Origin of the sequence: Pseudomonas shirazensis, from assembly GCF_014268785.2 — a bacterium.
Taxonomy (GTDB): Bacteria; Pseudomonadota; Gammaproteobacteria; order Pseudomonadales; family Pseudomonadaceae; genus Aquipseudomonas; species Aquipseudomonas shirazensis.
The window spans coordinates 112108-168177 of sequence record NZ_JABWRD020000002.1 but is presented as its reverse complement, the minus strand read 5'-3'; the positions used below and the strand labels follow the sequence as shown (position 1 = coordinate 168177).

Below are 56070 nucleotides of genomic sequence, written 5' to 3'. Positions count from 1 at the left end.
GTTACCCGTCTGCGCGACATGGGCATCGAGCCGTTTCTGATTGCCTCATGCCTGCGCGGCGTATTGGCTCAGCGGCTGGTCCGGCAACTGTGCAGCTGTGCTGTCGCGCAGCCGCTGCAGGCCGCAGAAAAACAACTGTTCCCCGAACTGGGCGCGTTGCGCGAGACCTTTCACGCGGTCGGCTGCGAAGCCTGCCAGGGCAGCGGCTATGCCGGGCGGATGGGCCTGTACGAATTCGTTGAACTGGATGCCGGGCTGATTGCCTTGCTGTACGAGGGCGCCAGCGAAGTGGCCATGCACGCCTACCTGAGCGACCGTCGGCGCAGCCTGGTGAGCATGGCCAGTGACTGCCTGCAGCTTGGCCAGACCAGCCTTGCCGAAGTGTTGCGCGTGGTCCAGGGCTAACCTATGCCGACCTATCGCTACCAGGCCGTCGACCTTGCCGGCAAACGCCACGCCGCCACTTTGCAGGCCGACAGCGAGCGCCATGCACGGCAGTTGTTGCGCGAGCAGGGGCTGTTCGCCAAAGACCTCAAGCGCCACGACAACGCGACCGGACGCTCCCGTCGCCAGCGCCTCAGCCGGGCGCAGCTGTGCGAGCTGACCCGCCAACTGGCAACCCTGACTGGCGCCGGTATCCCTTTGGTCGATGCGCTCGCCACGCTGGAGCGGCAGTTGCGCCAGCCGGCGCTGCAAACGGTACTGGTCGGTGTGCGCGGGGCGTTGGCCGAGGGCCTTGGACTGGCTCGGAGTTTGGCAAGGCAGGGCGCGCCGTTCACTGGGCTCTACTGCGCGCTGGTCGAAGCCGGTGAGCGTTCCGGACGGCTGGCGCAGGTGCTGACGCGGCTGGCAGATCACCTTGAGCAAGTTCAGCGTCAGCAACACAAGGCGCGTACGGCGTTGATCTATCCGGCGGTGCTGATGGGTGTATCGCTGGCCGTAGTGGTCGGCCTGATGACCTTCGTGGTGCCAAAACTCACCGAACAATTTGCCCATTCCGGACAGAGCCTGCCGCTGGTGACCTCGATCCTCATCGGCCTCAGCCAGGGCCTGGTCAGCGCCGGGCCCTGGCTGTTGGCGGCGGTCGTGCTATTCAGCGTGATCAGCCGCTGGCTGCTGCGCAAAGCGCACTGGTGCCTGCGCCGCGATCAATGGCTGTTGCGCCTGCCGCGCATCGGCGGCTTGCTGCAGGTGCTGGAAAGCGCGCGGCTGGCACGCAGCCTGGCGATTCTCAGCAGCAGTGGTGTGGCCCTGCTCGAAGCGCTGCAGGTGGCCACCGAAACGGTTGGCAACCGGCGCATTCGCCAGGCCATGGAACAGGTCCGCCAGCAGGTCGAGGGCGGCACCAGCCTGCACCGGGCACTGGACGCCAGCCAACAGTTTCCGCCACTGCTGGTGAACATGGTCGGCAGCGGCGAGGCCAGCGGCACCCTGGCCGACATGCTCGAGCGCGTGGCCGACGATCAGGAGCGTGGCTTTGCCCGTCAGGTCGATACCGCGATGGCGCTGTTTGAACCTTTGATGATTCTGGTGATGGGCGGCGTGGTGCTGTTCATCGTGCTGGCGGTCTTGCTGCCGATCATGCAACTCAACCAGGGCCTGCAACTGTGACAAGGAGAACCGGCAATGCAGCATCGACGTAAGCGCCAACAAGGCTTCACCCTGATGGAAATCATGGTGGTGATTTTCATCATCGGCCTGCTCATCGCCGTGGTCGCACCGAGCGTGCTGGGCAATCAGGACAAGGCCATGCGCCAGAAGGTCATGGCCGACCTGGCAACGCTCGAGCAGGCGCTTGACATGTATCGGCTCGACAACCTGCGCTTTCCCAGCAGCGAGCAGGGCTTGGCGGCGCTGGTTACAAAACCGGCCGCCGAACCCGTCCCGCGGGCCTGGCGCAGCGACGGTTATATCCGCCGCTTGCCAGAAGACCCTTGGGGTACTCCGTACCAGTACCGCATGCCCGGCGAGCATGGTCGGGTCGACGTGTATTCGCTGGGTGCCGATGGCGTAGCGGGCGGTGAAGACCTGGATGCCGACTTGGGCAACTGGGCGCTGTGACCGATGCTCGCCCAGCGTGGCTTCAGCCTGATCGAACTGCTCGTGGTGCTGGCGATTGCCGGCTTGATGAGCGGCCTCAGTGTGGCCTGGCTCGACAGTGGCAGCAGCAACGTCAGCCAGACGCTCGAGCGGCTGGCTGCACAGACCCGCGAGCAAGCTGCGCTGGCGCGCCATGCCGGGCAATTGCGCGGGCTGCGTTGGAACGGCCAGCAGCCCGAGTTTGTCCGCCGCGAGGGCGACGCCTGGGTGGTCGAACCGGTGCGCCTCGGCCAGTGGCCAAAGACGCTACGCCCGGACTGGCCCGCCAGTGCTACGCCGCAATTGCTGTTCACTCCCGAGGGCTGGGCACAACCCGGCACGCTGCTGTGGCGCTGGCCGCAAGGCAGCCAGCGCTGGCAGTGGGGGCGCGACGGTCGCTTGCTGACCCAGGCCGGGCCATGAAATCGCGCCAGGCGGGGTTCACCTTGCTTGAGGTCGTGGTGGCGCTGGCCATCGCCTCGGTGCTGGCGGTGATCGCCAGTCAGGTCCTGCGCCAGCGCCTGGCGGTGCAGGAGACCGTCCAGCAGCATCGCCTCGGGCTGCTCTGCGCGCGTGAATTGCAGGCGCGCTTTGTCGTCGAGCAGTACTGGCCTGCGGCCAATCAGGGCAGCGGAGAATTGCAGCAGGGCGGGCAGATCTGCCATTGGCAACTGCGATTGCGCAGCACAGGTGTGCGTGACCTGCGCCGTGGCGAGCTGCAGTTGTTCGCAGACCGCGAGCAGCGCCTGCCGCTGGGTTTGTACAGCGTGTTTCTGGAGCGGCCATGAAGCGTCGCCAGGCAGGCTTGACCCTGATCGAGCTGATGGTCGCGCTGGCCCTGACCGCCGTGCTCGGGGTCATGCTCTCCGCGCTGGTCAACGGCTGGCTCAAAGTTCGCGAACGTCTCGACAGCACCAGCAACGAACGCGGTGTGCTGGAGTTTTGCCTGGCCCTGGAGCGGCGTTTCGACAGCCCGGTGCTGCGCCGTCTCTACGAGCAGCGCTTGCCCTTGGCCGTGCGCTGGCTCGATTGGCAACCGCAGGCGCAGCAGTTGCTCTGGGTGGCTGCCGCCGCCTGGCCGCAGGCCGAGGGCGGCTCGCGACTGCAACGTCAGCGCCTGCGCTTCGATCCGCGCGAGCAGCAGTTGCTGTTGGAAAGCTCGGCAGACCTGTACGCCGTCGGCATGCCGCATTGGGTCGTGCGCGAGCGGTTGCAGCGGGTCAGCAGTTGGAGCGTTGTCTATTACCAGGGCGGCCGCTGGTTGGCCTGGCCTTCCGATCAACCGGCACACCCCGGCGCCGGTGTGCGGCTGCAACTGCAGCGTGATGGAGCACCTTATGTCTGCACGTTCGCTTTGCCCCATGGGCTGTCCTGAAGGTGGCGCTGATGATTGTTGATTGGCGTCGCAAGCGCAGCGCCCGGCCTTGGTTGCTGTTGCGTCCGGGCAATGTTGATCAGCCGTGGGACTGGCTGCTGGTGCAGGGTAACCAGCCGTCGCGCCACGGCAAAGGCCAGCCCCCGACCGATCTTGAGGCTCGGGTTGCGCTGATCATTCCTGCCGCGTCTTGCAGCCATTTTCACATGTCCGCGCCACCCGGCTTGAAGCGCGACGAATGGCCGCTGCTGCTTGAAGACCGACTGTTGCAGGCAGCTGATGACGTGTTGTGTGCCTGCCTCGGGCGTTCGCCAGGACAGTTGCGCCTGGCAGTGGTTGCGCGGGCGCAGTTGCAAGTCTGGCGCGAGCAATGCGCGGGGTGGGCGTTGAACATCGAACGCTGCTGGACGGAGATGCAATTGCTGCCTGCGCCTGCTGTCGGCAGCGGCTGGCGCTGGCAACGTGGCAATGGCCTCGAGCTGCTGCGTGCCACTACCGCCGATGGCCTTGAACACTGGCTGTGTTGGCCGCAGCGCTTGGGCCAGGAACCGTCCAGGCCGTGGGCCGAACTGCAGCTCAATTCAGTGCAAGGTAGTTGGCCGACCCAACTGCAATGCCTCGATAGCTTGCCCGATCTGTTCGCCGCGCCGCGTCAGCGTCAGCCGCTCAAGCTGCCACGTGGCCCGTTGCGCCTGGCCGTTGGCTGTCTCGCCATGGCCACGCTGTGGGCCGGCATCTGGGTGAGCCAGCAGTGGCGCCAGGCTGAGGTGTATCGCCAGCAGGTGCTGGCCGTAACCGGTGAGCAGGCCACGCTGCACCAGGCGAGTGTGGCACTCAAGCGCCTGGGCGAGGTGCACAGCGAGCGTCAGTTGCGCCTGCGCAAGCTGCAGGACTTGCAGGCGCAGCTGGACCTTTGGCTGGGTAAGAATTCCGGTTGGCGCCTGCAAGCGGTGCGCTTCGATGGCCAGCGCTGGCAACTGCGCCTGGACGGGGAGGGCAGGGCCCCGGACTGGCAGGCGCTGGCCAAATCCGTCGGCGCCAGCGTCGAAGTCGGCGCTGCAGGGCAGTGGCCGGTGGTGTTCGATCTGGGAGCCGCATGATGGACCGTCAATGGTTGCACCGAAACCGTATGCCGCTGGCTTGCGGCCTGATCGCGCTGTTGCTGCTGGCGCTTGCGAGCCGTACCGCGCTGGCGCACTGGGGGGAGATGCGCCAATGGCAAGCCTTGGCTGAGTCGGCGGCCAGCTTGCAGCAAGGTGCGCCGGTGAGTCTTGAGCGCCTGCGCCAATCAGCGCAGGTGCGGCAGGTCAAGCTGCTCGATGTCGAGCCGCGCGATGGCCTCTGGCAGTTGCGCGGCCAGGTGGCTGATGAGCAGCATCTGCAACAGTGGCTGGCGGCCTTGCAGGCCGATGGCGTGCAGTTGCTGCAATGGGGTCTGGAGCGAGACCCAAGCGGGCTGCGTTTCGAGCTGCAGGTGCAGCCATGAGCAAGCGCGCTGGGCTGTGGCTGGTGTTGGTGTTCTGCGTGAGTGTGCTGGCGCAACTGCCCGCCAGCTGGATCGTCAGCGGCCTGGGCCTGCCCGCAACGGGGGTTGTCGGCAGCCTCTGGCAGGGCCAGGCGACGCAGTGGGGGCAGCTTGGGTTGGTACGTTGGCACTTGCAGCCGTGGCGCATCAGCGGGCAGGTGCAGGCGGGCTTTCAAGGCCAGGACTGGCAGGCACAGGTGTCCGGCTGGCCCTGGGCGTGGCGGGCAGAACTGGCCGCGCTTGGCGCGCAGGCACGGGTGCCGGTCGGCTTCCGCCTGGCCGGGCAATGGCAGGGCGCGATAAGCATGCAGGGCTCTGGCTGGGGCTGCAGCGCGGCGCAAGGGCAACTTCAGGCGCACGACTTGGCACTGGTCGAGCCATGGTCGCTGGGGCTGGGCCGGGCGACGCTGCAGATGGACTGCAGTGACGGCTGGAATCTATCGGGAACACTGCAGGCAGACGGGCAGCACCACGGCCGTGTGGACGCTGACCTGTTGCGCCGGCAAGCTAAGATCAACCTCGCGCTGGAGCCTGACACTGGCCTGGTGCCGATCTTGCGGGGGGCGCAGTTGCTGGGCATGCAGGCATTACAGATGCAGCGCCGTGTCAGCTGGTAGCAACCCACCCGCGCAGGCCCGCACGTTCTGAACCGAACAGGCCAGCGCAGCCCTCACTCACTCACGTGGCGTGCGTGGGTCTTGAATACTCGATGCGAATACCTCGCTTCGATCATGCCCGCTGGTGCGCAACAAACCCAGGTTCAAGGCATTCTCACCATCAGCGCGCATGCTGTTCTTGATCACGTCAACCAATGCCGTGCCCAGATCGACCGGCGAATTTGACGCACTCACAGCCACATCGCGGCGGTAGTCGCGGCCATATAGGGTCTGCTCGGTGACGGATGCAGCCTGCACCTCCACCTGGCCTTTGCCTGACTGCAGCTTGGCACCTTCCAGTTTCAGATTGCCGCCGACGTTGAGCTGGACTTCATCGCGTCCACTCAAACTCGCTTGCTCGCTGACGGTATCGCGCTGAACCTGCGACACGTCCAGTTTCAGCGTAGGCGACAGGTTTGGGTCGACCTTGCTGACCTGTTTGCCGAACTTGCCGGTGAGCTTGTCGCCTGCGGGACCTGCCAACGCAGCCAGGGCATTGTTGAAGCCCTGCGGATTGCGCTCGCGGCTCAAGCGCGCATCAACATCGACGCTGAGGTTGTTGACCTGATCTTTGCGGCTGGCGACCAATAGATCGCCACCGATGTCGGCGTCGATGCGTCCCGCATCCAGGCGCGCGCTCAGCAAGCGACCGTCGCCGCTGCTGGTCAGGACGATGTGGTCGGCGCGCAGGTTGCTGGTGTTCCAGGTCTGGTTGTCGCGTTGGTCGAGGTTGACCTTGACCCGGCCGTGCAGGCCTTGGCTGTCGAGGCTGCCGCTGGATTGGGCAAAGCCGGCGCCGGCAGTGATGGCGAGGTTGTCGCGCCGCTCGCTGTTCGATGAGCCTTCCAGCAGCAGGCCGCCGTTGTCTGCGGTGATCGCGATCTGCCCCGCCGTCGCCTGCAGCCCTTGCAGGTGCACGGCAGTTTCTTCGCGTGCGCTGCTGGCCAGGGCCAGCTTGCCGGTGGTGTCGATCTGCGCATCCACTGCCTGGCGCAAGGACTCATCCACGCGACCACTGTTGAAGTGGCCGCCGACTGCGCCACCGCGGCTATCGCCTTGCTTGAGGGCCAATTCCAGGCCGCCGCCGAGGGCGTTGCCGTGGGCCTGGTGACTTGAGGTGGCGGCCTTGACCTGCAACAGCCCGGCGCTGTTTATATCGACGTTGGCGACCTTGGCCGCACGGCTGCCGATACGTGTGCCTTCCAGCAACAGGTCGCCAGCACTGCTCAGGCTGACATCGCCCTTGGCGTCGATCTGGGCTACCTGCGCAGTCGAATCGTCGAGCGAGCGTTGCTCGCCCTTGAGATAGCCGCGCACTTCACCCCCCGTGCTGCCGGGGCGGTTGCCGCCTTTGGCCCAGGCGTTGCCCTCGATGGCATTGATCTGCTCGCTGTGCCGATCAGTGACCTGCACAAGGCTCAGTTGCCCGCCGCTGTGCAGGCTTACCCCCGCATCGCCACCGTCGAAGCGGCTGCCCTCATAGCGGCCTTCGCTGCCCAACTGAACCTGAATGCCTTGCTTGCCGTAGAGGCTGACTGGGCGGGCCGTGTCCTTGCTGACAAGACTTGCCAGTGAATCGCCCTTGGCCGAGGCGCGCACATTGATGTCTTCGCCAGTGCTGGTATCGACCCGCAGGTCGCCGCCATAGGCCAGGCGGTCGACCTTGCTCTGCTGCTGATCAACCGCCGCCGCCATGTGATGACGGTCGGCATCGATCTGCAGGGTGCCGGTATTGGCTCGCCATGCCGTACCTTGATCATCGATGCGATCTGCCTTGACCACCACCGAGCCGCCACTCAGCTCGCTGACCTGCGCATAGCCGCGGCGCTGGTTTTCCAGGCGTTTGAGGTGCTCCACAGTCATGTCGGCGCCGGCACTCGGGGCGACCAGCGCCTCCTCCACAGAGGTCTGCTGGAAGCGCTGACCCTCGCCTCCTGCGATCAGTTGCTCGATCGGCCGGGTGAGCCCGCGGTATTCCAGGCTGCCACCCAGGCTGGCGCTCCAGTCGTTACGGTTGTGCTCGCGCACTTCAGTGTCATGCACTGCCCGATTGTCGATGTGCTCGGCATCGATTTGCAGAGTATCGCCGGCAGTCACCCTTGCGGCTTCGGTGACCAGTTGCTTGCTGTTGATATGAAGCTTGCCTGTGGCCGAGAGTTCGCTGCGCTGCACCTTGCTGTCCTTTTGCTGTTGCGTATCGCGGTTGTGGTGGCCTTCGAAGGCCGCACCGAGCTTGTCGATGCCGCCGCTCAACAGCAGGCCGCCGCCGCTCTGACGGGAGCTGTCGAGCGACTCGTGCTGATTGTGGGTGGCGCCCAGGGTGGTTTGCTGTGCGCTGATGTTCAGGTCGCCGTGGGTGGCCTTGACCTGTGAGCCGTTGAGTTGCAGGTGGGCATCGCTGCGCAGGTCGACGCTGCCGGCATGCAGCTCACTGCCCAGCTGAGTGGTGTCTTGCTGCTCATGCTGGCTATTGACTACCTGATAGCCCAAGCCCGCCTGATACTGGTGCGAAGCAGGCTTGCCGTCCTCAGACTCCTGGGTCTGCTTGGCAGATGCGGTGAGGCCGCGTTGATGAGTCGAAGTCTGCTGCTGGGATCGAGACTGGGCACTGTCAATCAGCAGGTCGCCCTTGGCCTCGACCTTCAGCTGCTGGCCAGCCTTGAGCCTGGAGCCGTGAATGCGCATCTGCTCGGCACTGGCCAGGTACAGGTTGCTCTGCGCTTGCACCTCGCTGCCCTGGGCTTGTTCATGTTGCTCGGCGTCGTCCTTGCTCGTGCTTATGAGGCCGAACAACTTGCTATCGCGGCTGTGCGAGTGGGAGCTTGACTGGGTCTGCCCGCTTGTGACTTGGAGGCTGCCCTGATCACTTTGCAGGAGCGCATCGTTCTGGCTGTGCACCTCACTGCCGCGAATCGTGATCGCGCCGCTGGCACTGGCGCTGACCTGGCCAGCCTGAAGGCGGCTGCCGCGAGCGGTTTCCTGGTAGTCATCGCTGTCACTGTCGCCATTCCACAGGTGCTTGCGATGGCGGATGCTCTGTTCGACCCGCTTGCTGTCGACACCGGCATCGATGTCCAGTTTGCCGCCGCTGACGAGGTTGATCTGGCCCGCGCTGGTCAGCGTCGCGGCGACCATGCGCAGGTCGCCGCCCGACTGCAATTGGACCGCTTCGTCAGCCTGCAAGGTGGTGCCTTGCAAGGTGCGCTCGGTACTGGTGCGGTCGCGGTTGTAGGTTTCGGTGGTGACGAACCACCAGCCCTTGTCCCAGTTCTCCTGCTCGCGGGCGATGGTTTCGCGGGTAGTGGTATCCAGGGTCAGCTGTTGCCCGGCCTTGGCTTCGATACGCTTGGCCTGGCCATCAACAGCGCGCAGGGTCAAGATGTCCATGGCCTGCAGCGCCAACAGCCCCTGCTCGCTGCGTAACGTGGCGGCCTGGCCGGGTTCACCGCTGATGAACAGATCGCCTGCCGAACCGATGCTGACGCCGTTGCGGCCGTTGACCTGTACCGCGCCAACGCGCACGCCGGCACCTTCGCCAGTACTGACTACCCGAATACGCCCTGCGTGCATCGCACCGAACAGCTGGGCGTCGATGCTCGAAGGCGTCGCAGCCAGGTGTTCGACGACGTTACCGGTCACCGCATCGATACGATTGTGGCCAACGGTGATGTTGAGGTCGTCCTTGGCACTGAGCTCGCCCGTGCTGTGAATCTGCGGTGCGATCAGGTCCAGCGCACCGCCGTCGTTGCGCTGGCCGCCGCTCAGCACCTGCAGCGAACCGCTCGCCTGCAAGGTATCGAGCAGCTTCAACTGCTGGTCCTGGACCTCTGCAGTACCGACCGCGAAGCCGGCCCGGGTGGTGTTGATGAAGCTGCCGCCGTTGAGGGTGATGCCGTTGGGGTTGGCGAGGATGTAGTTGGCCGCGCGACCGAAGATTTCCTGCGGGCCTTCGATCAGCGAGGCGTTGCGGCTGACCACCTCATTGAGGATGGTCGAAGCGGCCTGACCGTGAAACTGAGGGTTGGCCGCCAGGGCGCCGGCCAGCTGCGACTGGCCCGACTGCAGCGAGTTGTTGAGCACCAGCCCGGGCTTGCCGACGTTGTAGTCAATGAACTGGTTGTGCGACAGGCCACTGGCATTTGGCGGGACGATTTCGATCACCGGCACGCCATGGGTCGGGTTGATCACGGGCGTTCCACCGGGGCCGCTGCTGGGCTGCAATGCGGGTTGGGCAAGGGCTGCGCCCGTGCAGAACAGGCCGACAAACACCGCCCAACGTAGTGTGTCTGGTTGGACCAGGGGGAGTTGCGCAAGGTTTTTCATTATTGTTTTTCTCGTGGTGGTGGGTGAATTACAGGGACAGGCTCCAGTCCAGCACCCAGAAACCCGGCTCGAGTGCCTGTCGAGAGCGGTCACTGGCGTACAGCGGATATTGGTAATCGAGGCGCAGGCGGCTGCCCGGCAGGCTGACCTCGACGCCAGCGGCGGCGCCGGCCAGTCGTTGCCAGGGGCTGTCGCTGGCGAGGCGAGCCCAACCCAGGTCTAGGCTGAGTTGTGGGCGCAGCTGCAGGTTGAAGGGGAGGGGTACGGCCAAGGGTTGGCTAACGCTGTTGCGCCAGACCGCGCCGCTGGCGCCGGCGACGCTGTAGGCGCGAAAACCGCGTACCGCCGAGTCGTCGCTGAGCAGCAACTGTTCGATGGCCGGCAGCACATCGCGGCTGTACTGCAGATTGAGTTCGCTCTGCCAGCGCCAGGGGCTTTGCGCTGGCCCCTGACGCAGATGCAGCAGATTTGCCCGGTACTTGAGAAACTGCGCTTGTGGATGCGCGGCTGCGCTAGCCGGTGGGTCTGCGCCCAACCAGGCCAAGCCGCGGGCAATGCCGAGGTAACCGTGCCACAGGCCTGCGTCCAGCCACAGCAGATTGACCCCGGACTCCAGCGTGGTCAGGGTCGGGCTCTGTAGTTGCAACAGGCTGTCGTCGAGGCGATTTTGCAGTTGCTTGCGGTCAAGCCGCGCGCTGGCGCTGAGCATGCCGTGCTGACCGCGCCAGAGCACGCGCTCGACGCTCACGCCCTGAAAGCTGCTGGTGCCGTTACTGGTGTAGCTGGCACCCGGGATCGGCGCTCGGTAGCTGAGCTGGCTGGCGTTGACGGTGAACGTCCACGGGCCATAGGGCACGCTGTAGTAAAGGCTGGCACCCTGGCTCTGCCCTGGGGCATCGAATACGGCGGCGTTGAGGGTCAGGCGCAGGTCGTCGTTGACCTGCAGCGGGCTGTCGACGCCGAGGCCGAGGCTCAACCGGTGGCGACCGGTAAGGGGGCTGCCGCGGTTGTCCAGGCGGCTGTCCAGGTGCCAGCGCGAACCCACTGCGCGCGGCTCGATGAGTATCTGCGTGCCGCCCTGCAGGGTGCCCGGCAGCAGCGCGGCAGTCAGGTCGTAGGCGCGCAGCCGATTGAGTTGGTCGAGGCCTTGCTCCAGATCAGGCAAGTACAACGGCCGGCCCAGCAGGTTGGGAAAGGCGCCGCGTAAGGACAATGGCAGGTCGGGATCGGCGAGCCTGATCGACTCGACAAAGCCTTCGATGATGACCACCTCGAGTGGCTTGCCAGTCGCTGGTTGCCGGGCCAGGTACGGTCGACTGGCCGGATAACCGGCGCGTACATAGAGTTCGGTAATGGCTTTGAGTAGACGATTGAGATCGGCCACGCCCGTGCAGGATGGCAGCAGCGGCCGCAGATGTTGTTCAAGGTCGGCGCTGGAGATCTGTTTGTTGCCGGTGATGCGCACACCGGAGATTTCCCAACACAGGTGATCAGCCGGGGCTGAGGTGGTCGACTCGACACTGCTGTCGGCCCGCCCCCGGCGCTGCCACTGCTGCAAACGCTGATGCTGCTCGATTTGCTGCAGCGCCCGTTGTTGATCACGTATCTGCTGGCTGGCGGGGTCGCTGGCGAGCGCCTCTACTGTGCCCAATAGGCCCAGCAAGAGGGCGTAAAGGACTAGTCGAGCTACACGGGGCAGGCAAGTAGGCATGGTGAATTTCCGCAACTAGGGCACGCTTTGCGTGCTTCTTTGCGGAAATTCTAAGAAGTTAGCTATTGGAAAATATGCCGTACCGTGCCGACCGGAGCGTCAGACAAATGTGCGAATTGTGTAGGAAATTTCTTGCCAGGAGCCGTCCGCTTCAAGGTCGAATCTCGATCATGGTGCCGTCCTTGACCATGCTCCATACCTCACGCATATCGGCATTGCGCATGGCGATACAGCCCTCGGTCCAGTCCAGGGTATGGAAATACCACTCCGGGTATTCCTCATCCAGCGGCGTGCCGTGGATCATGATCATGCTGCCGGCGGGTACGCCTGCGCGGCGGGCTTTGGCGGCGTCGGTGATGTTCGGGTAGGAGATGTGCATGGCCAGGTTGTAGCGGTCGCTGGCCTTGCGCCAATCGAGCCAGTAGAAACCTTCCGGGGTGCGTTTGTCGCCTTCGCGCTCCTTGGCGCCCTTGGGCTGCTTGCCCAGCGAGATGCGGTAGGTCTTGAGCGGCTCGCCGCGGCTGATCAGTTGCAGGCGGCGTTCGGACTTGAGCACCAGCACCTTGTCGATCAGCGGTTGCTGCGTCTGCTGCTGTTGCGCGGGCGCCTGGGTTTGCACCTGGCCCTGGGGCTTGCGAATGATGACTTCGGTGAACGCCGCTTGCGACACCGAAGCGACACCACAGCAGATAAGGGCTAGCAACCAACGCATGAAACGGTATCCCTGCAGACTAGGTAATGGGCGGCGCAACGGTCATCGGCGCCACGTATTCATGGCCTATGGGGAAGTGCTGCTCGATGCGGTCGCGATAATAGCATTCTAGTGTGCGTGCGACTGTGCGAAAAGCCAGATGGTCCCACGGGATCTCATGCTCCTCGAACAAACGCACCTCCAGGCTTTCGACGCCGACGGCATAGTCCAGATCGGCCAGCTCGGCGCGGAAGAACAGGTGTACCTGATTGATATGCGGCAGGTCGAACAGCTGATACAGCCGCATTTCGCCGACCCTGGCGCAGGCTTCTTCGACGGTTTCGCGACGAGCGGCCTGATCGATGGTCTCGCCGTTCTCCATAAAGCCTGCGGGCAGAGTCCAGAAGCCGCGGCGCGGCTCGATAGCGCGGCGGCACAGCAGCACCTGACTGCCATGGGTCGGTAGCACCCCGGCGACGATGTTGGGGTTTTGGTAATGGATGGTCTGGCAATGATCGCAGACGTAGCGCAGGCGGCTGTCGCCGTCGGGGATGCGCTGGATGACCGGCTTGCCGCACGCGCTGCAGAAATTCATGCTTTGCTCCCTTTATATGCGCCTATCTTGGCGCGCCTTGCCGTCGCCCAGCAAGTGCCCGTCGGCCAGGGCTTGGGTGGCCCGCAGCTTTTGGTGCATCATGCACGGCAGGCCTTGCAATCGAGAGTGCGTATGCTGGACGAGCTGTTGCGCCGAATGAGCAACCATACCCCCGCGGCCATGGCGGGTGACCGTCGTTTTCCGGAAGCGGCGGTGCTGCTGCCCATCACCCGCAGCGACGAGCCCGAGCTGGTCTTGACCCTGCGCGCCAAGGGCCTGTCGACCCATGGCGGCGAAGTGGCGTTTCCCGGTGGACGGCGTGACCCGGAAGATCCGGATCTGGTGTTCACCGCGCTGCGCGAAGCCCATGAAGAGATCGGCCTGCCGCCGGGCCTGGTGGAAGTGATCGGGCCGCTCAGCCCGCTGATTTCGCTGCATGGCCTTAAGGTGACGCCGTTCGTCGGTTTGATCCCTGACTACGTCGAGTACCGGCCCAACGACGCCGAGATTGCCGCGGTGTTCAGCGTGCCGCTGGAGTTCTTCCGTCAGGACCCGCGCGACCACACCCACCGCATCGATTATCAAGGCCGCAGTTGGTATGTGCCCAGCTATCGCTATGAGGGCTACAAGATCTGGGGGTTGTCGGCGATCATGATCGTCGAACTGGTCAACCTGTTGTATGACGCAGGTATCAGCCTGCATCAGCCGCCTGAGCGTTTCATCAATATCTGAGTGGGGTCGACCCCACCAAGCCGCCGACCGTGAGGAGCCAACCATGAAGTACCGCCTGGGAGACATGCACGTAGAGACTCATCCCACCAGCTGGACGGCACCGACCGCCACGCTGATCGGCAAGGTCCGCCTGCAGGCCGGGGCCAGCGTGTGGTTTGGCGCGGTGCTGCGCGGCGACAACGAGCTGATCGACATCGGCGAGGGCAGTAATGTCCAGGACGGCACCGTGATGCACACTGATATGGGCTCGCCGCTGACCATCGGCAAGGGCGTGACCATTGGCCACAACGCCATGCTGCATGGCTGCACGGTTGGCGACCACAGCCTGATCGGCATCAACGCGGTGGTGCTCAACGGCGCGCGTATCGGCAAGCACTGCATCATCGGCGCCAATGCGCTGATTGCCGAAGGCAAGGAAATCCCTGACGGCTCGTTGGTGATGGGCTCGCCGGGCAAGGTCGTGCGCGAGCTGACCGATGCGCAGAAAGCCATGCTCGAAGCCAGCGCCGCTCACTACGTGCACAACGCCGAGCGCTATGCCCGCGACCTGGCTGTGCAGGAAGATTGACATGAGCGAAGTCGAACGTCCGGTCAGCTCGCCCTGCGTGAACATCTGCGCGCTGGATGAGCAGGATATCTGCACCGGTTGCCAGCGCAGCGTGGCCGAGATCAGCCGTTGGGGGCGGATGGATAACGACGAACGCCGCCAGGTACTCAGGCTGTGCCATGAGCGGGCGCTGGCGTCCGGGATGATTGTTGGCCTGTGAGGCTGGCGTTGACTTGAAAATCAAGTAATCTGTGCGGCTTGCCCGAAGGTCGCCCACCATGTTCTATCTGCTCGCCTATATCAGCAGCGTAGTGCTGATCAACTACGCGTTTTCCAGCGCTCCGCATCTGGACGTGATCTGGTCCGCCTGGGGCGGGCTGGTGTTCATTCTCCGTGACATGGTGCAAACCCGCTTTGGCCACGGCGCGCTGGTGGCGATGCTGGCCGCGCTGGTGCTGTCTTACATCACCTCGGAACCGGCCATCGCCCTGGCCAGCGCCACCGCGTTCTTTGTCTCCGAACTGATCGACTGGCTGGTATTCAGCATCACCAAGCGGCCGCTGCGCGATCGCCTGTGGCTGAGCTCGGCGCTGAGCATTCCGGTCGACACCTTTATCTTCTTCGGCATGATCGGCGCGTTGACGCCGCTTGTGGTCGGCACCGCCATGGCCTCCAAGTTTGCCGGCGTCAGCGCCGTGTGGTTGGCGATGACCTGGCGCGCACGCAAGGCAGCGCTGCTGCGCTGAGCGCCGCGCCTGTTGTAGAATACCGGTCCTTTTTCAGCGGGTAGCGCTCAGCCTGACGCCGCCCCGCACGCCCACGAGGACCTGAAATGACCCGTATCGGAACTCCACTGTCGCCGACCGCGACCCGTGTACTGCTGTGCGGCTGCGGCGAGCTGGGCAAAGAAGTGGTGATCGAGTTGCAGCGCCTGGGCGTCGAAGTGATCGCCGTCGACCGCTACGCCAACGCGCCGGCCATGCAGGTCGCGCACCGCAGCCACGTCATCAACATGCTCGATGGGGTTGCGCTGCGGGCAGTGATCGAGGCAGAAAAACCGCATTACATCGTCCCTGAAATCGAAGCCATCGCCACCGCGACCCTGGTCGAGCTGGAAAACGAAGGCTTCAACGTGGTGCCAACCGCACGCGCGACTCAGCTGACCATGAACCGCGAAGGCATTCGTCGCCTGGCCGCTGAAGAGCTGGACCTGCCGACCTCGCCGTACCACTTCGCCGACACCTTCGAAGACTACGCCAGCGCCGTCAACGACCTCGGCTACCCGTGTGTGGTCAAGCCGGTGATGAGTTCGTCGGGCAAGGGCCAGAGCCTGCTGCGCAGCGCCGATGACCTGCAACAGGCCTGGGACTACGCCCAGGAAGGCGGCCGCGCCGGCAAGGGTCGGGTAATCGTCGAAGGCTTTATCGACTTTGAATACGAGATCACCCTGCTGACCGTGCGCCACGTCGGTGGCACCACCTTCCTTGCGCCAGTCGGCCATCGTCAGGAGAAGGGTGACTATCAAGAGTCTTGGCAGCCACAGGCGATGAGCGCCAAGGCTTTGGCCGAGTCGCAGCGCGTCGCCCAGGCAGTCACCGATGCCCTCGGCGGGCTTGGCCTGTTTGGCGTCGAACTGTTCGTCAAAGGCGATCAGGTGTGGTTCAGCGAAGTCTCGCCGCGCCCGCACGATACCGGCCTGGTCACCTTGATTTCCCAGGACCTGTCGCAGTTTGCCCTGCACGCACGGGCGATCCTCGGTCTGCCGATTCCACTGGTGCGTCAGTTTGGTCCGTCGGCGTCGGCGGTGATCCTGCCGCAAGGCAAGTCGCAGCAGACCAGCTTCGCCAACCTTGGCGCTGCCCTGAGCGAGCCTGACACGGCGATCCGCCTGTTCGGCAAGCCCGAAATCGACGGCCAGCGCCGCATGGGCGTGTGCCTGGCGCGTGACGAGTCGATCGAGGCCGCACGGGCCAAGGCGACCCGTTCAGCGCAGGCGGTCAAGGTCGAGTTCTGATTCAGCAATGGGGCTGCCTTGCAGCCCCAACTTCTATCAGAGGCGCGCGTTGCGCGTCTCCTTCAGGCACAGCACAGCCAGCAGGCTGATCAGCCCTGCCGCCGACACATACCCGCCTACCCAGCTCAAACCGCCCATGCTCACCAGCTTCTGGACAAAGAACGGTGCCGCCGAGGCGCCGACAATACCGCCCAGGTTATACGCCGCCGACGCGCCGGTATAACGCACCTGAGTCGGGAACAGCTCGGGCAGCAGTGCGCCCATCGGCGCGAAGGTCACGCCCATCAAGAACAGTTCGATCGCCAGAAACAGCGCGACGCCCGCGGTCGAACCTGAGGTCAGCAGTGGCTCCATGGTAAAGCCCGACGCAATTGCCAGCAGTGCGCCGACGATCAGCACCGGTTTACGCCCGTAGCGGTCGCTGAGCCAGGCCGACAGCGGCGTGGCCAGGGCCATGAACACCACCGCAAAGCACAGCAGGCCGAGGAAGGTCTCGCGGCTGTAGCCAAGGGTGCTCACGCCATAGCTGAGCGAGAATACCGTCGAGATGTAGAACAGCGCATAACACACGACCATGGCCGCAGCGCCGAGCAGGGTTGGCCGCCAGTGTTTGGCAAAGACATCCACTACCGGCATCTTCACCCGCTGATTGTCGGCAATGGCCTTGGCGAACACCGGGCTCTCTTCAAGCTTGAGGCGCACATACAGGCCGACCAGCACCAGTGCGGCGCTGAGCAGGAATGGGATGCGCCAGCCCCACGCGCGGAACTGCTCGTCACTCAGGCCCAGAGCGAGGCCGAGGAACAGCCCGTTGGCCGCCAGAAAACCAATCGACGGGCCAAGTTGCGGGAACATGCCAAACCAGGCGCGCTTGCCTGGCGGGGCGTTCTCTGTGGCCAGCAGTGCTGCGCCGCCCCATTCACCACCCAGGCCCAGACCTTGGCCAAAGCGCAGGATGCAGAGGATGATGGGTGCCCACACGCCAATGCTGTCGTAGCCCGGCAGCACGCCGATCAGCGTGGTCGACACGCCCATCAGCAGCAGCGAGGCAACCAGAGTCGATTTACGGCCGATCCGGTCGCCAAAATGGCCGAACAGGGCGGAACCCAACGGCCGCGCCATGAAGGCGATGCCGAAGGTCAGAAACGCCGCGAGCATCTGCGCGGTGCCCGAGCCGGACGGGAAGAACACCGGGCCGATCACCAGCGCGGCGGCGGTGGCGTAGACATAGAAGTCGTAGAACTCGATCGCGGTGCCGATAAAGCTGGCGGTAGCCACCCGCGCTGGCGAGTTGACCGGTGCTGCCGGGGTCAATTCGGAATAGGTACTGCTGGTGGTCATTTGCGTAGATCCCTGACAGTCGAAGCTCCATGGCCGGCGCAGGCCAGCCAGGCAAATGCGCGCGCACAGGCGCTGGAGCGAATGGTTGTGGGTCGCTCGACTGATCAAAGCCCTGGGGGTAGGCGAGGGGAGCGAGCACTGTTCAGGATGGGAGGCAGGCGCGCGGGGTACATCAGTGGAGCGGACTGGCCGTGTGGCGCCAAATGCGGATAGCGGGCGCGACGGCAGGGCTGGGTAAGCGTGACCCGAGTATAGCTAGCGGGTCACGGTCCAGACCAGTACCTTGCTCGCACAATTGTCTTCGGTTTCAAGGATTTCCAGCCGGTAGCGGCCAATCTTCAGGCACACGGCACTGGCCGGGATGCTTTCCAGTGCCTCGGTGACCAACCCGTTGAGGGTCTTCGGCCCGCCGTCACAGGGCAGATGCCAGCCCAGGCTGCGGTTGACCTCGCGCAGCGAGGCGGCGCCTTCGATGACGAAGCGGCCGTCGGCCTGCGGATGAATGTGCGGGTTCTGCGGGCTTTGCTCGTCCTCGAACTCGCCGACGATTTCTTCGAGGATGTCTTCCAGAGTGACGATGCCCAGCACTTCGCCGTACTCATCGACCACCACGCCAAGGCGCCGTTGCTGCTTGTGGAAGTTCAGCAACTGCATCTGCAGTGGCGTGCTTTCGGGCACGAAGTACGGCTCATAGCAGGCGGCGGCAATCGCCTCCAGGGTCAGCTCGGCGTGTGGCAGCAGATGGCTGATCAGCTTGGTGTTGAGGATTGCCTCGACCTGGTTGATGTCGTTGTGAAACACCGGCAAGCGGGTATGCCGGCTGACGATCAGTTGTTCGATGATGCGTTCGATAGGGTCGTCGAGGTTGATCCCGTCGACTTCGTTGCGTGGCACCAGAATGTCGTTGACGGTGATCTCGTCAAGTGAACGCAAACCATCGAGCAGGCCGTGGCGCTGGGCTTCGAACTCGTCCTGATCGTCATCGTCGTTATTCTGTGGGTGCAGCGCAACCGCAGTCGGCGCCGGGCGGAACGGGCGCAGGATGAGCTTGGCGATGCCGTCGAGCAGGCACGCCAGCGGTTGCAGCAGGGTCAGCGGCAACTTCAGCAGGTTGGCGCCAAGGCTGACGAACGCTTCCGGATTACGCCGTACCATTCGCCGCGGCAGGTATTCGGCCAGTACCAACACCAATACCGCAGCCATCAAACCGCCCAGCCAAAAACCGTGCTCGCCGCTGTAGCGCTGGCCCAGCAGGCAGCCCAGGCCAAACACCAGCAGCTTGCCCAGGCTGGCGCCGAACACCAGCGCCTGAGCCGGCAAGGCGGGTGCTGCAGGCTCTGTGCCACGTGGTTGCGCGTTGAGTTGTTGGCGGGCGCTATCGACCGCAGTGAACAATGCCGCCCACAGTAGCGCCAGGGCCAGGCAACCCAGCAGTGGCGCGTGCAACTGGACGAACAGTGGCAGACTATCCATGGACCACCGTCAGATATGCAGGATGAATTCGCGTACCAGCTTGCTGCCGAAATAGGCCAGCATCAGCAGGCAGAAACCGGCCAGGGTCCAGCGGATCGCCTTGTGCCCGCGCCAGCCCAGGCGGGTGCGGCCCCACAGCAGCACGCTGAACACCACCCACGCCACGCAGGCGAGCAATGTCTTGTGCACCAGGTGCTGGGCAAACAGGTTGTCGAGGAACAGCCAGCCCGAGATCAGTGACAGCGACAGCAATGCCCAGCCGGCCCAGAGGAAGCCGAACAGCAGGCTTTCCATGGTTTGCAGCGGCGGGAAGTTGCGGATCAGCCCGGAGGGGTGCTTGTGCTTGAGCTGGTAGTCCTGCAGCAACAGCAGCAGCGCCTGGAACACGGCGATGGTGAACAGCCCGTATGCCAGGATCGACAGCAGGATATGGGCAAGGATGCCCGCTTCTTCGTTGACCAGCGGCACTGTACCTGCGGGGGCGAACTGCGCCAGCAAGGCGGTGATCGCGCCGAGCGGGAACAGCAGGACCAGCAGGTTCTCCACTGGAATGCGCAGGCACGCCAGCAGGGTCAGGGCGATCACTGCGACGGCGATCAGGCTCGAGGCACTGAAGAAGTCCAGGCTCAGCCCCAACGGGGTGATCAACTGGAAGAACAGCGCGCCGGCCTGGGCGATGACCGCGATCGTGCCGAGCAGACCGAGCAGGCGCTTGTCGGCACGCGTGCCCTTGGCCAGGCGCATGCTGTGGTAGATCGCAGCGGCAATATAAAGGCCGGCGGCGAGCAGATTGGGGATGAGGCTGGGTGAAGAGAGCATAAGTCCTGATAGGCAAGCCCGGGAAGACCGCGAGTTTGGCATAGAACGCGGGTGCCAAGGAAGGCCGACGCACGGCTCTGGCGTTGATCCAGCGCAGACCTCACGCTGCGGGTGATTGGGCCGATGGTCCTGTACATGGTGTGCGCGGCGTCAAGTCTCCGCTATAATCGCCGGCTTGCTGTTCCCCGTGCGTGTCGATTACCGCCGGGGCGCCTGACAAATCGCGGCTTTGCCAAGCCTGAAAGGATCACCATGTTCGAAAACCTGACCGACCGCCTGTCACAGACGCTGCGCCATGTCACCGGCAAGGCCAAGCTGACCGAAGACAACATCAAGGACACGCTGCGCGAAGTGCGCATGGCGTTGCTCGAAGCCGACGTTGCGCTGCCGGTGGTCAAGGATTTCGTCAACAGCATCAAGGAACGCGCAATCGGCACCGAGGTGTCGCGCAGCCTGAGCCCGGGCCAGGCGTTCGTGAAGATCGTCCAGGCCGAACTCGAAAGCCTGATGGGCGCAGCCAACGAAGACCTTGCCCTGAACGCCGCCCCGCCCGCCGTGGTGCTGATGGCCGGCCTGCAGGGTGCGGGCAAGACCACCACCGCCGGCAAGCTGGCGCGCTTCCTTAAAGAGCGCAAGAAGAAGTCGGTAATGGTGGTGTCTGCCGACGTCTACCGTCCGGCGGCGATCAAACAGCTGGAAACCCTGGCAGGCGAAGTCGGCGTGACTTTCTTCCCGTCCGATATCAGCCAGAAGCCTGTGGCAATCGCTGAAGCGGCGATCCGCGAGGCCAAGCTCAAGTTCATCGACGTGGTCATCCTCGACACCGCCGGTCGTCTGCACATCGACAGCGACATGATGGACGAGATCAAGGCGCTGCACGCCGCGGTCAAGCCGGTCGAGACCCTGTTCGTGGTCGACGCCATGACCGGTCAGGATGCCGCCAATACCGCCAAGGCGTTTGGTGATGCGCTGCCGCTGACCGGCGTAGTGCTGACCAAAGTCGACGGTGACGCTCGTGGCGGTGCCGCGCTGTCGGTACGCTCGATCACTGGCAAGCCGATCAAGTTCATCGGTATGGGCGAGAAGAGCGACGCGCTCGAGCCGTTCCACCCTGACCGTATCGCCTCCCGCATCCTCGGCATGGGCGACGTGCTCAGCCTGATCGAGCAGGCCGAGCAGACCATCGACAAGGCCAAGGCCGACAAGCTGGCCAAGAAGCTGAAGAAGGGCAAGGGCTTCGACCTCGAAGACTTCCGCGACCAGCTGCAACAGATGAAGAACATGGGCGGCCTCGGCGGCCTGATGGACAAGCTGCCGAGCATCGGCGGGGTCAACCTGTCGCAGATGGGCAATGCCCAGGGCGCGGCCGAGAAGCAGTTCAAGCAGATGGAAGCGATGATCAACTCGATGACCCCGGCCGAGCGCCGCGATCCCGATTTGATCAGCGGTTCGCGCAAGCGCCGCATCGCCCTCGGCTCCGGCACCCAGGTGCAGGACGTCGGCCGGTTGATCAAGCAGCACAAGCAAATGCAGAAGATGATGAAGAAATTTTCCACCAAGGGCGGCATGTCGAAGATGATGCGCGGCCTTGGCGGCATGATGCCAGGTGGCGGCATGCCCAAGATGTAACCCTACTCAGGCCAGTGGCGCGAAGGCGCGGCTGGCCGGGATCCCGCTTCGGCGGGGACACCGCTGCCTTGCGAGGCAGCTTTATCGCAGATCGGCAGGCGGGTCTTTTTTCAGGGTGAACAACCCGGTGAAAAAAGGCATTTGCAAATGTCCGGATATTCCTTGAGAATATGCGGCCTTTCGGGCACCCGTGTGCCCGCTGTGCATCATGATTTGCAGCACCGACTACAGGAACGATGTTCAATGCTTACCATTCGTCTTGCCCGTGGCGGCTCCAAAAAGCGCCCGTTCTACCAACTGACCGTAACCGACTCGCGTAACCCGCGTGACGGCTCCCACATCGAACAGGTTGGTTTCTTCAACCCAGTCGCTCGTGGTCAGGAAGTTCGTCTGTCCGTTAAACAAGACCGCGTTGCTCACTGGTTGAGCGTTGGCGCACAGCCGTCTGAGCGTGTTGCTCAGCTGCTGAAGGAAGCTGCCAAGGCTGCTGCCTGAACAGTATGAACGCGACGCCAGAAAAGGCTGACGACCTCATCGTCGTTGGCAAGATTTTTTCGGTACACGGCGTTCGCGGCGAGGTGAAGGTTTATTCCTTTACCGATCCGATTGAAAACCTGTTGGATTACCAGAACTGGACGCTTCGGCGCGAAGGGACGGTCAAACAGGTCGAGCTGGTCAGTGGCCGTTCCAATAAAAAGGAGCTGGTCGCCAAGCTCAAGGGCCTCGACGATCGTGACGAAGCACGTCTTCTGAGCGGTTACGAGATTTGCATCTCGCGAAGCCTTTTGCCCAACCTGACTGACGACGAGTACTACTGGTACCAGTTGCAAGGTCTGAAAGTCATCAACCAGGACGAGCATCTGTTCGGCACGGTTGATCACCTGTTGGAGACCGGCGCGAACGATGTAATGGTGGTCAAGCCTTGTGCAGGCAGCCTGGATGACCGTGAGCGTCTGTTGCCCTATACGGCGCAATGCGTGCTTGCAGTCGACCTTGAAGCCGGCGTGATGCGGGTCGAATGGGACGCGGATTTCTAACTGATGGGTAACCTTCGCGTAGAAGTCATCACGTTGTTCCCCGAGATGTTCTCGGCCATTACTGAGTACGGCATTACCAGCCGCGCGGTGAAGCAGGGCTTGTTGCAAGTCACTTGCTGGAATCCGCGGGACTACACCACAGATCGTCACCATACGGTGGATGATCGGCCGTTTGGCGGTGGTCCGGGGATGGTAATGAAGATCAAGCCTCTGGAAGATGCACTGGCTAGCGCCAGGCAAGCGACCGGAGCAACGGCGAAGGTGATCTACCTCTCGCCACAGGGCCGCAAGCTGGATCAGCAGGCGGTTCAAGGCTTGGCCGAACAGGAATCTTTGATCCTGATCGCCGGCCGATACGAAGGCATTGACGAGCGCTTTATTGAGGCTCATGTCGATGAAGAGTGGTCGATTGGTGACTATGTACTTTCCGGTGGCGAGCTGCCGGCCATGGTACTGATCGATGCGGTTACGCGGCTGCTGCCCGGAGCTTTAGGGCATGTAGGCTCGGCGGAGGAAGATTCCTTCACCGATGGCTTGCTGGATTGCCCGCACTACACCCGACCTGAGGTGTATGCGGATCAGCGTGTACCCGACGTGTTGCTAAGTGGCAACCATGCACATATCCGGCGATGGCGGATGAAGCAGTCCCTTGGTAGGACCTTCGAACGTCGCGCTGATCTTCTGGAAAGTCGCTCACTTTCTGGAGAAGAGAAAAAGCTGCTCGAGGAATACCTCCGCGAGCGGAACGATAGTTAACGTATCGATGGTGGATCACGTTTTCCACCTTAGGAGCACAGCATGACTAACAAAATCATCCAGCAGCTCGAAGCAGAGCAGATGAGCAAGGAAATCCCTACCTTCGCACCAGGCGACACCATTGTCGTCCAGGTTAAAGTGAAGGAAGGTGATCGTTCCCGTCTGCAGGCATTCGAAGGCGTTGTTATCGCCAAGCGTAACCGCGGTCTGAACAGCGCCTTCACCGTGCGCAAGATCTCCAGCGGCGTTGGCGTTGAGCGTACCTTCCAGACCTACAGCCCGCAGATCGACAGCCTGGCCGTGAAACGTCGTGGTGACGTGCGTAAAGCCAAGCTGTACTACCTGCGTGACCTGTCCGGCAAAGCCGCTCGCATCAAAGAAAAACTGTCCTGAGTACAGTTTGACTGGCGGCTGCGGCCGCCATGCGAGAAAAAAAGCAGCCTTCGGGCTGCTTTTTTGCTTTCTGCAACCTTGCCTTAGTGATGTGACATAACCATGACCAATACCCGCGAGCAGGAAATCCAGCGCCGCACCGAACTTTCGGTAACCCGCGTGACCAAGGCGGTGTTCCCCAACACCACCAACCACCACAACACCTTGTTTGGCGGCACCGCGCTGGCCTGGATGGATGAAGTGTCGTTCATCGCCGCAACGCGCTTTTGCCGCTTGCCGTTGGTGACCGTGTCGACCGACCGCATCGACTTCAAGCACCCGATCCCGGCGGGAACCATCGTCGAGCTGGTCGGCACTGTGATCAAGGTGGGCAATACCAGTCTGCAGGTGCAGGTCGATGTGTTCGTCGAGAACATGTATCTGGATGGCCGCGAGCGCGCCATTCATGGGGTCTTCAGCTTTGTCGCCATCGACGAGGACAAACGCCCGGTGCCGGTGCTGGCCGGGTTCTGACTGTTGTCTGGTCGAGCGCCGATGACAGCCCCTCGGCGGCTGTGAAACACTCAGCTCATCTTCCCTGGATAGCGACTGTGCATGCCCGCCCTTGACCACCCTTTGATCGACCAGTTTCTCGATGCGCTATGGCTTGAGAAAGGCCTGTCCGACAACACCCGCGTGTCCTACCGCAGTGACCTTGCGCTGTTCAACGGCTGGCTGCAGGAGCATGGCGTTGCGCTGCCAGATGCTGGTCGTACGTTGATTCTCGATCACCTGGCCTGGCGCCTCGATCAGGGTTACAAGCCGCGCTCGACGGCGCGTTTCATCTCCGGCCTGCGTGGCTTCTTTCGCTACCTGCTGCGGGAGAAGCTGATCGCCGTCGATCCCACCCTGCAGATCGACATGCCGCAACTGGGCAAGCCACTGCCCAAGTCGCTGTCGGAGGCTGACGTCGAGGCGTTGCTGCAGGCGCCGGATCTCAGCGAGGCTATCGGTCAGCGTGATCGGGCCATGCTTGAGGTGTTGTATGCCTGTGGTTTGCGCGTTACCGAACTGATCAGTCTGACCCTTGATCAGGTCAATCTGCGCCAGGGCGTGGTGCGGGTAATGGGCAAGGGTAGCAAGGAGCGGCTGGTGCCAATGGGTGAGGAAGCTGTGCTGTGGCTGGAGCGCTATGTGCGTCATGGCCGCCCTGAGCTGCTCAACGAGCGCCCCAGCGACGTGCTGTTCCCCAGCCTGCGCGGCGAGCAGATGACCCGGCAGACCTTCTGGCACCGGATCAAGCACCAGGCCAAGGTTGCCGGAATCGACAAGGCCCTGTCGCCGCACACCCTGCGTCATGCCTTTGCCACGCACCTGCTCAATCACGGTGCAGACCTGCGCGTGGTGCAGATGCTGCTGGGCCACAGTGACCTGTCGACCACGCAGATCTACACCCATGTAGCCAAGGCCCGGCTGCAGCAGCTGCACGCACAGCACCATCCGCGTGGATGAAGCAAATTCATGTTGCGCTGAGCGGTCGCTGAGGGCTCATTCAGCACAGCCTGATGTGGTAGGCTTGGTCGGTTTGCACCAAGGGCCGCACGGTCGCCGCGGTTTTTTACCCGCAGGTGACGTCTTGGGCCCGGTCCGTCTTCAGGAGTACCCCATGCGCGTTACCCGTATCATTGCCGCCGCCGCCTTGGCGCTGGCCAGTACCTTTGCTGTGGCTGCAACCAGCGAAACCAACAATGGCGCCGAGCAGGCAATCCGCAAGAGCCTGCAGACCCTCGAGCTGGAAGTGCCGATCGAGAGCGTCGCCAGCAGCCCGCTCAATGGCCTCTATGAAGTCAAGCTGCAGGGCGGCCGCGTGCTCTACGCCAGCGCCGACGGCCAGTTCGTCATGCAGGGTTATCTGTTCCAGATCGCCGACGGCAAGCCGGTCAACCTGACCGAGAAGACCGAGCGCCAGGGTATCGCCAAGCTCATCAACGGCATTCCAGCTGCCGAGATGGTGGTTTATCCTGCCAAGGGCGAGACCAAGTCGCACATCACCGTGTTCACCGACACCACCTGCCCGTACTGCCACAAGCTGCACGCCGAAGTCCCCGAGCTCAACCGTCGCGGTATCGAAGTGCGCTATGTCGCCTTCCCGCGCCAGGGCCTGGGTTCGACCGGTGACGAGCAGTTGCAGGCCGTCTGGTGCTCCAGCGACCGCCGCGCGGCGATGGACAAGATGGCCGATGGCAAGGACGTCAAAGCGGCCAAGTGCGTCAACCCGGTGGGCAAACAGTTCCAGTTGGGCCAGTCGATCGGTGTCAACGGTACGCCAGCCATCGTGCTCGAAAGCGGGCAGGTGATTCCTGGTTACCAGCCAGCCCCGCAAGTGGCCAAGCTGGCCCTGGCTGCCGGCAGCAAGTAATTCAATTCAGTGCGCCGTCGCCATGCGGCGGCGGTAGTTTTCACGGTCGGCCGAGTGCCGGCCGTTCTATGGGGAGTTCACAGTGAAACCGGTCAAAGTAGGCATCTGTGGGTTGGGGACCGTCGGTGGCGGTACCTTCAATGTACTTCAACGCAACGCCGAGGAGATTGCCCGTCGTGCCGGGCGCGGTATTGAAGTTGCTCAGATTGCCATGCGCTCGCAGAACCCGAACTGTCAGATTACCGGTACCCCCATTACCGCTGACGTGTTCGAGGTTGCCAGCAACCCGGAAATCGACGTCGTCATCGAACTGATCGGCGGCTACACCATTGCCCGTGACCTGGTCCTCAAGGCCATCGAAAACGGCAAGCATGTAGTTACCGCGAACAAGGCGCTGATCGCCGTGCATGGCAATGAGATCTTTGCCAAGGCGCGCGAGAAGGGCGTTATCGTTGCTTTCGAAGCCGCCGTTGCCGGTGGTATTCCGGTGATCAAGGCGATCCGTGAAGGGCTTTCGGCCAACCGCATCAACTGGCTGGCCGGGATCATCAACGGCACCGGTAACTTCATCCTCACCGAAATGCGCGAAAAAGGCCGGGCGTTCCCCGATGTGCTGGCCGAAGCGCAGGCGCTGGGTTATGCCGAAGCCGATCCGACTTTCGACGTCGAAGGCATCGATGCCGCGCACAAGCTGACCATCCTGGCCTCGATTGCCTTTGGTATCCCGCTGCAGTTCGACAAGGCCTACACCGAAGGCATCACTCAGCTGACCACTGCTGACGTCAACTATGCCGAAGCACTGGGCTATCGCATCAAGCACCTGGGCGTGGCCCGTAGCACCGAGGCCGGTATCGAGCTGCGCGTGCACCCGACGCTGATCCCGAGCGACCGCCTGATCGCCAACGTCAATGGCGTAATGAACGCGGTCATGGTCAATGGCGATGCCGCGGGTTCCACGCTGTACTACGGCGCTGGCGCCGGCATGGAGCCGACAGCTTCGTCGGTGATCGCCGACCTTGTCGACGTGGTACGGGCGATGACCTCCGACCCGGAAAACCGCGTGCCGCACCTGGCCTTCCAGCCGGATTCGCTGTCGGCCCACCCGATCCTGCCGATCGAAGCCTGCCAGAGCGCCTACTACCTGCGCATCCAGGCCAAGGATCACCCCGGTGTGCTGGCTCAGGTCGCGAGCATCCTCTCCGAGCGCGGGATCAACATCGAGTCGATCATGCAGAAGGAAGCTGAGGAGCAGGACGGCTTGGTGCCGATGATCCTGGTCACTCACCGCGTGGTCGAGGAGCACATCAACGACGCGATCCTGGCTCTGGAGAGCCTGCAGGATGTAGTCGGCAAGGTCGTGCGCATCCGCGTCGAGCAGCTCAACTAATTTCGCCGTCGGGCCGCGTCTGCGGCCCGGGCCCCAGCATTGAAGGTTTGCACCATGCGCTATATCAGCACTCGCGGCCAGGCACCGGCCCTGAATTTCGAAGACGTCCTGCTTGCCGGTCTCGCCAGCGATGGCGGCCTGTATGTGCCGGAGAACCTGCCGCGCTTTACCCAGGAAGAAATCGCCTCGTGGGCCGGCCTGCCGTACCACGAGCTGGCCTTCCGGGTGATGCGCCCGTTCGTGGCCGGCAGCATTGCCGACGCCGACTTCAAGAAGATCCTCGAAGAAACCTACGGCGCCTTCGCCCATGCGGCAGTGGCGCCGCTGCGCCAGCTTGGCTCCAATGAATGGGTACTGGAGCTGTTCCACGGCCCGACCCTGGCGTTCAAGGACTTTGCCCTGCAACTGCTCGGCCGCCTGCTCGATCACGTATTGGCCAAGCGCAACGAGCGCGTGGTGATCGTCGGTGCTACCAGCGGCGACACCGGCTCGGCAGCTATCGAAGGCTGCCGCCGTTGCGACAACGTCGACATCTTCATCCTGCACCCACACCAGCGCGTGTCGGAAGTGCAGCGCCGGCAGATGACCACCATCTTTGGCGAGAATATCCACAACATCGCCATCGAAGGCAACTTCGACGATTGCCAGGAAATGGTCAAGGCCAGCTTCGCCGACCAGTCGTTCCTCAAAGGCACGCGCCTGGTGGCAGTCAACTCGATCAACTGGGCGCGGATCATGGCCCAGATCGTCTACTACTTCCACGCGGCCCTGCAGTTGGGCGGGCCGGCGCGTTCGGTGGCGTTCTCGGTGCCGACCGGCAACTTCGGCGACATCTTCGCCGGTTACCTGGCGCGCAACATGGGCCTGCCGATCAGCCAGCTGATCGTCGCGACCAACCGTAACGACATCCTGCACCGCTTCATGAGCGGCAATCAGTACGTCAAGGAAACCCTGCACGCGACCCTGTCGCCGTCGATGGACATCATGGTTTCGTCCAACTTCGAGCGGCTGCTATTCGACCTGCACGGGCGCAACGGTGCGGCGATTGCCGAGTTGATGGCCAACTTCAAGCAGGGTGGTGGTTTCAGCGTCGAGCAAGACCGCTGGACCGAGGCGCGCAAGCTGTTCGATTCTCTGGCGGTCAGTGACGAGCAGACCTGCACGACCATTGCCGAGGTGTTTGCCAGCACGGGTGAAGTGCTGGATCCGCACACGGCGATTGGCGTGCATGCTGCGCGTGAGTGCCGGCGCAGTCTGGATACGCCGATGGTGGTGTTGGGAACGGCGCATCCGGTCAAGTTCCCCGAGGCAGTAGAGAAGGCTGGGGTGGGCAAGGCGTTGGAATTGCCGGCGCACCTGACTGACCTGTTTGAGCGGGAAGAGCGGTGTACGGTGTTGGCCAATGACCTGAAAGTGGTGCAGGGGTTTGTTAGCCAGCATGGGAATCGCGGTAAGCCTTTGTGATGGGGTAGATGGGGGACGCTTCTACATATGGTTTGCCTAGTGCGATCTCTGTAGGAGCGGCCTCGTGTCGCGATTGGGTCGCGCAGCGGCCCCCGCGATCTCCGGTTCGTTCACCATTGCTGTGGACTTATCCGTTTCCGATGGTGGTTATGCAGGCCCCTTTCGCCCTTACGGCGAGTCACTTTTGTGGGGGCGGGTTCACCCGTGAAGGTCTGCGAGCAGACCCCATTCATGGATTGTCCTGCCCCGCACATTCAGCCTTTTCCTATATCCCTCGCACTTGACCCTTTCTACAGTTGGCGCTACTTCAATCCGGGCGCGCGGCGCTCAGGAGCGCCCTATGTACCGGCTCAACGTCGTCATCTATCAAACTCGTCCTGCCCAGCAGATCAGCTTGCATCAGGCCTGCAATGCTCAGGGTATTTTCAATGTGCGCATCGCCGACAACCTGGCTATCGCTACAATCTTGCTGGCCAGCCGGCGTGCACCTGATCTGCTGATCCTCGATCACGCCATGCCCAGTGCCGACGGCATTCAGTTGCTGCAGCAACTGAGTGTCACCTGTCCATCGACCGCGTTGCTGTTGATCGGTCAGCCGCGTCCCTCTCAGGTTGATATTGCTCAGCAGGCCCGGCAAAAAGGCTTGTGGGTGGTCAACGAACTGGCCTGGCCTTTGTCGATGCCAGCACTGCAACGGACGCTGCAGCGGGTGGGTGGCAGCCGCTATAAACCTGCTGGGAGCGATTTTCAAACTGTCATGATGCGCGCGCATGCTCACTGAGTCCCGCAGCAACGAACTTTCTGCGGCCGCCAAGGGTCAGTACCCATATAGCCAAAAAACAAGTGAGTGCGCCGGATGGAAAGAATTTGCAGACTGCTCAATGATGCTCTGACCCCTTACCAAGCTCACCTTGCCGCCGCCGATGCCGATGGCAATCGTCAACTGGTTCTGCGTGACCCTCAAGGCAATGTCACCCTGCAACGGGCTGTCAGTTCGCGACAATTGCAAGAACAGAGCCTGCTGATAGATCTGGTCGATGGCCTGCATCGGGATGTGCAGATTGCTGAAGGACGCCTGCAGCCTTGTGTGATCGCTGCGCTGCAGCAGCGCCAACCGATTCACGGAACCTTTGCCAGCTGACTGCGTCTTATTTGCTAATGGCAGCCCAGCGGCGCTTTGCTCCGGTGACGTTGCGCTGCCACGGAAAGTCCAGATGACTTTCGCTTGACCCCGGTCGTTTTCCCCAGCGACCGGGGTTTCTTTTTTCTGGCTCAGGGCGTGGCGTAGGCCTGATCGTCGGCCAGCTCTGCGGCTCGCTGCATATACGCTTCGCGCTGCTCTTGATCTAGCCAGTGGGCATACAGATCCGGCAAGGTGTCACGGCGCAGCGCCGGCAACAGTTTGTCGATATGGCCGATCGCCTCACGCCCGAGCGGTGTGTCGGAGCAGGCGACATGCAGTAGCTGGTAGGGCTGCACGCTCTGGATCGGATAAAAATGGTAACTGTGCGTATCCGCGCCTTGCTGATTGAGCAGGTAGCGCACCTCTGGCCAGTAACCCAGCACCAATTGCAAACGGCCCAACTGCTGCATCTGCAGCAAGCTGGCGGTCGCTTCGGTGCCGTAGTGACGGTTGAATGCGCTGTCGGGCAGTTGCCTGAGCATCTCATCGACCGAGGCGCTGTAACTGCGTTCGGCAACGATCCCGAGCTTCAACGTGCTCTGGGTCAGTAGGCGTTTGAGGTCGACGCTGCCGCCTTGCACGTAAGGTTCGATCAGCGCCTGGTCCTCGTTGCGCACCAACAGGCCGCTGCTCAACGTGGCCATGGTCGGGCTGGAGAAATAAGCGTACTTGGCCCGCTCCGGAGTCCACAGCAGGGTAGGATCGCAGGTGAAGGAAGGCTCTTGCAGCATCTGGATGCCGCGGGCGCGGTTGACCCGGACGATGCTGTGCTCGTACTCGGGCATCTGCGCGATCAGCAGCGGCAGCATGCGGTCGAGCACGCCTTGGCCTTGTTCAGGCCCTTCAAAGATCGTGAAGGGCGGCAGATCGCGGATCAGCCACAGCAGCGTTTCCTTGGCCATGGCTACGCCGGGCAGCAGCGCGCAGATAAGTGCAAGCGTCAGCAGCCAGCCTAACTTGAGTCTGAACACCACGGCGGCGCGGTTCAGACCGCGCCATCCTTGCGCAGCCGGGCAATGGCTGCAGCGTCGTAGCCAAGGCCGCTGAGCAGCGCCGTGGTGTGTTCGCCCAGCGCCGGGCCAACCCATTCAGTCGAGCCTGGCGTGTCGGACAGCTTCGGCACGATGCCGGGCATCTTGAACGTTTTGCCATCGGGCAAGCGGCCCTGCAGGAACATCTCGCGGGCCAGAAACTGCGGGTCGCTGAACATGTCTTCTGCCGAATAGATCCGGCTGGCCGGCACCTGTGCGGTGTTCAAAACCTCCAGTACCTGTTCCAGCGGCAAGCCATTGACCCAGCGATCGATCACGCCGTACAGCTCGTCACGGCGCAGGTCGCGGCCGTCGTTGCTGGCCAGGGTTGGGTCATCGGCCAGGTCGTCGCGGCCGATTGCCTGCATGAAGCGCTTGAAGATCGCATCGCCGTTGGCGCCGATCTGCACATGCTTGCCGTCGGCGCTGGTGTGGATGCACGAGGGAGTGATGCCGGGCATGATGTTGCCGGTGCGCTCGCGGATAAAACCGAACACGTCGAATTCCGGCACCATGCTTTCCATCATCGCGAAGATCGCTTCATACAGTGCCACATCGACCACTTGCCCGGCACCGCCATTGACCTCGCGGTGACGCAGCGCCATCAATGCACCGATCACGCCCCACAGGGCGGCAATCGAGTCGCCGATAGAGATACCGGTACGCACGGGCGGACGGTCATCGAAGCCGGTGATGTAACGCAGGCCACCCATCGATTCGCCGACTGCACCGAAGCCCGGCTGGTCTTTCATCGGCCCGGTCTGGCCGAAGCCCGACAGGCGCACCATGACCAGGCGCGGGTTGAGCGCATGCAGCACGTCCCAGCCCAGGCCGAGTTTTTCCAGCACGCCGGGGCGGAAATTCTCGATCAGGATGTCGGCTTCGGCCAGCAGCCGCTTGAGGATCTCGCGACCTTCCTCATGCTTGAGGTTAAGCGTCAGCGACTGTTTGTTGCGCGCCTGGACGAACCACCACAACGACGTGCCTTCATACAGCTTGCGCCATTTGCGCAGCGGATCACCGCCGTCGGGCGATTCGACCTTGATCACCTCGGCACCGAATTCGGCGCAGATACGCGACGCAAAAGGGCCGGCGATCAGGGTCCCGAGCTCGATGACTTTAAGGCCGGCGAGGGGTTTGCTGGGCGTGGGCATGGGGGCATCCGTGGCGGCAGAAACAAAGCGCTGGTTTTATCACAGCTCGCCTGCGGCAGATACTGTCGCGACGCAAGCAGGGCAGGATCAGTTAGACTAGCCGACTTTCTCCAGCTAGAAGCCCGTCACCCATGGCCCAGCCGTCCACCACCTACAAGTTCGAACTGAACCTGACTGACCTCGACCGCAACGTCTACGAAAGCGTCAAACAGACCATCGCCCGCCACCCTTCGGAAACCGAAGAGCGCATGGCCGTGCGTCTGCTCGCCTACGCGCTCTGGTACAACGAGCAACTGTCGTTCGGCCGTGGTCTGTCGGACGTCGACGAGCCTGCGCTGTGGGAAAAGAGCCTGGATGATCGGGTCCTGCACTGGATCGAAGTCGGCCAGCCCGACGCTGATCGGCTGACCTGGTGCTCGCGTCGCACCGAGCGCACCAGCCTGCTCGCCTATGGCAGCCTGCGCGTGTGGGAAACCAAGGTGCTCGGCGCGATCAAGAACCTGAAAAACGTCAACATCGCCGCCGTCCCGCAAGACGTGCTGGAAGTCATCGCCAAGGACATGCCGCGGGTGATCAAGTGGGATGTGATGATCAGCGAAGGCACGGTGTTCGTCACCGACGACCGCGGCCAGCACGAAGTGCAGCTGCAGTGGCTGCTCGGCGAGCGCGGCTGATTTCAACCTTTATAGACTGCTGAAGACCCCATGCGTATCGAACCCCGCCCGTTGCCGCCCACCCTGCCTTTTCTGGGTGCCTTGCCGCCGTTGCTGACCCGCCTGTACGCCGCTCGCGGCGTGCAATCGGAGGCTGAGCTGGACAAGAGCCTCGCCCGTCTGCTGCCGTATCAGCAGCTCAAGGGCATCGACGCGGCGGTCGATCTGCTGGTCGAGGCGCTGGACCAGCGCCAGCGCATCCTCATCGTCGGCGACTTCGATGCCGATGGCGCCACCGCCAGCACCGTTGGCGTGCTGGGCCTGCGGCTGCTGGGCGCGGCGCATGTCGACTACCTGGTGCCAAACCGCTTTGAGTACGGCTATGGCCTGACCCCGGAAATCGTCGAAGTCGCGCTGCAGCGCCAGCCGCAACTGCTGGTCACCGTCGACAACGGCATCTCCAGTGTCGAGGGCGTTGCCGCCGCCAAGGCCGCTGGGCTTAAGGTGCTGGTGACCGACCACCACTTGCCCGGCCAGCACTTGCCGGACGCCGACGCCATCGTCAACCCGAACCAGCCAGGCTGCGAGTTCCCCAGCAAGTCGCTGGCAGGGGTAGGGGTGATCTTCTACGTGCTGATGGCCTTGCGCGCGCGTTTGCGCAGCCTTGGCCGTTACCAGACCCAGGCACAACCGAACATCGGTGAGCTGCTCGACCTGGTCGCGCTGGGCAGTGTCGCCGACGTGGTGCCGCTGGATGCCAATAACCGCATCCTGGTCCATCAGGGCCTCGAGCGAATTCGCGCTGGTCGCGCCCGCGCCGGCTTGAAGGCGATCCTCGAAGTCGCTCGCCGTGACTACCAGCGCATCACCTCGACCGATCTGGGCTTTATCCTCGGTCCGCGCCTGAACGCCGCAGGCCGGCTGGACGACATGAGCCTGGGCATCGAATGCCTGCTCTGTGACGACCCGGCGCTGGCCCGTGACATGGCCGAGCAGTTGGACGGCCTCAACCAGGACCGCAAGTCGATCGAGCAGGGCATGCAGCGCGAAGCGCTGGCCCAGCTCAAGGAGTTGCCGCTGGAGTCGATGCCGTATGGCCTGTGCCTGTTCGATGCCCAGTGGCACCAGGGCGTGATCGGTATCCTCGCCTCGCGCCTGAAAGAACGTTACCACCGCCCGACCATCGCCTTTGCCGATGCCGGTGAGGGTGTGCTCAAGGGTTCGGCGCGGTCGGTGCCAGGCTTTCATATCCGCGACGCGCTGGACGCCGTGGCTGCGCGCCACCCGCAGTTGATCAGCAAGTTCGGTGGCCACGCGATGGCCGCCGGTTTGTCGCTGCCGGCAGATAATTTCCCGGCCTTTGCCGCCGCGTTCGACGAAGAAACCCGGCGTCAGCTCAATGAAGACGACCTGACCGGGCGTTTGTTGACCGACGGTACCCTGGCGGTTGAAGAATTCCACTTGGACTTGGCCCGCGCCCTGCGCAACGCCGGCCCGTGGGGCCAGCATTTTCCCGAGCCGCTGTTCCATGGTGTGTTCCAGCTGGTTGAGCAGCGTGTGGTCGGTGAGCGGCATCTCAAAGTGGTGCTCAAAAGCGAGTGCGGTGCGGTCAAACTCGACGGTATTGCCTTCGGTATCGACCGCGAAGTCTGGCCCAACCCCACCGTGCGTTGGGTCGAGCTGGCCTACAAGCTGGACGTCAACGAGTTTCGCGGCAACGAAAGCGTGCAACTGATGATCGCGCACATCGAACCACGCTAACCGGCTGCTGCGGGATACTCCTGCGACCGGGCTGAACCCAGGTCGCAACAAACTGGTCTAGGCTCAAGAGAACCGGTACCAGGCCACGGCTGCACATCAGTGCCCGGGCCGGTCACCCATTTGGAGTCCCAGGGAGATCCCCCATGAGCCTGCTGTTAGAGCCCTACACCCTCCGCCAGTTGACCCTGCCCAACCGCATCGCCGTGTCGCCGATGTGCCAGTATTCGGCCGCCGATGGCTTGGCCAATGACTGGCATCTAGTGCACTTGGGCAGCCGTGCCATAGGCGGGGCCGGGCTGGTCTTCACCGAAGCCGTGGCGGTCACCGCCGATGGTCGGATTACCGCTGAAGACCTCGGTCTGTGGGACGACCAGCAGATTGCGCCGCTGCAGCGCATCACTCGCTTTATCACTGCCCAGGGTTCAGTGCCCGCCATTCAGTTGGCCCATGCCGGGCGCAAGGCCAGCACTCATCGGCCCTGGCTGGGCAAGCACGGCAGCGTCAAGCCGGAGGACGGCGGCTGGCAGCCGGTCGGTCCGTCGAAAATCGCCTTTGACCCGGAGCACACTGCACCGCGTGAGCTGAGTGCCAGCGAGATCCAGGAAATCATCGACGCCTTCGTCAAAGCCGCTGGGCGCGCGCTCACTGCGGGTTTCAAGGTGGTCGAACTGCACGCTGCCCATGGCTACCTGCTGCATCAGTTTCTCTCGCCGCTGAGCAACCAGCGCCGCGATGAATACGGCAGCAGCTTCGAAAACCGCATTCGCTTTACCCTTCAGATTACCGAGGCTGTGCGTGCGGTATGGCCCAAAGAGCTGCCGCTGTTCGTCCGGGTATCGGCCACCGACTGGGTCGAAGACGGCTGGAACCCTGACGAAACCGTCGAGCTGGCGCGCCGCCTGCGCGCGTTGGGCGTCGACCTGATCGACGTGTCGTCGGGCGGCACTTCGGTCAACGCCGAGATTCCCACCGGCCCGGGCTATCAAACGCGCTTTGCCGAGCGCGTGCGCAAAGAGGCGGAGATCGCCACCGGCACCGTCGGCATGATCACCGAACCCGCCCAGGCCGAGCACATTCTGCGCACGGGACAGGCTGACCTGATCTTCCTCGCCCGCGAACTGCTGCGTGATCCGTACTGGCCGCTGCATGCCGACGATGATCTGGGTGGCAACAAGGCCACTTGGCCAGCGCAATACCAACGGGCAACCCACCGCGCCAACCCGATTCACGAGTCCGACCTGCGCGACGCCTGACGTTGATGTGGCTGCCTTGTCGTCGACAGAAGACGGCGACAAGGCAGCCAATACGGCTAGTGCTTGAACATCACATGGCGGACACAGGAGTAGTCCTCCAGCCCATACATCGACATATCCTTGCCGTAGCCCGATTGCTTCTGCCCGCCGTGGGGCATCTCGCTGATCAGCATGAAGTGCGTGTTGATCCAGGTGCAGCCGTATTGCAGGCGTGCGGCAAGGCGGTGCGCGCGGCCCACGTCAGTGGTCCACACCGATGAGGCAAGGCCGTACTCGGAGTCGTTGGCCCACTCCAGCGCCTGGGCTTCGTCGGCAAAGCGAGTGACGGTGACCACCGGGCCGAACACCTCATGACGGGCGATCTCGTCGTCCTGCAGCACGTCGGCCAGCAGGGTCGGCGTGTAGAAGAAGCCTGCACCCTCCAACACTTTACCGCCAGTGACCAGGCGGACATGCGGCTGGTCGAGGGCGCGTTGAACCATGCCCGCTACCTTGTCGCGGTGTTGCGCACTGATCAGTGGGCCGAGTTCGGTGTCGGCCGCACCCTGAGGTCCCGGCTTGATGCTGGCGACAGCCTGGCCCAGGCGCTCGACAAATTCATCGTAGATGGCGTCCTGTACATACAGCCGGCACGCGGCGGTGCAGTCCTGGCCGGCATTGTAGAAACCAAAGCTGCGAATGCCATCGACGGCCGCATCGAGATCGGCGTCATCGAAGATCAGCACTGGCGCCTTGCCGCCCAACTCCATGTGCATGCGCTTCACGCTGGCGGCAGTGGCGCCGATGATGTTCGCCCCAGTCGGGATCGAGCCGGTCAGCGATACCATGCGCACGCGCGGATGAGTGACCAGCGGCGTGCCCACAGTCGCGCCACGGCCAAACAGAATATTCAGCACACCCGCCGGGAAGATCTCGCGGGCCAGCTCGGCCAGGCGCAGCGCTGTCAGCGGGGTCAGCTCGGAGGGCTTGAGCACCACGGTGTTACCTGCGGCCAGTGCCGGCGCGATCTTCCACGCGAGCATCATCAGCGGGTAGTTCCACGGTGCAATCGAGGCGACCACGCCCAGCGGGTCACGCCGCACCATCGAAGTGTGCCCCGGCAGGTACTCGCCTGCCGCCGAACCGCCCAGGCAGCGCGCCGCCCCGGCGAAATAGCGAAACACGTCGACAATGGCCGGGATCTCGTCATTGAGGGCGGCGGCGAGGGGCTTGCCGCAGTTCTGCGATTCGAGGCTGGCCAGTTCTTCGCCGTGTTGTTCAATGGCATCGGCCAGCGCCAGCAGGGCCAGCGAGCGGTCTTTCGGGCTGGTCTGCGACCAACTGGCAAAGGCGCTGTCGGCGGCGCGCACGGCGCTGTCGACCTGCGCCTCGCTGGCCTCGCTGATCTGCGCCAGGGCAGTGCCTGCGGCTGGGTCGAGTACGGTCCAGGCCGGGCCTTCACCGGCCACCAGTTGGCCGTTGATCAGCATCTGGGTGTGCATGGGGCAATCCTCCGAGGCATTTGCGATGGTCGATAGCGTAGACCACTCACTGCAGCTCATTGGCTACCCGGCTGGTGACCTCGACGACCTGGCGTGCGCCGCGGCTGATTTCGTTCATCGCGTTGCCGGCCTGGCTGGCCAAGTCCTGCACAGCGCAGGCATGCTCGCGGCTGTTCTGAATGCCATTGAAGGCGCCATCGGCCAGTTCCCGGTTCAGACGCACTACCTCGAAAATGTCCCGGGTGGCCTCGGTAGTGCGCGCGGCCAGGCGCCTGACTTCATCGGCAACCACAGCAAAGCCACGGCCCTGATCGCCGGCACGAGCGGCCTCGATGGCCGCATTGAGTGCCAGCAGGTTGGTCTGCGCCGCAATCCCGCCGATGATCTCGACGATCGCACCAATGTTCAGGGACTGCGCCTGCAGCGCTTGCATGTCCTGGCCAACGCTGGCCATTTCCCCGGCGATGGATTGCATGGCCGACGCGGCCTGCATGACTACTGTCAGGCCTTGCTGTGCGCTGTGCTCGGTGGTCAGCGAAACATCATGGGCGAGTTCGGCAGCGCCGCGCACGAGGTCGGCTTTTTCCACCTGTTCGGTTACCACATTGGCGAACTTGGCCACCTTGTAGAGGCGACCGTGCTGGTCCTTGATCGGGTTGTAGGTCGCTTCAAGCCATACGGTATTGCCGCGGGCGTCGATACGACGAAAGCGCCCCGCCACGAACTGCCCGCGATTGAGCGCTTGCCAGAACTGGGTGTAGTCGGCGCAGGCGGCGTCCTCGGCAGAGCAGAACATGCGGTGGTGCTTGCCGAGAATCTGCGTCAGGCCATAGCCCATGGCGTTGAGAAAGGCTTTGTTGGCGTCGAGCACCATGCCGTTGAGGTTGAACTGGATGATGGCGGTGGAATGGTCAAGGGCGTTGTATAACTCCAGCCCGTCCCGGTCACGGCGGCTGGTGCCGGGGCTGGCGCAGCCGTAACCACGATGTTGGCCCAGCACGTCGCGCAACCAGCATAGCTGAAGGAGCACCGGGCGGCCGTCGGCGCCCCGGCAATTGAGCGACGGCGAGCCTGTCAGTGGTGCCGGCAAGCTGCAGCCTGGTTCAAGCAGGGCTTCGAGCTTGACCCCGAGCAGTTGCGCGGCGGAAAAGCCAAGCGCGTTGGCGAACGGCGCATTGACCTCGGTGAAGCAGCCGTTGGCATCGAGGCGAGCGCTGAGCAGTTGCTGTTCCAGTTGGGCGAGCACAGCTTGCAGGCTGTCCAGTTGTTGTTGGCAAGCGAGCAGTGCCTGCGTGCAGCGGCGGTTGAACACGGCGAACTCCGGTAATTGTCAGGATAAATGCTCGCCTACACCGAAATGCACCCGGTCTTTGCCGGCGCGTTTGGCCTTGTACAGGCAGCGGTCGGCGTGGATAAGGATGTCGGCTAGGGCTTGATCATGGCTGAAGGGCACCAGCCCAGCGCTGAAGGTGAAGCGGGCGGGAGCTTCGCGGCTGTTGCGTACCGCCTCCAGCAGGCGCTCGGCGATGGCCAGGGCGATGGCTGGGCTCAGGGTGTCGATGATGACGCCGAATTCCTCACCACCTAGCCGCCCGGCACAGTGGCTGCCGGCCATGTTGCGCAGGCGTGCAGCGAGCACGCGCAGCACTTGATCGCCGGCGGCGTGACCAAGTTGGTCGTTGATCCGCTTGAAGTCGTCGATATCGATCATCATGAAGAAACCGCCACCGTGGCTTTCGATGAAGCGCTCGAAGCGGTCCATCAGTGCACGTCGGTTGTACAGCGAAGTCAGGTAGTCGGTTTCCGACAGAGTACGATAGTGCTGCTCGATCTGCAGTGTGATGCTCAGTGCGCGCAGGTAGGTGCGGCTGTTGATCCAGCCCAGGCTGATCGAGAAGGCAAAAAAAATAGCCAGATACCAGCGGTAGTCGCTCACGTCATCGTGACCGATGTGGGGCATCACCAGCACCCAGCTCAACACGGCGACCAGCAGATAATCCATTGGCCCACGGATCAGCAGCGATGCGCCGACCACCGCCAGTACGGTCATGGCCAGAGAGAACTGGCGATGCAATAGCGGGTATTCGAGAAAGATCAACTTGAAGCCGAGCACCACCGTCAACATGAACAGCAAGCCCGAATACCGCCATACATTGTCCGAGTTTGTCCGTGTCTGGATGGTGAACAGAGCTACCATCATCAATAGCGGTCCCCAGGCGCCGAGGGTGGCGATGCGTTCGTCAAGCACCAGGTGAACGGCAAGCCAGCTGGCGATAACCAACAGTTGCACGGCAATGATGCCCTCGCGCAGCAGCAGCCTGATGCGCGGGCGATGATCAGCCGAGACATCCAGCTCCAGGCTGGGGTATTTCCGATTCGAGGGCATAACTACCAAGCTCCATGCTGACCCGCGTAACGGCGAAGTAGATCGCCATGGTGTGCCTGACCAGCTCGGCGAATGCCGGGCGCATCTCGACCAGTGTTCCCTGGGTGCGGAAGTAGCCTTTGCTTTCGCCTTCCTTGACCAGCCGTGCCACGTGCATGGTGGACACCCCGAGCCGGGAGGACAGCTCGGCATAGCTGGAGACCTTGTAGCCGCCGTCGTTTGAGTGAAAGCCCCGGGCATCGAGGTACAGGCTCAGCATCGGCAGATGACCACCGTCACGGTTCATGATCCACTTGGCCCCCGGCAGCAGCCCGTCCAGCAGCACGTCGGCATCCAGCAGATGAGCGAATCCGCTAAAGTATTGACGCAGGAACGCAGTTGGCTCGGTGCGCTGCGCAGGCTGTGCATCGGGGATCAGTTGCTGGGCCGGTATGAGGTATGCGCTGATCAGTTGCGTGGCCAGATCGATAGCTGTTTTGCTGGGCCTGTAGATGCGTTGCCGAGCATCATCCGGGTGGGGCGATACGTGCATATAGCCCGATATCAGGAAGAACGAGAAGTACGACTCCAGGGTGTTGCGCGTCAGGTAGCCACGCCGCTCGCAAAATGCCTTGACCCGGGATAAAGGCGTCATTGGGTCGTGGAAATAAAAGGCGAGCAGCGACAGCACGACCATTAACCGGTCGTATTGAGCAAGCTCTTGAAGAAGAATGGTTTGCGCCGATATTGCTCAAGCATCAACTGCAGGTGTTTGTCCAGCGCGGCATCGGAATCAAGGCGGTAGAAGTTGCTGATCGTCAGATGCAGGTAGTCCAGCAGTTCGGCTCGTTTCATGGCTAGCAACATCACCTAATTTCAATGGCCGCACATGGCCATTATCGTTTCAGCGCCGATTATGCGGTTTCGCAGAGCAAATTCAGGATGGCCCCAAAAATGTTGCAAGGTTGACCGCTGAGCAAGGTTTGGCCATGCATGGTCGATGGAGCTGGACCCTTGGCGGGTATTCGATGATCAGGCCGAGCGTGCCGCCTTGCCAGCGCACTTGGTCGGCTTGTGCAACATCCCGAAGCAAATACTTCCATGGCGAACCACAGGCCAAGCCTTACTCTGGGTTTTCCTTTCTGTAGTTTGGAGACGTGCGCATGAACACCCGAGGTTTGCTCGATCAACTGTTCAAGACCGGCCAGGAAATGCTCAGCAAACAAACCGGTAAAAGTGCTGGCGGCAAGCCGTCACTCGGTGGAGGCGGGCTCGGTGGGCTGCTCTCCGGCATGGGCGGCGGCGCCCTGGCAAGTGGCGCCATGGGCTTGCTGCTGGGTAACAAGAGCGCGCGCAAGTTCGGCGGCAAGGCGCTGACCTACGGCGGCCTGGCTGCGCTGGGGGTGATCGCCTACAAGGCCTTCAACAACTGGCAGGCGCAGCAGGCCACCGGCCAGGTGCGCGAGCCGCAGACGCTCGACCGGCTGCCACCGGCTGAAGCCGAGCAGCACAGCCAGGCCGTGCTGCGTGCGCTGGTCGCGGCAGCCAAGTCCGATGGCCATATCGATGAGCGTGAGCGTGAACTGATCGAAGGCGAATTCACCCGTCTGGACAGCGATCGTGAACTGCAGCAATGGCTGCACGCCGAGCTGAACAAACCGCTCGACCCGGCAGAAGTTGCCCGCGCCGCGCAAACCCCGGAAATGGCCGGCGAGATGTACCTGGCGAGCCTGATGATGGTCGATCAGGAAAACTTCATGGAGCGCGCCTACCTCGATGAGCTATCGCGCCAGCTGCGCCTAGATCCGGCACTGCGCCAGGAGCTCGAAGCCCAAGCCAGGCTTGCCGCCGGTCAGTAATCTGGCTATTTGCCACCTTTGCCGGCAGGGATGCCGCGAACGCCGCTCATTCAGCTGAGAAACCCGGATCATGCCTGGGCTATACTCGAGCGATTTCCCCGCTCGTACTGAATTCTTGAGGGCTGATTTTGAAAAACTGGACCATGCGCCAACGGATCCTGGCAAGTTTTGCCGTGATCATCGCCATCATGTTGTTGATGATCGTTGCAGCCTACTCAAGGTTGGTCGCCATTTCCGCGAGCGAGGAAGCGGTCGGTTCCGATGCCATCCCCGGCGTCTACTACAGCTCGATGATCCGCAGCGCCTGGGTCGACAGCTACGTCACCAGCCAGCAGTTGGTCGGCCTGAGCAAGCATCGCGATATCGCCTCTGCGGATATCGAACTGTTCAAGAGCTTTGACGAGCGCCTGCGCCAGCATATGGCCAGTTATCAGGCAACCATTCGTACTACGGAAGACCAGACCAGCTTCGACGCCTTCGTTGACATGGAAAAACGTTACATCGCCGACATCGAACTGGTACTCGAGGCCTACCGGCAGAAGAACTACGCCGAAGCCGAGCGCTTGATCACCGACGTGCTGACGCCCGCCTGGGTCGAAGGGCGCAAGCACCTCAACACCGTGATCGAACGCAATCGCGAAGCGGCCGACGTAGCCACCAAAGATATCGTCAGCGCCGTGGCCACCGCCAAGGGCAGCATGATCGTTTCGCTGATCCTGGCCATCATCGCTGCCGGCATTTGCGGGCTGTTGTTGATGCGTGCGATCACCACGCCCATGCAACGCATCGTCCATGCCCTCGATAAGCTGCGCTCGGGCGACTTGAGCATGCGCCTGGACCTGGACCGCAAGGACGAGTTCGGCGCCATCGAAACCGGCTTCAACGAAATGGCCGAATCCCTTGCCAGCCTGGTCGCCCAGGCCCAGCGCTCGTCGGTGCAGGTGACCACCTCGGTTACCGAAATTGCCGCCACCTCCAAGCAGCAGCAAGCCACGGCCACCGAAACCGCAGCCACTACCACCGAAATCGGCGCCACCTCGCGGGAGATCGCCGCCACGTCGCGTGATCTGGTGCGGACCATGACCGAGGTCACCTCGGCTGCTGACCAGGCCTCGATCCTCGCCGGCTCCGGCCAGCAAGGCCTGGCACGCATGGAAGAAACCATGCACCAGGTGATGGGCGCGGCCGATCTGGTCAACGCCAAGCTGAGCATCCTCAACGAGAAGGCCAGCAACATCAATCAGGTGGTGGTGACCATCGTCAAGGTTGCCGACCAGACCAACCTGCTGTCGCTGAACGCTGCGATCGAGGCCGAGAAGGCCGGCGAATACGGCCGCGGCTTCGCCGTGGTGGCCACTGAAGTGCGCCGCCTGGCCGACCAGACCGCCGTGGCGACCTACGACATCGAGCAGATGGTGCGCGAGATCCAGTCGTCGGTTTCGGCCGGGGTGATGGGCATGGACAAGTTTTCCGAAGAGGTCCGCCGCGGCATGTTCGAAGTGCAGCAGGTTGGCGAGCAACTCAGCCAGATCATCCATCAGGTCCAGGCGCTGGCGCCGCGGGTATTGATGGTCAATGACGGTATGCAGGCCCAGGCTACCGGTGCCGAGCAGATCAACCAGGCGCTGTCTCAGCTCAGCGACGCCAGCACCCAGACCGTCGAATCGCTGCGCCAGGCCAGTTTCGCCATCGATGAGCTGAGCCAGGTCGCGGCTGGCCTGCGTGGCGGTGTCTCGCGTTTCAAAGTCTGATGACAATCAAGGATCTGCCTCAGCGCGAACCCACAGCCGGCACCGGCAAAGGTGTGCTGTACCTGCAGTTTCGCCTCAATGACCAGCGCTTCGCTCTGGATGTGCGTGAGGTGGTGGAAGTGCTGGCACTGCGTACGCTCAAGCCTATCGCTCAGGCGCCGGGGTGGGTGCGCGGGATTCTCAGCCATCGTGGTGCGCTGATCCCGGTGATCGACCTGGCCGCGCTGAGCTTTGCCAGGCCGGCCGCAGCACGCACCAGCACGCGGCTGGTGGTGGTGCGTTATCACCCGGCTGCCAGCGCTACAACGCTGCGCCTGGGGTTGATCCTCGAGCAGGCCACCGAGACCCTGCGCTGCCAGCCTGACGAGTTCCAGCCGTATGGCCTGGACAACGTCGAGGCGCCCTATCTGGGCCCGGTGCGCCAGGATGCCCAGGGCATGTTGCAGCGCATCGAGATCGACCAGTTGCTCAGTGACGAGGTCCGTCGCTTGTTGTTCGCGGATCCGCCAGCGCAGGTGCCGGTATGATCGAACAGCAGTTTTTTCGATTCTTGCAAGAGCGCATCGGCCTGGATGTCGAGTCGGTCGGTGCGCCCATGGTCGAGCGTGCCCTGCGTCAGCGCAGTGCTGCGCTGGCAGCCCACGACTTGAACGATTACTGGCTGCTGCTGCAGCAATCGGCGGCTGAACAGCAAGCGCTGATCGAGGCGGTGATCGTCCCGGAAACGTGGTTTTTCCGTTATCCCGAGTCGTTTGCCGCGTTGGCCAGCCTCGCGCACAAGCGCCTGGCCGAACTGGCCGGTGTGCGGCCGCTACGCATTCTCAGCCTGCCGTGCTCGACCGGCGAAGAGCCCTATTCGATAGCCATGGCGTTGCTCGACAGCGGCATGAGCGCCGCCGCGTTCAGTGTCGATGGGCTGGACATCAGCCCCAACTCGGTCGACCGTGGACGCCAGGCGCTGTACGGGCGCAATTCGTTTCGTGGCAGTGATGTGGCCTTTCGCGAGCGGCACTTCAGCGATACCGGTGAGGGCCATCAGTTGCACGAGCGAGTCTGCCACCAGGTCGATCTGCAGGTCGGCAACGTGCTTGATCCAGCCCTGGCTAGTCGCAACGGGCATTATGACTTCGTCTTCTGTCGCAACCTGCTGATCTACTTCGACGTGCCCACCCAGCGCCGGGTGTTTGCGGTGCTCAAGCAATTGCTGCATGCCCAGGGTGTGCTGTTCATTGGCCCCGCCGAAGGCAGCCTGTTGGCGCGCCTGGGCATGCGGCCATTGGGCATCCCGCAGTCGTTCGCCTATGTGCGCCAGCCGGAACAAGCCGTGCCCGTAGTTACCCCGACGCCTGCACGGCCGGCCCTGGTGTCTGCGCCATGGAGCCAGCCGCCTGTGCCGCGTAGCTTGCCGCCAGCGCCGCGGCACGTGCGCTCAGCGCCCGCCCCGTCGATGGTGGCCATTGCCGGGCAGGCCGGCGAGAGCGAGCTGCTGGCGCAAATCGCCCGCCAGGCCAACGCTGGTGACAGCCAGGCCGCGCTGGCCAGTTGCGAGCGCTACCTGCGCCAGTTCGAACCCAAGGCGCAGGTGTACTACTGGCTGGGCTTGCTCAGCGACACCGCAGGCGACAGCCACAACGCCATTATTCATTACCGCAAGGCCGTGTACCTTGAGCCGCAGCACCCCGAGGCGCTGCTGCAGCTGGCCACGCTGCTCGCCGCACAAGGCGATGAGGCCGGTGCGCGGCGTCTGCAGGAACGCGCCGCGCGGGCCGGTCGGGAGCCGCAACGATGAGCGAGATGCATGAGCTGCTGCTGGTCAGCGAAGACCACGCGCCGATCGACGACTGCTGGAATCGCATCGGCGTGCATGGCAACAAGCAATGCCCTTTGCTTGAACAGCATATTCACTGCCGCAACTGCGAAGTGCATGCCGCAGCTGCCACGCGCCTGCTCGATCGCTACGCCCTGCAGCAGGACGTAGCGCCTGTCGCAGCCGCGCCGCTGACCGAATGCACCGGGCGTTCGATGCTGGTGTTCCGCCTGGGTGAAGAATGGCTGGCGCTGGCGACTGCCAGCCTCGCCGAGATCGCTCCGGTGCAATCCGTGCATTCCCTGCCGCATCAGCGCTCGCGGGTACTGCAAGGTGTGGCCAATGTGCGCGGCGCCCTGGTGCCGTGCCTGTCACTGACCGCGCTGCTGGGAGCCGACAGCCTGCCGGCCAGCCCCATCAATGGTCGGGTAATGCCACGCATGCTGATTCTGGCCGCCGAAGGCGGGCCGGTAGTTGCTCCAGTGGATGAAGTCGATGGCATCCATCGGCTTGATATCGATGCCTGTGAAGACGGCCAGGACACTGCGCGCTTCACTGCCGCGGTGCTGCAGTGGCGCGGGCGCAGCGTGCGCGTACTGGATTCGACCCACTTGCTGTCTGCTGTCAAGCGGAGCCTGTCATGACCCCTGAGCAAATGCGTGATGCGTCTTTGCTGGAGCTGTTCAGCCTGGAGGCCGAAGCCCAGACCCAGGTGCTCAACACTGGCCTGATTGCGCTCGAGCGCAACCCGACCCAGGCCGATCAGCTCGAAGCCTGCATGCGTGCCGCGCACTCGCTCAAAGGCGCGGCGCGGATCGTCGGCGTCGATGCCGGGGTGAGCGTTGCCCACGTCATGGAAGACTGCCTGGTCGCGGCCCAGGAAGGCCGGCTGCGTTTGCGTGGCGAACACATCGATGCCTTGCTGCAAGGCACCGACCTGCTGATGCGCATCGCCACGCCGGGCGATGCCGCCGGTGAGCTGGCAGTGCCGGGCTTTGTCGCACAGATGGCGGCGTTGCTCGACCCCGCTGCTGCGTTCAGCGCGGCGCCACAGGTGGTTACCCCCGGAATGAGCGAACCGCTGTTGGCCGCGCCGTCAGTGGCTAGCGCCGATGTGCTCGTCCTGGCAGCCGAGGCGCAAGCCGATGTCGAGCCTGCACCGCGGCCAGGCAAACGCAGCAGCCAGACCGGCGAGCGAGTATTGCGGGTGACCGCGGATCGCTTGAACAGCCTGCTCGACCAGTCCAGCAAGTCGCTGGTGGAAACCCAGCGGCTCAAGCCCTACCTGGCCAGCCTGCAGCGGCTCAAGCGCATGCACGGGCAGGGCATGCGTGCCCTCGACGGGCTGAAGAGCCAGCTTGAGAGCAGCGGCCAGAGCCCTGAAGTACTCGATGCGCTGGCCCAGACCCAACGCCTGCTCGGCGAAACCCAGGCCATCCTGCAACAGCAAGCAGCCGAGCTCGACGAGTTCGGCTGGCAAGCCAGCCAGCGCGCGCAAAACTTGTATGACACGGCGCTGGCCTGCCGCATGCGGCCGTTCGCCGATGTGCTTACCGGGCAGAGCCGGATGGTCCGCGATCTGGGCCGCTCACTGGGCAAACAGGTGCAATTGCAGATCGAGGGCGAGAAAACCCAGGTCGATCGCGATGTCCTGGAAAAACTCGAAGCGCCGCTGATTCACCTGCTGCGCAACGCCGTCGACCATGGCATCGAACTGCCCGAACGACGCCTGTTGGCGGGCAAGCCCAGCGATGGCGTGATCCGCCTGCGTGCATCCCACCAGGCTGGGATGCTGATTGTCGAGCTGAGTGACGATGGCGCCGGCATCGACCTTGAGCGGCTGCGCTGCAGTATTGCCGAACGGGCCTTGTCACCGGCCGAGACCGTGGCGCAGATGAGCGAAGCCGAGCTGCTGACGTTCCTGTTCCTGCCCGGTTTCAGCATGCGCGATCGGGTCACCGAGGTGTCCGGTCGCGGGGTGGGGTTGGACGCAGTGCAGCATATGGTGCGCGAGCTACGCGGCTCGATCGAGCTGACCCAGGTTGCTGGCCAAGGCTGTTGCTTCCAACTGCAGGTGCCGCTGACCTTGTCGGTGGTGCGCAGCCTGGTGGTTGAGGTCGGCGGCGAGGCGTATGCCTTTCCGCTGGCGCATATCGAGCGCACCCTCGACGTGCCCGCCGAGGCCATCGTCCAGATCGAAGGGCGTCAACACTTCTGGCACGAGCAGCGCCATATCGGCCTGGTCTCGGCCAATCAGTTGCTCAATCGCCCGCAAGGGCAGGGCGATGAGCGCAGCCTGCGGGTTGTGGTCATTCGCGAGCGCGATCAGTTATACGGGATTGCCGTCGAGCGCCTGATCGGCGAGCGCGTACTGGTGGTGATGCCGCTCGATGCGCGCCTGGGCAAGGTTCAGGATATTTCTGCCGGAGCGTTGCTCGACGATGGCTCGGTGGTACTGATCGTCGACGTCGAAGACCTGCTGCGCTCGGTGGAAAAGCTGCTGACTACCGGCCGCCTGGAGCGCATCGAACGCAACGGCGCCAGTGCCAAGGGCGTCAGCCGCAAGCGCGTGCTGGTGGTGGACGACTCGCTGACGGTGCGTGAGCTGCAACGCAAGCTGCTAAGCAATCGCGGCTACGACGTGGCCGTGGCGGTGGACGGTATGGATGGCTGGAACGCCCTGCGCGGCGATGACTTCGACCTGCTGATAACCGATATCGACATGCCGCGCATGGATGGCATCGAACTGGTCACCCTGGTGCGCCGCGACCAGCGCCTGCAAGGCTTGCCGGTGATGGTGGTGTCGTACAAGGACCGTGAAGAAGACCGCCGGCGTGGCCTGGATGCCGGCGCCGACTACTATTTGGCAAAGGCCAGCTTCCACGATGACGCGTTGCTGGATGCAGTGGTCGAGTTGATCGGAGGTGCACAAGGATGAAAATTGCCATCGTCAACGACATGCCCCTGGCCGTCGAGGCGCTGCGCCGGGCGCTTGCGCTGGAGCCAGCGCATGAGCTGATCTGGGTCGCCGGCAATGGCCAGGAGGCGGTCGAGCGCTGCGCCGAACAGACTCCTGACTTGATTTTGATGGACCTGATCATGCCGGTGATGGACGGCGTCGAGGCAACCCGGCGAATCATGGCGGCAACGCCCTGCGCTATCGTCATCGTCACGGTCGACCGCAAGCAGAACGTGCACCGCGTGTTCGAGGCCATGGGCCACGGCGCGCTGGATGTAGTCGATACGCCGGCGCTGGGCGCGGGTGATCCGCGCGAAGCGGCCGCGCCATTGTTGCGCAAGATCCTCAATATCGGCTGGCTGATCGGCCAACAGCGCACTTCGGCGCCAAGCAACGTGCCCACCGCTGTGCGCGAAGTCTCGCAGCGTACCGGCCTGGTGGCGATTGGTTCGTCTGCTGGCGGCCCGGCCGCGCTTGAAGTTTTGCTCAAGGGCCTGCCCAAGCAGTTTCCGGCGGCCATCGTGCTGGTGCAGCATGTGGACCAAGTGTTTGCCGCAGGTATGGCCGACTGGCTCAGCAGTACCTGCGGCCAGGTCGTACGGCTTGCCCGCGAAGGCGAGCCGCCGCAGGCCGGGCAGGTATTGCTGGCAGGCACCAACCACCATATCCGCTTGCTGAAAAACGGCCAGCTCGCCTACACCGCCGAGCCGGTCAATGAAATCTACCGGCCCTCGATCGATGTGTTTTTCGAGAGCGTGGCCCGCTATTGGAATGCGCCCGGCGTGGGCGTTCTGCTCACCGGGATGGGCCGCGATGGCGCCCAGGGTTTGAAGATGATGCGCCAGCAGGGCTTTCTGACCATTGCCCAGGACCAACAGAGCAGTGCTGTATATGGTATGCCCAAGGCCGCTGCGGCGATTGATGCAGCGATGGAGATCCGCCCGCTCGAGCGCATTGCCGGGCGATTGACGGAGTTTTTTACCAAATGACATCAGCAATTGAGTCACACCGCCTGGACGGTCGTGATCAGGTGAACAGGCATGATTGATCTACCAAGCGCAGGTCTTGTGACCGCCAACGAAAATTCGGCGATGGTGCTGCTGGTGGACGATCAGGCAATGATCGGCGAAGCGGTGCGGCGTGGGCTGGCCCATGAAGAGAATATCGACTTCCACTTCTGTGCCGATCCGCATCAGGCCATCGCCCAGGCCATGCGCATCAAGCCGACGGTGATCCTCCAGGACCTCATCATGCCGGGCCTGGATGGCCTCACCCTGGTGCGCGAATACCGCAACCACCCGGCCACTCAGGACATCCCGATCATCGTCCTGTCGACCAAGGAGGACCCGTTGGTCAAGAGCGCCGCCTTTGCCGCCGGGGCCAATGATTATCTGGTCAAACTGCCGGATACCATCGAGCTGGTGGCGCGGATTCGTTACCACTCGCGCTCCTACATGACCCTGTTGCAGCGCGACGAGGCGTATCGCGCACTGCGCGTCAGCCAGCAGCAACTGCTCGACACCAATTTGATGCTGCAGAGCCTGATGAACTCCGATGGCTTGACCGGTTTGTCCAACCGCCGCCACTTCGACGAGTACCTGGAACTGGAGTGGCGCCGGGCCATGCGTGAGCAGCAGCAACTGTCGCTGTTGATGATCGACGTCGACTACTTCAAGGCCTTCAACGACAGCTTCGGCCATCTTGCCGGCGACGAGGCGTTGCGCCAGGTGGCTGCGGCGATTCGCAGTTCATGCTCACGGCCAAGCGACCTGCCGGCGCGCTACGGCGGCGAAGAGTTCGCCCTGGTGCTGCCTAACACCTCGCCGGGCGGCGCCCGCCTGATTGCCGAAAAACTGCGCCAGACGGTCTACGGCCTGGGCATCGCCCACACCGCACCCGAGGCCGATGCGCGGCTGACCGTGAGCCTGGGCATCGCCACCCTGACCCCGGCTATCGGTAGCCATTGCCGGCAACTGATCTCGGCCGCCGACAAAGGGCTGTACCTGGCCAAGAACAATGGGCGCAATCAGGCCGGTATTGCCTGATAAGCGCCTTGCGCCTGCCCGGCGGGTCTGCCGTCGTGGCTCGGACTGGTTTATACTCACCGGCTTTTCACCGAATTCGCGCGAGTAGCCTGCCCAATGGAAATCCAACCGATCCTCAACACCATCAAAGACCTCACCGAACGTTCCGAATCGATTCGGGGGTATCTTTGACTACGATCTGAAAGCTGAGCGCCTGATCGAAGTCAACCGCGAGCTGGAAGACCCGGCCGTGTGGAACAAACCCGAGTACGCCCAGGAGCTGGGCCGCGAGCGCGCCATGCTGGCGCAGATCGTCGGCACCCTGGACGAGATGTCCAGTGGCCTGGCCGATTCGCGCGAGCTGCTCGACATGGCCGTCGAAGAAAACGACGAAGCGGCGGTCAACGACGTTGTCGAAGTGCTCGAAGGTCTCGAAGAGTCCCTGGCCAAGCTCGAATTCCGTCGCATGTTCAGCGGCGAGATGGACATGAACAACGCCTACCTAGATATCCAGGCCGGTTCCGGCGGTACCGAAGCACAGGACTGGGCCAACATCCTCCTGCGCATGTACCTGCGCTGGGCCTCCAAGCGTGGCTTCGACGCCACCATCATGGAGCTGTCCGAAGGTGAAGTCGCCGGCATCAAAGGCGCCACCGTGCACATCAAGGGCGAGTACGCGTTTGGCTGGTTGCGTACCGAGATTGGCGTTCATCGCCTGGTGCGCAAAAGCCCGTTCGACTCCGGCGCGCGTCGCCACACCTCGTTCTCGGCAGTGTTCGTCTCGCCCGAGATCGACGACAAGGTCGAGATCGACATCAACCCGTCCGACCTGCGTATCGACACCTACCGCTCCTCGGGTGCCGGTGGTCAGCACGTCAACACCACCGACTCGGCGGTCCGGATCACTCACGTGCCGACCAACACCGTGGTCAGCTGCCAGAACGAACGTTCCCAGCACGCCAACAAGGACACCGCCATGAAAATGTTGCGGGCCAAGTTGTACGAGCTGGAGATGCAAAAGCGCAGCGCAGCCTCGCAGGCTCTGGAAGACAGCAAGTCGGACATCGGCTGGGGTCACCAGATTCGCTCGTACGTGCTCGACGCGTCGCGAATCAAAGACCTGCGCACCAACATCGAACGCAGCGACTGCGACAAGGTGCTGGACGGCGATATCGACGAATACCTCGAAGCGAGCCTCAAGCAAGGCCTGTAACTTCTCGGCTGCTGAGCTGGCGCAAGACCCTCGCCTGCGGGCGAGGGCAATGAATCCTTGATGGAAAATCTGACGACATGAGCGATCTCAAACTCGACCCGCAAGACCTGCAACAGGAAGAAAACACCCTGATCGCGCTGCGCAAGGAAAAACTTGCCGCCGAGCGTGCCAAGGGCCAGGCCTTCCCCAACGACTTCCGTCGCGACAGCTACTGCAGCGACCTGCAGAAGCAGTATGTCGACAAGACCAAGGAAGAGCTGGAAGCTGCAGCGATCCCGGTCAAGGTTGCCGGTCGTATCATGCTCAACCGTGGCTCGTTCATGGTTATCCAGGACATGACCGGGCGCATCCAGGTCTACGTCAACCGCAAGACCCTGCCGGAAGAGACCCTGGCTGCGGTCAAGACCTGGGACCTGGGCGACATCATTGCCGCCGAAGGCACCCTGGCGCGTTCCGGCAAGGGCGACCTGTACGTCGAAATGACCAGCGTGCGTCTGCTGACCAAATCGCTGCGTCCGTTGCCGGACAAGCATCACGGCCTGACCGACACCGAGCAGCGCTATCGCCAGCGCTACGTCGACCTGATGGTCAACGAAGAGACCCGCCACACCTTCCGTGTGCGTTCGCAGGTGATCTCGCACATCCGCAGCTTCCTTGCCAAGCGCGATTTCCTCGAAGTGGAAACGCCGATGCTGCAGACCATCCCAGGCGGTGCGGCAGCCAAGCCCTTCGAAACCCACCACAACGCGCTGGACATGCAGATGTTCCTGCGGATCGCGCCTGAGCTGTACCTCAAGCGTCTGGTCGTGGGTGGCTTCGAGAAGGTCTTCGAGATCAACCGCAACTTCCGTAACGAAGGTGTTTCGACCCGGCACAACCCCGAGTTCACCATGCTCGAGTTCTACCAGGCCTACGCCGACTACGAAGACAACATGGACCTCACCGAAGAGCTGTTCCGCGAGCTGGCGCAGCTGGTGCTGGGCAGCACCGACGTGCCTTACGGCGACAAGGTGTTCCACTTCGGCGAGCCGTTCGTGCGCCTGTCGGTGTTCGACTCGATCCTCAAGTACAACCCCGAGCTGACCGCCGCCGACCTGCAGGACGTCGACAAGGCCCGCGCGATTGCCAAGCAGGCAGGTGCCAAGGTGCTCGGCCACGAAGGCCTGGGCAAGCTGCAGGTGATGATTTTCGAAGAGCTGGTCGAGCACAAGCTGGAGCAGCCGCACTTCATTACCGAGTACCCGTTCGAAGTGTCGCCGCTGGCCCGCCGCAACGACGCCAACCCGAACGTCACCGACCGCTTCGAGCTGTTCATCGGTGGCCGCGAAATCGCCAACGCCTACTCCGAGCTCAATGATGCCGAAGACCAGGCCGAGCGCTTCCTGGCCCAGGTGGCAGAGAAGGATGCCGGTGATGACGAAGCCATGCACTACGACGCCGACTTCGTCCGTGCGCTGGAATACGGCATGCCGCCGACTGCCGGTGAAGGCATCGGTATCGACCGCCTGGTGATGTTGCTGACCAACTCGCCGTCGATCCGTGATGTGATCCTGTTCCCGCATATGCGCCCACAGGGCTGAACGGGTTTACACTTCTGGATTGCAGGGGCTGCTACGCAGCCCTTTCGCGACACAAGGCCGCTCCTACATCGATCGCGCAAGCATTCAAGCCATGCGCGGGCCCTGTAGGAGCGGCCTTGTGTCGCGAAAGGGCCGCGTAGCGGCCCCGTGCTGATCGCGCCAGGCTCATATGAGCCGCACACTTCCCTCATGAGGTATTCAGCGTGAACCCAGCAATCGCCGAACAAGGCGCAGCCGGCGTAGCCAGCGCCGTTGCTGAAAGCGTGCAGTACCAAGGGCGCAAGACCAGCCGCCAGGGCAGTGAACAACGCCGCCAGCTGATTCTCGACGCAGCGATGCGCATTGTCGTCCGCGATGGCGTGCGCGGCGTGCGCCACCGCGCCGTGGCTGCCGAGGCCGGTGTGCCGCTGTCGGCCACCACCTACTACTTCAAGGACATCGAAGACCTGCTCACCGACACCTTTGCCCAGTACGTCGAGCGCAGCGCCGACTACATGGCCAAGCTGTGGGCGACCAGTGAAGGGGTGTTGCGCCAGTTGCTCGCGCAGGACGATGGCAGCGCCGCATCACGGACGCGGCTGGTCGATGAAATCGCGCGGATGACCGCCGACTACGTCAGCCGGCAACTGAGCAATCGGCGTGACTTTCTCATGGCCGAGCAGGCTTTCCGCCAGGAGGCCTTGCTCTGCCCGCGGCTGGCCGAGCTTGTGCGCGCGCACGAACGGATCCTCGCGCAAGGCGCGCGGCAGATGCTCCAGGTAATCGGCTCGCATCATCCCGAGCAGGACGCACAGATGTTGACGGCGATTATCGAGCAGATGGAATATCAAGGCCTGCTTGAACAAACGAACAGGCAGGCCGATGGGCAGATGCTCGCTATTCTTACCCGCTACCTGCACCTGGTGCTGGCATCGGTCTGAGCTGCGAGCGGTTTGCGCTGTCACTGATCTATCTAGGAGAGCCTGATGAAAGCCTGGCGTATGGTGTTGTTGACGTTGTCATTCCTGATGCTGGGCGGTTGTCTGGTGACCTTTGGCGACCCGCTGCCGGCCAACCAGACCGCACCCAAGGCGTTACTGGGCAAGTGGAGCAGCAAGGATGCCTGGGGCGAGCCGCTCACGCTGAGCATCAGCCGCGCGGCTGGCAACAGCTACAAGGCGTTTGCCACAGCCAAAGGCAAGCCGGCTGAAGAATACGTGTTTACCGTGGCCCGTCATGGCAGCCGCTGGTACCTGTCGGCCGGGGTGCCCAAGCGCCTGGGCGGCAACTTCCTGATTGGCGGCTTCGAGGTCAGCGCCGACGGCAAGGAACTGGTGGTGTACAACCTGGACGTCGATCAGGTGCACGAGGCGCTCACGCGCAAGGAACTCAGCGGGCGCAGTATCGAGGTGCCGGAAGACAACGGTCCGGGCGTGTTGATCGACAGCCCGACCGAGCGAGTGCTGGCCTACCTGGATGACCCGGCCAACTCTGACCTGTTCGTCGAAGTGGCGCGCTTCCAGCGCGTCGGCAAGTAATAGCCGCTACAAGGAATTAGCCGTGGACGAGTATCAGCAGACCATTCGCGCGTTGTCCGACCGCATTGTCGTGGCGCAGACGCCGATCCGCGTGCTCGATGCGGTGAAGTGGGGCGACAACATCCGCCAGGCCTTCATCAACGGCAAGGGCAAAGAGCCGCCTGCCGTGGACCGCGCCTATTACCAGTCGCGCCCCCTGGGCTTCGATTCGAGTGCATTGAAGGCCGAGTTTCAGAGCATCGAGCGCGACATCACTCGCCAGCTGGGCCAGTTCAACCCGGTCGGGCAGATCATGCGGCGCATGTGCCGCGAGTACCGCATGGTGGTGCGCATGCTGGAAGCGCGCGGCACCGAGGACTTCGGCCTGATTTCGCAGGAGCTGTATGGTGCAGCTTCCGATGCGTTTCATGCCGGCGACCCGACCCTGGCCGACCTTGGCTTGATGCTTTCTGATTACCTGAACAACATCGATGGCCGCGGCGATCTCAAGGACGAGCCGAAGAACCTTACGGCCAAGCAAGCGGTGGATATCCTCCAGCGCCGGCTGAATACGGTGTTCGGTGAGGCCGAAGGCACCATCCGCGTGTTCGAGTCCGACGGTATCGTCGCCGATGCAGCGGCGGGCGCCGACTACATCAAGGTGCGTGCCGATGCCATGTTCAACAGCCGTGATGTGCGTGCGCTGGAGGTTCATGAAGGACTGGTGCATGTTGGTACCACGCTCAACGGGCTTAACCAGCCGATCTGCACCTTCCTCGCCAAGGGACCGCCGTCGTCGACTGTGACTCAGGAAGGCCTGGCCATCCTTATGGAAGTGATCGCCTTTGCCTCGTACCCGAGTCGCCTGCGCAAGCTGACCAACCGCACTCGTGCCATTCACATGGTCGAGCAGGGCGCCGACTTCATGCAGGTGTATGAGTTCTTCCGTGGCCAGGGCTTCGAGATCGGCCAGAGTTACAGCAACGCCAGCCGAGTGTTCCGCGGCTCGGTGCCGAACGGCTTGCCATTCACCAAGGACTTGTCCTACCTCAAGGGCTTCATCATGGTTTACAACTACATTCAGTTGGCCGTGAAGAAGGGCAAGCTTGAGCAGATCCCGTTGTTGTTCTGCGGCAAGACCACTCTGGAGGACATGCGTACGTTGCGCCAGCTGGTCGAGGAAGGCCTGGTCGAACCGCCCAAGTACCTGCCCGAGCAGTTCCGCGACCTGAATGCGCTGTCTGCCTGGATGTGCTTCTCCAACTTCCTCAACCACCTGAGCCTTGATCGCATTGAAGCCGACTACGCGAACATTCTGTAAAGGCTTGGCCCTGACCCTGGCCCTGACCCTCGGCGGCTGCAGCAGCCTGCTGTTCTATCCCGAGCCGGGCCAGGCATTCACCCCCGAGCGGGCCAAGCTGGCCTATCGCGATGTGACCCTGACCACTAGCGATGGCATGCGCCTGCACGGTTGGTGGCTGCCGGCCAAGGATGGCGTCGAGGTCAAGGGTACGGTGCTGCACCTGCACGGCAACGGCGGCAACCTGCCTGGGCA

At 63.1% G+C, this 56070-nt stretch carries 56 protein-coding genes and 2 pseudogenes (2 of these 58 cut by a window edge); 43 read left to right on the top strand and 15 right to left on the bottom strand.

Translation table 11 applies throughout. The features are described from left to right. The 9 genes in view from HU736_RS12065 to HU736_RS12025 are tightly spaced (at most 15 nt apart) and all read left to right on the top strand, a layout consistent with a single transcriptional unit that may run on beyond the window. On the top strand, positions 1–405 hold the 3' end of the coding sequence (locus tag HU736_RS12065) for a GspE/PulE family protein (protein ID WP_186697875.1). Its footprint begins 1044 nt before the window's first position; only the last 405 of its 1449 coding nucleotides appear in the window; the start codon falls outside the window, past its left edge; its stop codon occupies positions 403–405. A 3-nt stretch (positions 406–408) separates the two neighbouring features. Beyond that, positions 409–1611 (top strand): type II secretion system inner membrane protein GspF, encoded by a 1203-nt coding sequence (gene gspF, locus HU736_RS12060; protein ID WP_186697592.1) that lies wholly within the window; start codon positions 409–411, stop codon positions 1609–1611. A 15-nt stretch (positions 1612–1626) separates the two neighbouring features. Next, entirely contained in the window at positions 1627–2061 is a 435-nt protein-coding gene (gene gspG, locus HU736_RS12055; RefSeq protein ID WP_103436257.1) for a type II secretion system major pseudopilin GspG, read from the top strand. A 3-nt stretch (positions 2062–2064) separates the two neighbouring features. Next, on the top strand, positions 2065–2502 hold the full coding sequence (gspH, locus tag HU736_RS12050) for a type II secretion system minor pseudopilin GspH (RefSeq protein ID WP_186697594.1): 438 nt from the start codon (positions 2065–2067) through the stop codon (positions 2500–2502). Further along, a complete protein-coding gene (locus HU736_RS12045; protein WP_103436259.1) occupies positions 2499–2867 on the top strand; it encodes a type II secretion system protein in 369 nt (122 codons plus the stop codon). Before gspH ends, HU736_RS12045 begins: the two co-directional genes overlap by 4 nt. Next, a complete protein-coding gene (locus HU736_RS12040) occupies positions 2864–3454 on the top strand; it encodes a PulJ/GspJ family protein (protein ID WP_186697597.1) in 591 nt (196 codons plus the stop codon). Before HU736_RS12045 ends, HU736_RS12040 begins: the two co-directional genes overlap by 4 nt. Before the next feature lie 11 nt (positions 3455–3465). Next, the gene (locus tag HU736_RS12035) at positions 3466–4554 is read left to right on the top strand and encodes a GspL/Epsl periplasmic domain-containing protein (protein WP_103436261.1); all 1089 of its coding nucleotides are present in this window, start codon (positions 3466–3468) and stop codon (positions 4552–4554) included. Next, positions 4554–4940: a type II secretion system protein GspM gene (gene gspM, locus HU736_RS12030; RefSeq protein ID WP_103436262.1), complete on the top strand. Its 387-nt coding sequence runs from the start codon at positions 4554–4556 to the stop codon at positions 4938–4940. Before HU736_RS12035 ends, gspM begins: the two co-directional genes overlap by 1 nt. After that, positions 4937–5596 carry a general secretion pathway protein GspN gene (locus HU736_RS12025; RefSeq protein WP_103436263.1) on the top strand — a complete coding sequence of 220 codons (660 nt, stop codon included), beginning with the start codon at positions 4937–4939 and terminating at the stop codon, positions 5594–5596. Before gspM ends, HU736_RS12025 begins: the two co-directional genes overlap by 4 nt. A 57-nt stretch (positions 5597–5653) precedes the next feature. Here the strand turns inward: HU736_RS12025 and HU736_RS12020 are convergent, their stop codons facing one another. From HU736_RS12020 to HU736_RS12005, 4 genes are all read right to left on the bottom strand, one after another. Then, positions 5654–9958 carry a hemagglutinin repeat-containing protein gene (locus tag HU736_RS12020; RefSeq protein ID WP_186697599.1) on the bottom strand — a complete coding sequence of 1435 codons (4305 nt, stop codon included), beginning with the start codon at positions 9956–9958 and terminating at the stop codon, positions 5654–5656. A gap of 28 nt (positions 9959–9986) precedes the next feature. Further along, entirely contained in the window at positions 9987–11669 is a 1683-nt protein-coding gene (locus HU736_RS12015; protein WP_186697601.1) for a ShlB/FhaC/HecB family hemolysin secretion/activation protein, read from the bottom strand. 151 nt (positions 11670–11820) lie between these two features. Next, complete coding sequence (locus HU736_RS12010) at positions 11821–12381, bottom strand: L,D-transpeptidase family protein (RefSeq protein ID WP_103436266.1); 561 nt, start codon at positions 12379–12381, stop codon at positions 11821–11823. A 19-nt stretch (positions 12382–12400) separates the two neighbouring features. Then, positions 12401–12955 (bottom strand): NUDIX hydrolase, encoded by a 555-nt coding sequence (locus HU736_RS12005; RefSeq protein WP_101317077.1) that lies wholly within the window; start codon positions 12953–12955, stop codon positions 12401–12403. Positions 12956–13087: 132 nt separating this feature from the next. On the opposite strand from HU736_RS12005, the gene HU736_RS12000 reads away from it, so the two are divergent. The 5 genes from HU736_RS12000 (at position 13088) to purT (ending at position 16248) form a co-directional block, all read left to right on the top strand. After that, positions 13088–13687, top strand: a complete 600-nt coding sequence (locus HU736_RS12000) for a CoA pyrophosphatase (protein WP_101317079.1) — start codon at positions 13088–13090, stop codon at positions 13685–13687. Between the two features lie 43 nt (positions 13688–13730). Further along, complete coding sequence (locus HU736_RS11995; RefSeq protein WP_186697604.1) at positions 13731–14255, top strand: gamma carbonic anhydrase family protein; 525 nt, start codon at positions 13731–13733, stop codon at positions 14253–14255. Position 14256: 1 nt separating this feature from the next. After that, positions 14257–14454: a DUF1289 domain-containing protein gene (locus tag HU736_RS11990; RefSeq protein ID WP_101317083.1), complete on the top strand. Its 198-nt coding sequence runs from the start codon at positions 14257–14259 to the stop codon at positions 14452–14454. Positions 14455–14512: 58 nt separating this feature from the next. Next, positions 14513–14980, top strand: coding sequence for a VUT family protein (locus HU736_RS11985; protein WP_101317085.1), 468 nt, complete (start codon positions 14513–14515; stop codon positions 14978–14980). 86 nt (positions 14981–15066) lie between these two features. Then, on the top strand, positions 15067–16248 hold the full coding sequence (gene purT, locus HU736_RS11980) for a formate-dependent phosphoribosylglycinamide formyltransferase (RefSeq protein WP_186697606.1): 1182 nt from the start codon (positions 15067–15069) through the stop codon (positions 16246–16248). Between the two features lie 36 nt (positions 16249–16284). On the opposite strand, the gene HU736_RS11975 is transcribed toward purT, so the two are convergent. From HU736_RS11975 to HU736_RS11965, 3 genes are all read right to left on the bottom strand, one after another. Continuing rightward, on the bottom strand, positions 16285–17589 hold the full coding sequence (locus HU736_RS11975) for an MFS transporter (RefSeq protein WP_186697608.1): 1305 nt from the start codon (positions 17587–17589) through the stop codon (positions 16285–16287). 255 nt (positions 17590–17844) lie between these two features. Beyond that, entirely contained in the window at positions 17845–19062 is a 1218-nt protein-coding gene (locus HU736_RS11970; protein ID WP_150573305.1) for a transporter associated domain-containing protein, read from the bottom strand. Between the two features lie 9 nt (positions 19063–19071). After that, entirely contained in the window at positions 19072–19881 is an 810-nt protein-coding gene (locus HU736_RS11965) for a cytochrome C assembly family protein (RefSeq protein ID WP_186697617.1), read from the bottom strand. A gap of 252 nt (positions 19882–20133) precedes the next feature. Here HU736_RS11965 and ffh point away from each other — a divergent pair, with 252 nt between their 5' ends. The 12 genes from ffh to HU736_RS11905 all read left to right on the top strand — a co-directional run bounded on the left by ffh (position 20134) and on the right by HU736_RS11905 (position 30086). Further along, on the top strand, positions 20134–21510 hold the full coding sequence (gene ffh / locus HU736_RS11960) for a signal recognition particle protein (RefSeq protein WP_101317095.1): 1377 nt from the start codon (positions 20134–20136) through the stop codon (positions 21508–21510). A 243-nt stretch (positions 21511–21753) separates the two neighbouring features. Further along, the gene (gene rpsP, locus HU736_RS11955; protein ID WP_101317097.1) at positions 21754–22005 is read left to right on the top strand and encodes a 30S ribosomal protein S16; all 252 of its coding nucleotides are present in this window, start codon (positions 21754–21756) and stop codon (positions 22003–22005) included. Between the two features lie 5 nt (positions 22006–22010). Beyond that, positions 22011–22547, top strand: coding sequence for a ribosome maturation factor RimM (gene rimM / locus HU736_RS11950; protein WP_101317099.1), 537 nt, complete (start codon positions 22011–22013; stop codon positions 22545–22547). Between the two features lie 3 nt (positions 22548–22550). Then, on the top strand, positions 22551–23303 hold the full coding sequence (trmD, locus tag HU736_RS11945; RefSeq protein WP_103436271.1) for a tRNA (guanosine(37)-N1)-methyltransferase TrmD: 753 nt from the start codon (positions 22551–22553) through the stop codon (positions 23301–23303). Between the two features lie 42 nt (positions 23304–23345). Beyond that, positions 23346–23696 carry a 50S ribosomal protein L19 gene (gene rplS, locus HU736_RS11940; protein WP_023629812.1) on the top strand — a complete coding sequence of 117 codons (351 nt, stop codon included), beginning with the start codon at positions 23346–23348 and terminating at the stop codon, positions 23694–23696. Positions 23697–23798: 102 nt separating this feature from the next. Beyond that, a complete protein-coding gene (locus HU736_RS11935) occupies positions 23799–24209 on the top strand; it encodes an acyl-CoA thioesterase (protein WP_101317103.1) in 411 nt (136 codons plus the stop codon). Between the two features lie 81 nt (positions 24210–24290). Beyond that, positions 24291–25187, top strand: a complete 897-nt coding sequence (gene xerD, locus HU736_RS11930) for a site-specific tyrosine recombinase XerD (RefSeq protein ID WP_101317105.1) — start codon at positions 24291–24293, stop codon at positions 25185–25187. Positions 25188–25341: 154 nt separating this feature from the next. After that, positions 25342–26094: a thioredoxin fold domain-containing protein gene (locus HU736_RS11925; protein WP_103436272.1), complete on the top strand. Its 753-nt coding sequence runs from the start codon at positions 25342–25344 to the stop codon at positions 26092–26094. Between the two features lie 82 nt (positions 26095–26176). Next, complete coding sequence (locus tag HU736_RS11920; protein WP_103436273.1) at positions 26177–27481, top strand: homoserine dehydrogenase; 1305 nt, start codon at positions 26177–26179, stop codon at positions 27479–27481. Between the two features lie 54 nt (positions 27482–27535). Then, on the top strand, positions 27536–28945 hold the full coding sequence (gene thrC / locus HU736_RS11915; protein WP_101317111.1) for a threonine synthase: 1410 nt from the start codon (positions 27536–27538) through the stop codon (positions 28943–28945). A gap of 340 nt (positions 28946–29285) precedes the next feature. Next, positions 29286–29726: a response regulator transcription factor gene (locus tag HU736_RS11910; protein ID WP_186697619.1), complete on the top strand. Its 441-nt coding sequence runs from the start codon at positions 29286–29288 to the stop codon at positions 29724–29726. A 75-nt stretch (positions 29727–29801) separates the two neighbouring features. Then, on the top strand, positions 29802–30086 hold the full coding sequence (locus HU736_RS11905) for a DUF3509 domain-containing protein (protein WP_103436276.1): 285 nt from the start codon (positions 29802–29804) through the stop codon (positions 30084–30086). Positions 30087–30217: 131 nt separating this feature from the next. Here HU736_RS11905 and HU736_RS11900 read toward each other — a convergent pair whose 3' ends face one another. Both HU736_RS11900 and HU736_RS11895 read right to left on the bottom strand, forming a co-directional pair. After that, positions 30218–31075 (bottom strand): TIGR02285 family protein, encoded by an 858-nt coding sequence (locus tag HU736_RS11900; RefSeq protein ID WP_258035200.1) that lies wholly within the window; start codon positions 31073–31075, stop codon positions 30218–30220. Positions 31076–31113: 38 nt separating this feature from the next. Continuing rightward, on the bottom strand, positions 31114–32313 hold the full coding sequence (locus HU736_RS11895; protein WP_186697621.1) for a CaiB/BaiF CoA transferase family protein: 1200 nt from the start codon (positions 32311–32313) through the stop codon (positions 31114–31116). Positions 32314–32444: 131 nt separating this feature from the next. Between HU736_RS11895 and HU736_RS11890 the strand changes: the two genes are divergently transcribed. From HU736_RS11890 to HU736_RS11880, 3 genes are all read left to right on the top strand, one after another. Beyond that, complete coding sequence (locus tag HU736_RS11890; RefSeq protein ID WP_103436278.1) at positions 32445–32987, top strand: YaeQ family protein; 543 nt, start codon at positions 32445–32447, stop codon at positions 32985–32987. Positions 32988–33017: 30 nt separating this feature from the next. Further along, entirely contained in the window at positions 33018–34727 is a 1710-nt protein-coding gene (gene recJ / locus HU736_RS11885; protein WP_103436279.1) for a single-stranded-DNA-specific exonuclease RecJ, read from the top strand. Between the two features lie 143 nt (positions 34728–34870). Beyond that, complete coding sequence (locus tag HU736_RS11880) at positions 34871–35980, top strand: NADH:flavin oxidoreductase/NADH oxidase (RefSeq protein ID WP_186697623.1); 1110 nt, start codon at positions 34871–34873, stop codon at positions 35978–35980. A 56-nt stretch (positions 35981–36036) separates the two neighbouring features. On the opposite strand, the gene HU736_RS11875 is transcribed toward HU736_RS11880, so the two are convergent. The 6 genes and pseudogenes from HU736_RS11875 to HU736_RS21855 all read right to left on the bottom strand — a co-directional run bounded on the left by HU736_RS11875 (position 36037) and on the right by HU736_RS21855 (position 40681). After that, positions 36037–37461 (bottom strand): gamma-aminobutyraldehyde dehydrogenase, encoded by a 1425-nt coding sequence (locus tag HU736_RS11875; RefSeq protein WP_186697625.1) that lies wholly within the window; start codon positions 37459–37461, stop codon positions 36037–36039. Between the two features lie 46 nt (positions 37462–37507). Beyond that, a pseudogene (locus HU736_RS22200) lies at positions 37508–37939 on the bottom strand (methyl-accepting chemotaxis protein); the annotation flags it as partial. A gap of 120 nt (positions 37940–38059) precedes the next feature. Then, positions 38060–38461 (bottom strand): annotated as a pseudogene (locus HU736_RS22195) (PAS domain-containing protein); the annotation flags it as partial. A 330-nt stretch (positions 38462–38791) separates the two neighbouring features. After that, positions 38792–39847 (bottom strand): GGDEF domain-containing protein, encoded by a 1056-nt coding sequence (locus HU736_RS11865; protein ID WP_186697629.1) that lies wholly within the window; start codon positions 39845–39847, stop codon positions 38792–38794. Beyond that, positions 39798–40517: a hypothetical protein gene (locus tag HU736_RS11860; RefSeq protein WP_225913046.1), complete on the bottom strand. Its 720-nt coding sequence runs from the start codon at positions 40515–40517 to the stop codon at positions 39798–39800. The genes HU736_RS11865 and HU736_RS11860 overlap by 50 nt, the downstream gene beginning before the upstream one ends. A gap of 5 nt (positions 40518–40522) precedes the next feature. Further along, entirely contained in the window at positions 40523–40681 is a 159-nt protein-coding gene (locus HU736_RS21855; protein WP_225913045.1) for a hypothetical protein, read from the bottom strand. A 308-nt stretch (positions 40682–40989) separates the two neighbouring features. Between HU736_RS21855 and HU736_RS11855 the strand changes: the two genes are divergently transcribed. The 14 genes from HU736_RS11855 to HU736_RS11790 all read left to right on the top strand — a co-directional run. Further along, on the top strand, positions 40990–41685 hold the full coding sequence (locus HU736_RS11855; RefSeq protein WP_186697631.1) for a tellurite resistance TerB family protein: 696 nt from the start codon (positions 40990–40992) through the stop codon (positions 41683–41685). A 128-nt stretch (positions 41686–41813) separates the two neighbouring features. Further along, positions 41814–43436 (top strand): methyl-accepting chemotaxis protein, encoded by a 1623-nt coding sequence (locus tag HU736_RS11850; RefSeq protein ID WP_103436285.1) that lies wholly within the window; start codon positions 41814–41816, stop codon positions 43434–43436. Positions 43437–43441: 5 nt separating this feature from the next. Next, the gene (locus HU736_RS11845) at positions 43442–43963 is read left to right on the top strand and encodes a chemotaxis protein CheW (protein WP_411563221.1); all 522 of its coding nucleotides are present in this window, start codon (positions 43442–43444) and stop codon (positions 43961–43963) included. After that, entirely contained in the window at positions 43960–45225 is a 1266-nt protein-coding gene (locus tag HU736_RS11840) for a CheR family methyltransferase (protein ID WP_103436287.1), read from the top strand. The genes HU736_RS11845 and HU736_RS11840 overlap by 4 nt, the downstream gene beginning before the upstream one ends. Beyond that, positions 45222–45887: a chemotaxis protein CheW gene (locus tag HU736_RS11835; protein WP_186697635.1), complete on the top strand. Its 666-nt coding sequence runs from the start codon at positions 45222–45224 to the stop codon at positions 45885–45887. Before HU736_RS11840 ends, HU736_RS11835 begins: the two co-directional genes overlap by 4 nt. Next, positions 45884–48181 (top strand): hybrid sensor histidine kinase/response regulator, encoded by a 2298-nt coding sequence (locus tag HU736_RS11830; protein ID WP_186697637.1) that lies wholly within the window; start codon positions 45884–45886, stop codon positions 48179–48181. Before HU736_RS11835 ends, HU736_RS11830 begins: the two co-directional genes overlap by 4 nt. Further along, complete coding sequence (locus HU736_RS11825; protein WP_186697640.1) at positions 48178–49191, top strand: chemotaxis response regulator protein-glutamate methylesterase; 1014 nt, start codon at positions 48178–48180, stop codon at positions 49189–49191. Before HU736_RS11830 ends, HU736_RS11825 begins: the two co-directional genes overlap by 4 nt. 51 nt (positions 49192–49242) lie before the next feature. Next, entirely contained in the window at positions 49243–50247 is a 1005-nt protein-coding gene (locus HU736_RS11820; RefSeq protein ID WP_186697642.1) for a response regulator, read from the top strand. 96 nt (positions 50248–50343) lie between these two features. Further along, positions 50344–51439 (top strand): peptide chain release factor 2 gene (prfB, locus tag HU736_RS11815; RefSeq protein WP_101317151.1). Its coding sequence is split into 2 segments (ribosomal slippage): positions 50344–50415 and positions 50417–51439, totalling 1095 coding nucleotides; the frame shifts between segments, so codons are not numbered across the junction. A gap of 77 nt (positions 51440–51516) precedes the next feature. Continuing rightward, positions 51517–53019: a lysine--tRNA ligase gene (lysS, locus tag HU736_RS11810; protein WP_103436292.1), complete on the top strand. Its 1503-nt coding sequence runs from the start codon at positions 51517–51519 to the stop codon at positions 53017–53019. Between the two features lie 215 nt (positions 53020–53234). Continuing rightward, a complete protein-coding gene (locus HU736_RS11805) occupies positions 53235–53939 on the top strand; it encodes a TetR family transcriptional regulator (protein WP_186697877.1) in 705 nt (234 codons plus the stop codon). Positions 53940–53984: 45 nt separating this feature from the next. Further along, positions 53985–54536, top strand: a complete 552-nt coding sequence (locus HU736_RS11800) for a hypothetical protein (RefSeq protein WP_186697644.1) — start codon at positions 53985–53987, stop codon at positions 54534–54536. A gap of 22 nt (positions 54537–54558) precedes the next feature. Beyond that, complete coding sequence (locus tag HU736_RS11795; protein WP_186697646.1) at positions 54559–55836, top strand: flavohemoglobin expression-modulating QEGLA motif protein; 1278 nt, start codon at positions 54559–54561, stop codon at positions 55834–55836. Beyond that, on the top strand, positions 55808–56070 hold the start of the coding sequence (locus tag HU736_RS11790; RefSeq protein WP_103436294.1) for an alpha/beta hydrolase. It continues 649 nt past the right edge of the window; the window shows 263 of its 912 coding nt (coding positions 1–263); its start codon is at positions 55808–55810; its stop codon lies off the right edge, out of view. The genes HU736_RS11795 and HU736_RS11790 overlap by 29 nt, the downstream gene beginning before the upstream one ends.

Coding starts and splice junctions, on each gene's coding strand:
- HU736_RS12005 (WP_101317077.1), bottom strand. CDS start 12,955: ATGAATTTCTGCAGCGCGTGCGGCAAGCCGGTCATCCAGCGCATCCCC.
- HU736_RS11905 (WP_103436276.1), top strand. CDS start 29,802: ATGGAAAGAATTTGCAGACTGCTCAATGATGCTCTGACCCCTTACCAA.
- HU736_RS12010 (WP_103436266.1), bottom strand. CDS start 12,381: ATGCGTTGGTTGCTAGCCCTTATCTGCTGTGGTGTCGCTTCGGTGTCG.
- gspM (WP_103436262.1), top strand. CDS start 4,554: ATGGACCGTCAATGGTTGCACCGAAACCGTATGCCGCTGGCTTGCGGC.
- HU736_RS12000 (WP_101317079.1), top strand. CDS start 13,088: ATGCTGGACGAGCTGTTGCGCCGAATGAGCAACCATACCCCCGCGGCC.
- HU736_RS12045 (WP_103436259.1), top strand. CDS start 2,499: ATGAAATCGCGCCAGGCGGGGTTCACCTTGCTTGAGGTCGTGGTGGCG.
- HU736_RS11840 (WP_103436287.1), top strand. CDS start 43,960: ATGATCGAACAGCAGTTTTTTCGATTCTTGCAAGAGCGCATCGGCCTG.
- HU736_RS11990 (WP_101317083.1), top strand. CDS start 14,257: ATGAGCGAAGTCGAACGTCCGGTCAGCTCGCCCTGCGTGAACATCTGC.
- HU736_RS11830 (WP_186697637.1), top strand. CDS start 45,884: ATGACCCCTGAGCAAATGCGTGATGCGTCTTTGCTGGAGCTGTTCAGC.
- HU736_RS11910 (WP_186697619.1), top strand. CDS start 29,286: ATGTACCGGCTCAACGTCGTCATCTATCAAACTCGTCCTGCCCAGCAG.
- HU736_RS12025 (WP_103436263.1), top strand. CDS start 4,937: ATGAGCAAGCGCGCTGGGCTGTGGCTGGTGTTGGTGTTCTGCGTGAGT.
- HU736_RS11880 (WP_186697623.1), top strand. CDS start 34,871: ATGAGCCTGCTGTTAGAGCCCTACACCCTCCGCCAGTTGACCCTGCCC.
- trmD (WP_103436271.1), top strand. CDS start 22,551: ATGGGTAACCTTCGCGTAGAAGTCATCACGTTGTTCCCCGAGATGTTC.
- HU736_RS11825 (WP_186697640.1), top strand. CDS start 48,178: ATGAAAATTGCCATCGTCAACGACATGCCCCTGGCCGTCGAGGCGCTG.
- rpsP (WP_101317097.1), top strand. CDS start 21,754: ATGCTTACCATTCGTCTTGCCCGTGGCGGCTCCAAAAAGCGCCCGTTC.
- HU736_RS11875 (WP_186697625.1), bottom strand. CDS start 37,461: ATGCACACCCAGATGCTGATCAACGGCCAACTGGTGGCCGGTGAAGGC.
- gspH (WP_186697594.1), top strand. CDS start 2,065: ATGCTCGCCCAGCGTGGCTTCAGCCTGATCGAACTGCTCGTGGTGCTG.
- HU736_RS11890 (WP_103436278.1), top strand. CDS start 32,445: ATGGCCCAGCCGTCCACCACCTACAAGTTCGAACTGAACCTGACTGAC.
- HU736_RS11895 (WP_186697621.1), bottom strand. CDS start 32,313: ATGCCCACGCCCAGCAAACCCCTCGCCGGCCTTAAAGTCATCGAGCTC.
- HU736_RS12015 (WP_186697601.1), bottom strand. CDS start 11,669: ATGCCTACTTGCCTGCCCCGTGTAGCTCGACTAGTCCTTTACGCCCTC.
- HU736_RS11975 (WP_186697608.1), bottom strand. CDS start 17,589: ATGACCACCAGCAGTACCTATTCCGAATTGACCCCGGCAGCACCGGTC.
- rimM (WP_101317099.1), top strand. CDS start 22,011: ATGAACGCGACGCCAGAAAAGGCTGACGACCTCATCGTCGTTGGCAAG.
- thrC (WP_101317111.1), top strand. CDS start 27,536: ATGCGCTATATCAGCACTCGCGGCCAGGCACCGGCCCTGAATTTCGAA.
- ffh (WP_101317095.1), top strand. CDS start 20,134: ATGTTCGAAAACCTGACCGACCGCCTGTCACAGACGCTGCGCCATGTC.
- HU736_RS11935 (WP_101317103.1), top strand. CDS start 23,799: ATGACCAATACCCGCGAGCAGGAAATCCAGCGCCGCACCGAACTTTCG.
- HU736_RS21855 (WP_225913045.1), bottom strand. CDS start 40,681: ATGAAACGAGCCGAACTGCTGGACTACCTGCATCTGACGATCAGCAAC.
- HU736_RS11965 (WP_186697617.1), bottom strand. CDS start 19,881: ATGCTCTCTTCACCCAGCCTCATCCCCAATCTGCTCGCCGCCGGCCTT.
- HU736_RS12035 (WP_103436261.1), top strand. CDS start 3,466: ATGATTGTTGATTGGCGTCGCAAGCGCAGCGCCCGGCCTTGGTTGCTG.
- HU736_RS11995 (WP_186697604.1), top strand. CDS start 13,731: ATGAAGTACCGCCTGGGAGACATGCACGTAGAGACTCATCCCACCAGC.
- HU736_RS11855 (WP_186697631.1), top strand. CDS start 40,990: ATGAACACCCGAGGTTTGCTCGATCAACTGTTCAAGACCGGCCAGGAA.
- gspG (WP_103436257.1), top strand. CDS start 1,627: ATGCAGCATCGACGTAAGCGCCAACAAGGCTTCACCCTGATGGAAATC.
- HU736_RS12040 (WP_186697597.1), top strand. CDS start 2,864: ATGAAGCGTCGCCAGGCAGGCTTGACCCTGATCGAGCTGATGGTCGCG.
- HU736_RS11820 (WP_186697642.1), top strand. CDS start 49,243: ATGATTGATCTACCAAGCGCAGGTCTTGTGACCGCCAACGAAAATTCG.
- HU736_RS11970 (WP_150573305.1), bottom strand. CDS start 19,062: ATGGATAGTCTGCCACTGTTCGTCCAGTTGCACGCGCCACTGCTGGGT.
- rplS (WP_023629812.1), top strand. CDS start 23,346: ATGACTAACAAAATCATCCAGCAGCTCGAAGCAGAGCAGATGAGCAAG.
- HU736_RS11835 (WP_186697635.1), top strand. CDS start 45,222: ATGAGCGAGATGCATGAGCTGCTGCTGGTCAGCGAAGACCACGCGCCG.
- HU736_RS11800 (WP_186697644.1), top strand. CDS start 53,985: ATGAAAGCCTGGCGTATGGTGTTGTTGACGTTGTCATTCCTGATGCTG.
- gspF (WP_186697592.1), top strand. CDS start 409: ATGCCGACCTATCGCTACCAGGCCGTCGACCTTGCCGGCAAACGCCAC.
- lysS (WP_103436292.1), top strand. CDS start 51,517: ATGAGCGATCTCAAACTCGACCCGCAAGACCTGCAACAGGAAGAAAAC.
- HU736_RS11925 (WP_103436272.1), top strand. CDS start 25,342: ATGCGCGTTACCCGTATCATTGCCGCCGCCGCCTTGGCGCTGGCCAGT.
- HU736_RS11985 (WP_101317085.1), top strand. CDS start 14,513: ATGTTCTATCTGCTCGCCTATATCAGCAGCGTAGTGCTGATCAACTAC.
- HU736_RS11865 (WP_186697629.1), bottom strand. CDS start 39,847: ATGCCCTCGAATCGGAAATACCCCAGCCTGGAGCTGGATGTCTCGGCT.
- HU736_RS12020 (WP_186697599.1), bottom strand. CDS start 9,958: ATGAAAAACCTTGCGCAACTCCCCCTGGTCCAACCAGACACACTACGT.
- recJ (WP_103436279.1), top strand. CDS start 33,018: ATGCGTATCGAACCCCGCCCGTTGCCGCCCACCCTGCCTTTTCTGGGT.
- xerD (WP_101317105.1), top strand. CDS start 24,291: ATGCCCGCCCTTGACCACCCTTTGATCGACCAGTTTCTCGATGCGCTA.
- purT (WP_186697606.1), top strand. CDS start 15,067: ATGACCCGTATCGGAACTCCACTGTCGCCGACCGCGACCCGTGTACTG.